Annotated in this window: 48 protein-coding genes; 34 read left to right on the forward strand and 14 right to left on the reverse strand. The window is 70.5% G+C overall.

All coding sequences use genetic code 11. The annotated features are described in order from the left end of the window. Positions 1–23: 23 nt before the first annotated feature. From ACFULQ_RS29025 to ACFULQ_RS29040, 4 genes are all read right to left on the reverse strand, one after another. Positions 24–614 (reverse strand): malonic semialdehyde reductase, encoded by a 591-nt coding sequence (locus ACFULQ_RS29025; protein ID WP_383549352.1) that lies wholly within the window; start codon positions 612–614, stop codon positions 24–26. A 152-nt stretch (positions 615–766) separates the two neighbouring features. After that, positions 767–1,000 carry an exodeoxyribonuclease VII small subunit gene (locus ACFULQ_RS29030; protein ID WP_383549354.1) on the reverse strand — a complete coding sequence of 78 codons (234 nt, stop codon included), beginning with the start codon at positions 998–1,000 and terminating at the stop codon, positions 767–769. 9 nt (positions 1,001–1,009) lie between these two features. Further along, entirely contained in the window at positions 1,010–2,218 is a 1,209-nt protein-coding gene (xseA, locus tag ACFULQ_RS29035) for an exodeoxyribonuclease VII large subunit (protein ID WP_383549357.1), read from the reverse strand. 62 nt (positions 2,219–2,280) lie between these two features. After that, positions 2,281–3,669, reverse strand: coding sequence for an APC family permease (locus tag ACFULQ_RS29040; protein WP_383549360.1), 1,389 nt, complete (start codon positions 3,667–3,669; stop codon positions 2,281–2,283). A gap of 115 nt (positions 3,670–3,784) precedes the next feature. On the opposite strand from ACFULQ_RS29040, the gene ACFULQ_RS29045 reads away from it, so the two are divergent. Both ACFULQ_RS29045 and ppgK read left to right on the forward strand, forming a co-directional pair. Next, positions 3,785–4,822, forward strand: coding sequence for a 4-hydroxy-3-methylbut-2-enyl diphosphate reductase (locus ACFULQ_RS29045; RefSeq protein ID WP_383549363.1), 1,038 nt, complete (start codon positions 3,785–3,787; stop codon positions 4,820–4,822). Positions 4,823–4,851: 29 nt separating this feature from the next. Further along, positions 4,852–5,595, forward strand: coding sequence for a polyphosphate--glucose phosphotransferase (gene ppgK, locus ACFULQ_RS29050; RefSeq protein ID WP_383549365.1), 744 nt, complete (start codon positions 4,852–4,854; stop codon positions 5,593–5,595). A gap of 63 nt (positions 5,596–5,658) precedes the next feature. Here the strand turns inward: ppgK and ACFULQ_RS29055 are convergent, their stop codons facing one another. Further along, positions 5,659–6,177 (reverse strand): DUF6542 domain-containing protein, encoded by a 519-nt coding sequence (locus tag ACFULQ_RS29055; protein ID WP_383549367.1) that lies wholly within the window; start codon positions 6,175–6,177, stop codon positions 5,659–5,661. Between the two features lie 177 nt (positions 6,178–6,354). Between ACFULQ_RS29055 and ychF the strand changes: the two genes are divergently transcribed. The 3 genes from ychF to ACFULQ_RS29070 all read left to right on the forward strand — a co-directional run bounded on the left by ychF (position 6,355) and on the right by ACFULQ_RS29070 (position 9,976). After that, positions 6,355–7,443 (forward strand): redox-regulated ATPase YchF, encoded by a 1,089-nt coding sequence (ychF, locus tag ACFULQ_RS29060; RefSeq protein WP_383549369.1) that lies wholly within the window; start codon positions 6,355–6,357, stop codon positions 7,441–7,443. A gap of 64 nt (positions 7,444–7,507) precedes the next feature. Beyond that, positions 7,508–7,717 (forward strand): S1 RNA-binding domain-containing protein, encoded by a 210-nt coding sequence (locus ACFULQ_RS29065; RefSeq protein ID WP_383549372.1) that lies wholly within the window; start codon positions 7,508–7,510, stop codon positions 7,715–7,717. Positions 7,718–7,795: 78 nt separating this feature from the next. Then, positions 7,796–9,976 carry a DEAD/DEAH box helicase gene (locus ACFULQ_RS29070; protein WP_383549374.1) on the forward strand — a complete coding sequence of 727 codons (2,181 nt, stop codon included), beginning with the start codon at positions 7,796–7,798 and terminating at the stop codon, positions 9,974–9,976. Positions 9,977–10,017: 41 nt separating this feature from the next. Here ACFULQ_RS29070 and ACFULQ_RS29075 read toward each other — a convergent pair whose 3' ends face one another. Continuing rightward, the gene (locus tag ACFULQ_RS29075; RefSeq protein WP_383549377.1) at positions 10,018–11,190 is read right to left on the reverse strand and encodes a serpin family protein; all 1,173 of its coding nucleotides are present in this window, start codon (positions 11,188–11,190) and stop codon (positions 10,018–10,020) included. A gap of 84 nt (positions 11,191–11,274) precedes the next feature. On the opposite strand from ACFULQ_RS29075, the gene ACFULQ_RS29080 reads away from it, so the two are divergent. From ACFULQ_RS29080 to ACFULQ_RS29105, 6 genes are all read left to right on the forward strand, one after another. Further along, on the forward strand, positions 11,275–12,552 hold the full coding sequence (locus ACFULQ_RS29080) for a DUF4190 domain-containing protein (RefSeq protein WP_383549379.1): 1,278 nt from the start codon (positions 11,275–11,277) through the stop codon (positions 12,550–12,552). Between the two features lie 147 nt (positions 12,553–12,699). Then, a complete protein-coding gene (locus ACFULQ_RS29085) occupies positions 12,700–13,452 on the forward strand; it encodes a GntR family transcriptional regulator (RefSeq protein WP_383549381.1) in 753 nt (250 codons plus the stop codon). A 314-nt stretch (positions 13,453–13,766) separates the two neighbouring features. Beyond that, positions 13,767–13,958: an SPOR domain-containing protein gene (locus tag ACFULQ_RS29090; protein ID WP_383549383.1), complete on the forward strand. Its 192-nt coding sequence runs from the start codon at positions 13,767–13,769 to the stop codon at positions 13,956–13,958. A gap of 24 nt (positions 13,959–13,982) precedes the next feature. Beyond that, positions 13,983–14,447 carry a (deoxy)nucleoside triphosphate pyrophosphohydrolase gene (locus tag ACFULQ_RS29095; RefSeq protein ID WP_383549386.1) on the forward strand — a complete coding sequence of 155 codons (465 nt, stop codon included), beginning with the start codon at positions 13,983–13,985 and terminating at the stop codon, positions 14,445–14,447. Positions 14,448–14,543: 96 nt separating this feature from the next. Then, positions 14,544–14,948: an ATP-binding protein gene (locus ACFULQ_RS29100; protein WP_383549388.1), complete on the forward strand. Its 405-nt coding sequence runs from the start codon at positions 14,544–14,546 to the stop codon at positions 14,946–14,948. A 252-nt stretch (positions 14,949–15,200) separates the two neighbouring features. Beyond that, on the forward strand, positions 15,201–17,825 hold the full coding sequence (locus ACFULQ_RS29105; protein WP_383549391.1) for a SpoIIE family protein phosphatase: 2,625 nt from the start codon (positions 15,201–15,203) through the stop codon (positions 17,823–17,825). Positions 17,826–17,843: 18 nt separating this feature from the next. Here the strand turns inward: ACFULQ_RS29105 and ACFULQ_RS29110 are convergent, their stop codons facing one another. Continuing rightward, positions 17,844–19,310 carry a hypothetical protein gene (locus ACFULQ_RS29110; RefSeq protein WP_383549394.1) on the reverse strand — a complete coding sequence of 489 codons (1,467 nt, stop codon included), beginning with the start codon at positions 19,308–19,310 and terminating at the stop codon, positions 17,844–17,846. A gap of 81 nt (positions 19,311–19,391) precedes the next feature. Between ACFULQ_RS29110 and ACFULQ_RS29115 the strand changes: the two genes are divergently transcribed. Further along, on the forward strand, positions 19,392–20,468 hold the full coding sequence (locus ACFULQ_RS29115; protein WP_383549396.1) for a hypothetical protein: 1,077 nt from the start codon (positions 19,392–19,394) through the stop codon (positions 20,466–20,468). A 29-nt stretch (positions 20,469–20,497) separates the two neighbouring features. Here the strand turns inward: ACFULQ_RS29115 and ACFULQ_RS29120 are convergent, their stop codons facing one another. Genes ACFULQ_RS29120 through ACFULQ_RS29135 form a run of 4 tightly spaced genes read right to left on the reverse strand, consistent with a single transcriptional unit; the run spans position 20,498 to position 24,364 of the window. After that, positions 20,498–21,268, reverse strand: a complete 771-nt coding sequence (locus tag ACFULQ_RS29120; RefSeq protein ID WP_383549398.1) for a succinate dehydrogenase/fumarate reductase iron-sulfur subunit — start codon at positions 21,266–21,268, stop codon at positions 20,498–20,500. Continuing rightward, complete coding sequence (locus ACFULQ_RS29125; RefSeq protein WP_383549401.1) at positions 21,265–23,199, reverse strand: fumarate reductase/succinate dehydrogenase flavoprotein subunit; 1,935 nt, start codon at positions 23,197–23,199, stop codon at positions 21,265–21,267. Before ACFULQ_RS29125 ends, ACFULQ_RS29120 begins: the two co-directional genes overlap by 4 nt. A gap of 18 nt (positions 23,200–23,217) precedes the next feature. After that, complete coding sequence (locus ACFULQ_RS29130) at positions 23,218–24,054, reverse strand: hypothetical protein (protein ID WP_383549403.1); 837 nt, start codon at positions 24,052–24,054, stop codon at positions 23,218–23,220. 19 nt (positions 24,055–24,073) lie between these two features. Next, positions 24,074–24,364 (reverse strand): hypothetical protein, encoded by a 291-nt coding sequence (locus ACFULQ_RS29135; protein ID WP_020136803.1) that lies wholly within the window; start codon positions 24,362–24,364, stop codon positions 24,074–24,076. A 298-nt stretch (positions 24,365–24,662) separates the two neighbouring features. Here ACFULQ_RS29135 and ACFULQ_RS29140 point away from each other — a divergent pair, with 298 nt between their 5' ends. The 12 genes from ACFULQ_RS29140 (at position 24,663) to ACFULQ_RS29195 (ending at position 41,772) form a co-directional block, all read left to right on the forward strand. Further along, positions 24,663–26,981, forward strand: coding sequence for an ABC transporter family substrate-binding protein (locus ACFULQ_RS29140; RefSeq protein ID WP_383549406.1), 2,319 nt, complete (start codon positions 24,663–24,665; stop codon positions 26,979–26,981). A 126-nt stretch (positions 26,982–27,107) separates the two neighbouring features. Continuing rightward, a complete protein-coding gene (typA, locus tag ACFULQ_RS29145) occupies positions 27,108–29,015 on the forward strand; it encodes a translational GTPase TypA (RefSeq protein ID WP_123762864.1) in 1,908 nt (635 codons plus the stop codon). A gap of 388 nt (positions 29,016–29,403) precedes the next feature. Further along, positions 29,404–30,423, forward strand: a complete 1,020-nt coding sequence (locus ACFULQ_RS29150) for an ABC transporter permease (protein WP_383549410.1) — start codon at positions 29,404–29,406, stop codon at positions 30,421–30,423. A gap of 99 nt (positions 30,424–30,522) precedes the next feature. After that, on the forward strand, positions 30,523–32,316 hold the full coding sequence (locus tag ACFULQ_RS29155; RefSeq protein WP_383549413.1) for an ABC transporter substrate-binding protein: 1,794 nt from the start codon (positions 30,523–30,525) through the stop codon (positions 32,314–32,316). A 97-nt stretch (positions 32,317–32,413) separates the two neighbouring features. Then, positions 32,414–33,391 (forward strand): ABC transporter permease, encoded by a 978-nt coding sequence (locus ACFULQ_RS29160; RefSeq protein WP_383549415.1) that lies wholly within the window; start codon positions 32,414–32,416, stop codon positions 33,389–33,391. Positions 33,392–33,406: 15 nt separating this feature from the next. Next, a complete protein-coding gene (locus ACFULQ_RS29165; RefSeq protein WP_383549418.1) occupies positions 33,407–34,468 on the forward strand; it encodes an ABC transporter ATP-binding protein in 1,062 nt (353 codons plus the stop codon). 13 nt (positions 34,469–34,481) lie between these two features. Then, on the forward strand, positions 34,482–35,627 hold the full coding sequence (locus ACFULQ_RS29170; protein ID WP_383549420.1) for an ABC transporter ATP-binding protein: 1,146 nt from the start codon (positions 34,482–34,484) through the stop codon (positions 35,625–35,627). 456 nt (positions 35,628–36,083) lie between these two features. Further along, positions 36,084–37,724, forward strand: a complete 1,641-nt coding sequence (locus tag ACFULQ_RS29175) for an ABC transporter substrate-binding protein (protein ID WP_383549423.1) — start codon at positions 36,084–36,086, stop codon at positions 37,722–37,724. Between the two features lie 7 nt (positions 37,725–37,731). Then, complete coding sequence (locus ACFULQ_RS29180) at positions 37,732–38,655, forward strand: ABC transporter permease (RefSeq protein ID WP_383549425.1); 924 nt, start codon at positions 37,732–37,734, stop codon at positions 38,653–38,655. Continuing rightward, positions 38,648–39,619, forward strand: coding sequence for an ABC transporter permease (locus ACFULQ_RS29185; RefSeq protein ID WP_383549428.1), 972 nt, complete (start codon positions 38,648–38,650; stop codon positions 39,617–39,619). The genes ACFULQ_RS29180 and ACFULQ_RS29185 overlap by 8 nt, the downstream gene beginning before the upstream one ends. Before the next feature lie 121 nt (positions 39,620–39,740). Further along, positions 39,741–40,742: an ABC transporter ATP-binding protein gene (locus ACFULQ_RS29190; RefSeq protein ID WP_383549430.1), complete on the forward strand. Its 1,002-nt coding sequence runs from the start codon at positions 39,741–39,743 to the stop codon at positions 40,740–40,742. Beyond that, positions 40,735–41,772 carry an ABC transporter ATP-binding protein gene (locus tag ACFULQ_RS29195; RefSeq protein ID WP_383549432.1) on the forward strand — a complete coding sequence of 346 codons (1,038 nt, stop codon included), beginning with the start codon at positions 40,735–40,737 and terminating at the stop codon, positions 41,770–41,772. The genes ACFULQ_RS29190 and ACFULQ_RS29195 overlap by 8 nt, the downstream gene beginning before the upstream one ends. Before the next feature lie 122 nt (positions 41,773–41,894). Here ACFULQ_RS29195 and ACFULQ_RS29200 read toward each other — a convergent pair whose 3' ends face one another. Then, on the reverse strand, positions 41,895–44,015 hold the full coding sequence (locus ACFULQ_RS29200) for a prolyl oligopeptidase family serine peptidase (RefSeq protein WP_383549435.1): 2,121 nt from the start codon (positions 44,013–44,015) through the stop codon (positions 41,895–41,897). A 188-nt stretch (positions 44,016–44,203) separates the two neighbouring features. On the opposite strand from ACFULQ_RS29200, the gene ACFULQ_RS29205 reads away from it, so the two are divergent. From ACFULQ_RS29205 to ACFULQ_RS29240, 8 genes are all read left to right on the forward strand, one after another. After that, the gene (locus ACFULQ_RS29205; protein ID WP_031041890.1) at positions 44,204–44,398 is read left to right on the forward strand and encodes a hypothetical protein; all 195 of its coding nucleotides are present in this window, start codon (positions 44,204–44,206) and stop codon (positions 44,396–44,398) included. A gap of 58 nt (positions 44,399–44,456) precedes the next feature. Continuing rightward, positions 44,457–45,314, forward strand: a complete 858-nt coding sequence (gene mshB, locus ACFULQ_RS29210; RefSeq protein ID WP_383549438.1) for an N-acetyl-1-D-myo-inositol-2-amino-2-deoxy-alpha-D-glucopyranoside deacetylase — start codon at positions 44,457–44,459, stop codon at positions 45,312–45,314. Continuing rightward, the gene (locus ACFULQ_RS29215; RefSeq protein ID WP_383549441.1) at positions 45,311–45,721 is read left to right on the forward strand and encodes a DUF6113 family protein; all 411 of its coding nucleotides are present in this window, start codon (positions 45,311–45,313) and stop codon (positions 45,719–45,721) included. Before mshB ends, ACFULQ_RS29215 begins: the two co-directional genes overlap by 4 nt. 158 nt (positions 45,722–45,879) lie before the next feature. After that, positions 45,880–48,573, forward strand: a complete 2,694-nt coding sequence (locus ACFULQ_RS29220) for a hypothetical protein (protein WP_383549444.1) — start codon at positions 45,880–45,882, stop codon at positions 48,571–48,573. A 104-nt stretch (positions 48,574–48,677) separates the two neighbouring features. After that, the gene (locus tag ACFULQ_RS29225) at positions 48,678–49,589 is read left to right on the forward strand and encodes an ABC transporter ATP-binding protein (RefSeq protein WP_383549447.1); all 912 of its coding nucleotides are present in this window, start codon (positions 48,678–48,680) and stop codon (positions 49,587–49,589) included. After that, entirely contained in the window at positions 49,586–50,326 is a 741-nt protein-coding gene (locus ACFULQ_RS29230) for an ABC transporter permease (RefSeq protein ID WP_383549450.1), read from the forward strand. Before ACFULQ_RS29225 ends, ACFULQ_RS29230 begins: the two co-directional genes overlap by 4 nt. Further along, positions 50,323–51,489, forward strand: coding sequence for a sensor histidine kinase (locus ACFULQ_RS29235; protein WP_383549453.1), 1,167 nt, complete (start codon positions 50,323–50,325; stop codon positions 51,487–51,489). Before ACFULQ_RS29230 ends, ACFULQ_RS29235 begins: the two co-directional genes overlap by 4 nt. Further along, on the forward strand, positions 51,486–52,103 hold the full coding sequence (locus tag ACFULQ_RS29240; protein WP_383549456.1) for a response regulator: 618 nt from the start codon (positions 51,486–51,488) through the stop codon (positions 52,101–52,103). The genes ACFULQ_RS29235 and ACFULQ_RS29240 overlap by 4 nt, the downstream gene beginning before the upstream one ends. A gap of 64 nt (positions 52,104–52,167) precedes the next feature. Here the strand turns inward: ACFULQ_RS29240 and ACFULQ_RS29245 are convergent, their stop codons facing one another. Together ACFULQ_RS29245 and ACFULQ_RS29250 are read right to left on the reverse strand one after the other, a co-directional pair. Then, complete coding sequence (locus tag ACFULQ_RS29245) at positions 52,168–53,028, reverse strand: transglutaminase-like domain-containing protein (RefSeq protein WP_383549459.1); 861 nt, start codon at positions 53,026–53,028, stop codon at positions 52,168–52,170. A 32-nt stretch (positions 53,029–53,060) separates the two neighbouring features. Further along, complete coding sequence (locus ACFULQ_RS29250; protein WP_383549462.1) at positions 53,061–54,071, reverse strand: GNAT family N-acetyltransferase; 1,011 nt, start codon at positions 54,069–54,071, stop codon at positions 53,061–53,063. 140 nt (positions 54,072–54,211) lie between these two features. Here ACFULQ_RS29250 and fdxA point away from each other — a divergent pair, with 140 nt between their 5' ends. After that, positions 54,212–54,529 (forward strand): ferredoxin, encoded by a 318-nt coding sequence (gene fdxA, locus ACFULQ_RS29255; RefSeq protein WP_007384503.1) that lies wholly within the window; start codon positions 54,212–54,214, stop codon positions 54,527–54,529. A 114-nt stretch (positions 54,530–54,643) separates the two neighbouring features. Then, complete coding sequence (locus ACFULQ_RS29260; RefSeq protein WP_383549465.1) at positions 54,644–55,735, forward strand: bifunctional succinyldiaminopimelate transaminase/glutamate-prephenate aminotransferase; 1,092 nt, start codon at positions 54,644–54,646, stop codon at positions 55,733–55,735. The last annotated feature ends 24 nt before the right edge of the window (positions 55,736–55,759 follow it).

A 55,759-nucleotide genomic window follows, 5' to 3' on the forward strand; every position in this document is an offset into this window, starting at 1 on the left:
GGCCCTTCGTCGTGGTCTGTGGCTCAGACGGTGGTGACGACCTCGTCGTACGCCAGCCGCGGGGAGCGCGGGAACCAGGCGTCGTCGCCCGGCTTGCCGATGTTGACGACCATCAGCGGGGTGTGGTCGTCGTCCAGGAACTCCTTGCGGACGCCCTCGAAGTCCAGGCCGGTCATCGGGCCGGCGGCGAGACCCGCGGCACGGACGCCGATGATGAAGTACGCGGCCTGAAGGGCGGCGTTCAGCCCGGCGGCACCCTCACGGGCCGGACGCTCGGCGAAGAAGAGGTCCTTGGCCTGCGGGAAGTGCGGGAAGAGCTGGGGCAGCTCCTCGTGGAACTCGTTGTCCGCGGAGAGGATCGCGACCAGGGGGGCGGTGGCGGTCTTCGGCTGGTTGCCCTCGGCCATGTGCTGGACCAGGCGCTCGCGGGCCTCGGCGGAGCGGACCAGGGTGATGCGCAGCGGGCTCTGGTTGAAGGCGGTCGGGCCGTACTTGACCAGGTCGTAGATCGCCTGGATCTGCTCGTCGGTCACCGGCTCGTCGGTGAAGGTGTTCGCGGTACGGGCCTCGCGGAACAGCAGGTCCTGGGCGGCGGGGTCAAGGACGAGAGACATGGGGAACCTTCTCGGACGGTACGGGACGGTGCGTGAACCCCGGAAGCGGACCGGGGACCGTTTGACGTTCTCGACCGTACGCGATTGAAGTTCAACATTCAACGAAAAGCGGGGCGTGGTGATCCGCTTCACAGATCACCTGCCTTCTCGTCCTACTCCGAGTCGCCGTCGGCGCCGGTCTCCTCCTCGGCCAGCGCCGCGTCCAGCCGCGCCCGCGCCCCGTCCAGCCAGCGCCGGCACACCTTGGCCAGCTCCTCGCCCCGCTCCCAGAGCGCCAGGGACTCCTCCAGGGTCGTGCCGCCCGCCTCAAGGCGACGTACGACCTCGATCAGCTCGTCCCGCGCCTGCTCGTACCCGAGCGCCTCTTCCGCCACCTTGCTGGTCATCCGCCCACCCTATGCATCGACTCGGACAACGAACTCACCCTCCGCGACCCGCGCCCGCAGGGTCTCCTCGGCCGTCACCTCGTCCGGCCCCCGCACCACGTGCCCGTCCGCCTTCTGGAGCACGGCGTACCCGCGCTGGAGGGTCGCGGCGGGGGAGAGGGCCACCACGCGTGCGTGCGTGTGCGTCAGCTCCGAGTCGGCGCGGTCCAGGAGATGGCCGAGCGTGCGGCGGCCGCGATCGGTGAGGGAGGCCACGTGGTCGGCGCGCTCGTCGATCATCCGGTGCGGATCCTCTATCGACGGCCGCGCCAGCGCGTGCGCGAGCCCTCGCTCCTCCCGCTGGAGGAACGACTCGACGCACCGGCGCGCGCGATCCCTGAGCGCCCGCACGCGCTCGTACTCCTCGCCCACGTCCGGGACGACCTTCTTCGCCGCGTCCGTGGGCGTCGAGGCCCGCAGGTCGGCGACGTAGTCCAGCAGCGGGGTGTCCGGCTCGTGCCCGATCGCGGAGACGACCGGTGTACGACAGGACGCGACCGCCCGCACCAACTGCTCGTCGGAGAACGGCAGCAGATCCTCCACGCTGCCGCCGCCGCGCGCCACGATGATCACGTCCACGTCGTCCAGCGCGTCCAGCTCCTTGACCGCCTGCACGACCTGGGGGACCGCGTGCACGCCCTGCACCGGGACGTTGCGCACCTCGAAGCGGACCGCCGGCCAGCGGTGCCGGGCGTTCTCCAGGACGTCCCGCTCGGCGGCCGAGGCGCGCCCGCACACCAGCCCGATCAGCTGCGGCAGGAACGGCAGCGGCTTCTTGCGCTCCGCCGCGAACAGCCCCTCCGCGGCCAGGGACTTCTTCAGCTGCTCCAGCCGCGCGAGCAGATCACCGACGCCGACGGGCCTTATCTCGGTGGCCCGCAGCGAGAGCTGTCCCCGCGGTGCGTACCACTCCGGTTTCGCCAGTACGACCACCCGCGCGCCCTCGCTGACGACCTCGGCGACGTCGTCGTAGACCTGGCGGAAGCAGGTCACGCTCACCGAGATGTCGTACGACGGGTCGCGCAGCGTGAGGAACACCACGCCCGCGCCCGGACGCCGGGAGAGCTGGGTGATCTGCCCCTCGACCCACACGGCGCCGAGCCGGTCGATCCAGCCGCCGATGAGCCGCGACACCTCGCCGACGGGCAAGGGCGTTTCGGGAGTCGAGTTCACAGCCATGCCGCGAGCGTAACGGCCGGGTACGACAACACAGGGTCACCGGAACGGAACCAGCAGTCCGGTCACCGGTCGGCCGCGTCAGCGGTCGGTGCCCGGCGGCCGCGCTGGGCGATCAGCACCGCGAGGCCGGCCGCGCACCACACCGCGCCCACCACCTGCGCGGCCTCCGACGCCTCCGCGATCACCGCCATCGTGATCGCCGCCCCGGTCACCGGTACCAGGACGTGGCGCCACCAGATCACCGGGCCGCCGCGCTTCCTGACCGCGAACCAGCCGACCACGCTCGCGTGCAGCAGGGTGAACGCGGTCAGGGCGCCGATGTCGACCACGGAGACCAGGTGGTCCATGCCGTCGTCCCGGCGGGCCGCCCACACCGCCGCGACCAGCGTGATGACCGCCGCGCTCAGCAGCGCCACGCGCGGCACGCCCGCGTCGGTCCTCGCCAGGGCGCGCGGCAGGCGCCGGTCGCGGCCCATCGCGAACAGCAGCCGCCCGGCCGCCGCCTGCCCGGCCAGTGCCGCGAAGGCCGCGCCGATCGCCTTGCTGACGGCCACCAGATCGTGCAGCCAGGTGCCGGCCGCGGAGTCGACCGCGTCGTAGAAGGCGGAACCCTGTCGGCCCGGGTCCGCCGCGTACTGCGCCGAGGTCGTCGGGTCCAGGAGGGCCACCAGATACGTCTGCGCCACGAACAGCACCCCCGCCAGCGCCAGACAGAACAGCACCGCGCGCGCGACCTTCGCGGAACCGCCGGTGACCTCCTCCGCGAAGGAGGCGATCGCGTCGAAGCCCAGGTACGACAGGACCGCGACCGAGACCGCGCCGATCACCGCCGACAGCGCGAACGCCCTCTGGGTGCCGTCCCCGGACAGCGGTGACAGCCAGCCGCGTTCGGCGCCGTCGCGCGCGAGGACGACGATCGCCGAGACCACGAAGACCAGCAGGACCACGATCTCCAGAGCCAGCACCAGGAACCCCACCCGGGCCGCCGTCCGCACGCCCCGCAGGTTCAGCATGGTCGTGACGGCCACCGCGAGCGCCGTCCACACCCAGCGGGAGACCTCCGGGACCAGGGAGTTCAGCGCGATACCGGAGAAGAGGTACGCCACCGCGGGGATGAGGAGATAGTCCAGCATCGCCATCCAGCCCGCGACGAACCCGGCCTCCTTGCCGAGCCCCGCGCGCGCGTAGGCGAACACCGACCCCGCCTGGGGGACGACTCGTACCATTTGTGCGTAACTGAACGCGGTGAACGCCATCGCCACGGTGGCGGCCGCATAGACGAGGGCGACCGCCCCGTGCGACTTCGCGTCCAGGGTGCCGTAGACGCCGACGGGCGCCATGGGGGCGATGAACAGCAGCCCGTAGACGACCAGGTCCCGGAAACCGAGGCTGCACCGCAGGTCGCCGGGTGCCTCCTCGGTCGTGGGGTCCGCCGTACCGGTACCGGACATCGTGCCTCCGCCTGTGCCTCGCCCGTCCCCCCGTTCACATCCCCTGGTCGGTTTCCCCGCGAAGGCCACCCGCACGCGATCTTCGACCGGCCGAACGCGGCCTTACGATGGACGCATGACCGCTTCGCCTGGCCGCCGTGTCCTGCTCGCCGCCCCCCGTGGCTACTGCGCGGGTGTGGACCGCGCCGTGATCGCCGTCGAGAAAGCCCTGGAGCAGTACGGCGCTCCGGTGTACGTCCGGCACGAGATCGTCCACAACAAGTACGTCGTACAGACCCTGGAGAAGAAGGGCGCCATCTTCGTCGAGCGGACGGAGGAGGTCCCCGAGGGGAACATCGTCATGTTCTCCGCGCACGGCGTCGCCCCCGTCGTCCACGAGGAGGCCGCGCGCGGCAGGCTCGCCACCATCGACGCGACCTGCCCGCTGGTCACCAAGGTCCACAAGGAAGCCGTCCGGTTCGCCAACGAGGACTACGACATCCTCCTGATCGGCCACGAGGGCCACGAGGAGGTCATCGGCACCTCCGGCGAGGCCCCCGACCACATCACCCTCGTCGACGGGCCCTCGGACGTCGCCAAGGTCGAGGTCCGCGACGAGTCCAAGGTCGTCTGGCTCTCCCAGACCACCCTCAGCGTCGACGAGACCATGGAGACCGTCGACGCCCTCAAGGAGAAGTTCCCGCAGCTCATCTCCCCGCCCAGCGACGACATCTGCTACGCCACGCAGAACCGTCAGCTCGCGGTGAAGCAGATGGGCGCCGAGGCCGAGCTGGTCATCGTGGTCGGCTCCCGCAACTCCTCCAACTCCAAGCGGCTCGTCGAGGTCGCCAAGCTGGCCGGCTCGCGCGAGGCCTACCTCGTGGACTACGCGAGCGAGATCGACGAGGCCTGGCTGGAGGGCGTGACCACGGTCGGCGTGACCTCGGGCGCCTCGGTGCCGGAGGTGCTGGTCGAGGAGGTCCTGGAGTGGCTGGCGCAGCGCGGCTACGGCGACGTGGAGCTGGTGAAGGCGGCCGAGGAGTCCATCACCTTCTCGCTGCCGAAGGAACTCCGCCGCGACCTGCGCGAGGAGGCGGCGGCGCTGGTCGCCGAGCGCAAGGGCGCCGCGGGGGTCACGGGTGCCACAGGCGCTACCGGGACCTCCGGGGCGTGACTGTCCGTCGTCCGTCGTAACGTAGGGCCATGCAGATCTTCGGCTTGGACATCGGCGGATCCGGGATCAAGGGCGCCCCTGTGGACCTGGACAAGGGCGACCTCACCCAGGAGCGCCACAAAGTGCTCACCCCGCACCCGGCGACGCCCGACGGCGTCGCCGACGGGGTGAAGGAGGTCGTGGACCACTTCGGGTGGACCGGCCCGGTCGGGCTGACCTTCCCGGGCGTGGTCACCGACGGCTCGCACATCCGTACGGCCGCCAATGTCGACAAGAGCTGGATCGACACCGACGCGCGCGCGTTGTTCGCCGAGCGGCTCGGCGGCCTCCCGGTGACCGTGGTCAACGACGCGGACGCGGCGGGCGTCGCCGAGATGAACTTCGGCGCGGGCAAGGACCGCAAGGGCACCGTTATCCTGCTCACCTTCGGCACCGGCATCGGCAGCGCGCTCTTCGTCGACGGCGTCCTCGTCCCCAACAGCGAGCTGGGCCACCTGGAGCTGCACGGCCACGACGCGGAGAAGAAGGCGTCCAGCAAGGCCCGCGAGGACGAGGAGCTCACCTGGGAGCACTGGGCCCACCGGGTCCAGAAGTACCTCGCCCACGTCGAGATGCTCTTCTCGCCCGAGCTCTTCATCATCGGCGGCGGCGTCAGCCGCAAGGCCCAGAAGTTCCTGCCCCACATCGAGGGCATCAAGGCGGAGATCGTCCCGGCGCAGCTGCAGAACAACGCGGGGATCGTGGGGGCGGCGATGAGGGCGGCCCAGGGGTAGGGTCCGGCCCGTCCGGGCCCTGGGTGGCCGCGGCCCCGACCTCCGCCCCGGCCCCGGCCCCGGTCAGCGTGAGCGGCGTCGTACCAGGCGGATCCTGCGGACCAGGGCGACGAGACCGGCGGCCAGGGTGCCGGCGTAGAGCCATCCTGCCTGCGTGGCCAGGGCGGTGAACAGGCCCATCAGTCGGCCGGAGGTGCCGCCGCTGCTGTCGGCGACCGGGACGAGCCCGGTGGCGAAGGCGATCGGCACGATGATCGGGGCGGTCAGCAGGTCGCCCCGGCGCAGCCAGACCGCCGTGAGCACGCTCACCGGTACGAACAGCACGCCGTACGCCGTCAGCGACGAGCCGAACAGCAGCGCGTCGAGACAGCCGAGCAGGAACATCAGCGCCATGCAGAACAGGCCGCCGCCCAGCCCGGTGAGCCGGGGGTTCGGCAGCCGCCGCAGCGTCCGGACCACCGGGGGCGGGGGACGGCGGGCCACCGGCGGCCGGCGCTCGCCGCGGGCCTGCGCGGGCAGCGGCGCCGCCGGGGCCGTGCGTCGCGTTCCGTTGTGCGGGGGGCGGGTCCTGTAGTGCTCCACTGGTCCAACCTAGGTCTGCTTATGTGCGGAATCGCCCTTCAGACACGCCGGGGGAAAGACCTTGGCCATGCGTTCGAGAGGCCCGCCGGGGCGGGGCGCGACACGCCGTAGACTGGTGGATCGGCCCCCTGGCCGCCAGTCTCCTCACGTCTCCTCTCACGTACGGGAAGTCGCAACGTGTCGCTCACGATCGGAATCGTCGGTCTGCCGAATGTCGGCAAGTCGACCCTGTTCAACGCCCTGACCAAGAACGACGTGCTGGCGGCCAACTACCCGTTCGCCACGATCGAGCCCAATGTGGGCGTGGTCGGCGTCCCGGACCCGCGGCTGGCGAAACTGGCCGAGATCTTCTCCTCCCAGAAGATCCTCCCGGCGACCGTGGACTTCGTCGACATCGCGGGCATCGTGCGGGGCGCTTCGGAGGGTGAGGGCCTCGGCAACAAGTTCCTCGCGAACATCCGTGAGTCGGACGCGATCTGCCAGGTCATCCGCGCCTTCAAGGACGAGAACGTCGTGCATGTCGACGGCAAGGTCTCGCCGAAGGACGACATCGAGACGATCAACACCGAGCTGATCCTGGCCGACCTCCAGACCATCGAGAAGGTCCTGCCCCGCCTCCAGAAGGAGTCGCGGATCAAGAAGGACATCGCGCCGAAGGTCGCGGCCGTCGAGGCGGCGAAGGAGATCCTGGAGAAGGGCGACACGCTGTTCTCGGCGGGCATCGTCCAGGGCTCCGGCAACGAGGAACTCCTCCACGACCTGCACCTCCTCACCACCAAGCCCTTCCTCTACGTCTTCAACGTCGACGAGGACGAACTGGTCGACGACGGCTTCAAGGACGAGCAGCGCGCCCTGGTCGCCCCGGCCGAGGCGATCTTCCTCAACGCCAAGCTGGAGGCGGACCTCGCGGAGCTCGACGAGGCCGACGCGATGGAGCTGCTGGAGTCGGTCGGCGCGGAGGAGCCGGGCCTCGCGACCCTCGCCCGGGTCGGCTTCAACACCCTCGGCCTCCAGACCTACCTCACGGCCGGCCCCAAGGAATCCCGGGCCTGGACCATCAAGAAGGGCGCGACGGCCCCCGAAGCGGCCGGCGTGATCCACACGGACTTCCAGAAGGGCTTCATCAAGGCGGAGGTCATCTCCTTCGACGACCTGGTGGAGACGGGTTCGGTGGCGGAGGCCCGCGCGAAGGGGAAGGCGCGGATGGAGGGCAAGGAGTATGTGATGCAGGACGGGGATGTGGTGGAGTTCCGCTTCAACGTCTGATGGTCCAGGTCAGAGGGGATTTGCCTTTAGGCGGACCCCTTTTTGATTGCCTGAGTGACCTGCATTGAGGAACTCCGTTCTTGTTCCGCGTGACCACTGTCTGGCACGCAGAAGGCGCCGACGGGAACGGGGTTGCGGTGGGGCAGGAACTGCACGGACCGTCACCAAGCTGGTCTCGTTCGGCGACGAGGTCGCGGTCGTCGTCACCGAGATCGACCGGGAGCGACGCAGGCTGGTCCTGTCCCGACGACGGGCCTCATCCGAGCGCCAGTGATCCTTCACCGGCACAAGGACCCCCTGCCCTCGGGCGCGCGGTGGAAGGATGCCACCAGGGTGAGGGAGGGGCGGGCGCGTGGGGCGTGGTGAGCGGGATGTGGTGGGCAAGGGTGTGCGGCTGTACGCGGGGGCGCAGGCCGTTGTCGGGGATCATGGGCGGGCCGTGGAGGCCGTACGGGCCGCGCTGAGGCCGATTCACGAGGCCGAGGTGAAGCAGGAGCTCGACGCCATCCCGGTCGCCCGGCTCCAGGACGTCACCGAAGGGCGGCTGCGGCTGGGGAGTGTCGAGAAGAGCGGTCTGCGCACCATCGGGGATGTGCTTGAGGCCGGCCCCTACCGGCTGCGCCAGATCCCCGGTGTCGGGCAGCGGACCGTCGCTCAGATGCTCGGCGCCGCCCAGCGGCTCTCCGAGGCGGTGCACGAGACCGTGGCCGTCCACATCGACGTGGACCGGCCGGAACCCGCCACCACCGCGCTCGTCATGGCCCTGCACGTGCTCGTCGAGGCCGGGCCGGACGCGCGGCGCGCCGTCGACCGGGCCGCGGCGCTGTCGCAGCGGCTGGGGCCCGCGCTCGCCGACGCCCGGCCCGCCACCGGCCGGCTCCGGATGCTCGTGGCGGGCCAGGAGAAGAAGGCCCGGGCGCTGGCCGCCGTCGCCGAGATCCGGTCGCTGGTCGAGGAGGCGGAACGGGCAGGTCTCGCCGGGCTGTTCGCCCAGGCGTCGGTGGACCTGCTCCGGGGGCCCTCCTCCGACGTCGCGGCCTGGGTGGACTTCGAGCTCCGCTCCGCCGAGTACTACAGCCTGCTCGCCGAGATCTCGGAGCGGCTGCCCGACCCCGCCGCCGCTCAGGGTTTCCTCCCGGACGAGATCGCCGAGCGGGTGCGGACCCAGCACCTCGACGACGCGCACCGCCGGGTCTCCCTGCGCGGTTACCAGGCGTTCGGCGCACGGTTCGCGCTCGCGCAGCGCAAGGTGATACTCGGCGACGAGATGGGACTCGGCAAAACGATCCAGGCGATCGCCGTGCTGGCCCACCTGGCCGCCGGGGGACAGCGGAACTTCCTGGTCGTGTGTCCGGCGAGCGTCCTCGTGAACTGGACACGGGAGATCGAGGCCCGCAGCGCCCTGCCCGTCAGGGTGCTCCACGGCCCCGACCGGCATCACGCGTTCGCCGACTGGAAGGACCGCGGCGGGGTCGGCGTGACCACGTTCGACGCGCTGCGGGGCTTTCCCGCGCCGGGGGACGGGGAGGTCGGCCTGCTCGTCGTCGACGAGGCGCACTCCGTGAAGAACCCGAAGGCCAAGCGGTCCCAGGCGGTCGCCCAGTGGACGGAGCGCTGCGGGCGCACCCTGTTCATGACCGGCACCCCGATGGAGAACAGGGTCGCGGAGTTCCGCCACCTGGTGCGGATGCTCGACCCCGGCGTCGCCGACTCGCTCGGCGCACGGGACGCGTTGGCCGGTTCCGTCGCCTTCCGCAAAGCCGTGGCCCCGGTCTATCTGCGGCGCAACCAGGAGGACGTGCTCACGGAACTCCCGAGCCTCCAGCAGACCGACGAGTGGGAGGAGTTGAGCGCGTCCGACGAGGTGGCCTACCTCGAAGCGGTGCGGGCGGGCAACTTCATGGCCATGCGCAGGGCCGCCTACGCCCGCCCCGAGAAGTCGGCCAAACTGCACCGGCTGCGGGAGATCGTGCGGGAAGCCGCGGAGAACGGACAGAAGACGGTGGTCTTCTCCCAGTTCAAGGACGTCCTGGGTGTGGTGGAGAGCGCACTCGCGGCCGAACTCGCCGACGGCGCCGGGCTGTTCGGCCCGCTCACCGGAGCTGTCCCGGCCGCGCGGCGACAGCGGATCGTCGACGACTTCACCGGTGCTCATGGACCCGCCGTACTGCTCGCGCAGATCCAGGCCGCGGGGATCGGCCTCAACCTCCAGGCCGCCTCCGTCGTGATCCTCTGCGAACCGCAGATCAAGCCGACCGCCGAGCACCAGGCGGTGGCCCGCGCCCACCGCATGGGCCAGGTCAGGCCGGTGCGCGTGTACCGGCTCCTCGCCACCGGGGGTGTGGACGAACGCATGATCGAGAAGCTGGAGGCCAAGACCCGCCTGTTCGACGCCTACGCCCGCCGCAGCGCCGTGGCCGAGGCCACCCCGGACGCTGTCGACGTGTCGGACACCGAACTGGCCCGGCGGATCGTCGAGGAGGAACAGGCCCGCCTGGGCATGGCGGACGAGAGGCTCACGGCCGCGGAGTGAATCGGCCGGGGTGACGGTGGGTCAGGCCCAGGACTCGGACCTCACCCCGGTTCCCCCACCCACCCCGCCGTCAGCGCGAGCCCCGTCTCGCGTTGTACGGCGAGGAAGCCGAAGGGGCGGTCGAAGGTGGCCGTGACCACGGTCGAGGTGTGGCGGGGCGTGGGCGGCGCGCCGCCCGGCGCCGCGGCGACCGCCGTCACCGCGGCCGACTCGAAGCCGAGCGCGTCGAAGCGGGCCAGGACGGACTGCCGGGCGGCGCCGACGGCCAGGGGCGAGGCGCTGATCCCGGGGAAGTGGCCCTGCCCCGCGTCCCGTGCCGCGGTGAGTCCGAACAGCGCGTGCAGGCGCAGCAGATCGTGGTGCGCCCGCACCTCGAACGCCACCGTCGTCAGCTCCAGCGTCGGCTGCTGAGGAGTGGCACACGGCCGCTCCTCCACCCGCAGCCCCGGCCCGGCGGGCCCGTACGGCAGCAGCGCCCCCTTCGCGATCGGGCACGCCCCGTCGAGTACGGCGACCCCCGCCTCCAGTACCTCACCGGGCGTCATGTGCTCGTCCCCGAGCAGGAGATGGACATCGACGCCGTGGTCACCGAGCACCCTCGCCTCGGTGACCCGTCCGCCCCGCACCGCCGCCACCCCGACCCGGTCCAGCCGCACGCTCCGACGGCTCAGCCCGCGCAGGGTCCGGCCCTGCCAGGGGCCCGCGGACGGCCGTACCGGACGCGCCTCGAACGGCCGCTGCCACGTGGTCCGCAGTGCCAGCGCGCTCGCCAGCACCAACTCGGTGTCCCGTCGGACCTCGACCGGCATCCGCTCGATCAGCCCACCCGTGCGCTTCCCCGCCCAGGCGTCCAACTCCCGCTGATCGGCGTCCGGATCGCCGCTGAGCACCCCGTGCGCGTCGGCCGGCAGCCCGGCCGCCCACTCCTCCCGCAGCTCCAGTGTCCGTACGGTCCACAGGCCGAGGGCCCAGTCCAGACCCCGTACGGTCGCCGGCGCGTGCAGCAACTCCCGTGCCCTGTCGGCCGATTCGTCCGCCGGCAGCCCCACGGCCCGCGCCAACTCCTCCCGTGCCGCCCCCTGCGCCCCGGCGGCCAGGAAGGCGAGCAGCGGCCACACTCCGGCCGCCGAGAACACCGTCTCCCCCGAAGACTTCGCAGCCCACCGTGCCGTGAGCCCGTTCACCGCCCGGGTCGTCGTACCCGTGATCGGCATTCCACCCCCGCCTGCCCCGCGCATACCATGCGCCCTGTCGTACGTCAGTTCCCCGCCGCTGTCTGAACCAGGAGCACGGTACCCGTGTCCATACCCCCGCCCCCTGGGCCGCACCAGCCCGACCCCGCCCAGGGCCCCCAGGGACCGTCCCCCGCCCCGGACCCCTACCGGCCGCCGCCCCAGGAACAGCAGCCGTACGGACAGCAGCCCTACGGACCTCCGCCCCCGGGGCAGCAGCCGTACGGACAGCAGCCGTACGGGCAACCCTATGGGGCGCCCTACCAGACCTGGGGCCAGGGCTACAGCCCCTACGCCCGCCCCAACTCCGTGAACGGCCTCGCCGTCGCCTCGCTGGTGCTCGGGGTGCTGTGCTGCTTCCCGGCCGTGGGACTGGTGCTGGGCGTGATCGCGCTGGCGCAGATCAGGAAGAAGGGGCAGTCCGGCAAGGGCCTGGCGATCGCCGGGTCGATCCTGTCGTCGCTCGGACTCGCCCTGTGGGTGACGGTGCTCGCCACCGGCGGGCTCTCCGCGGCGTGGGAGGGGTTCAAGGAGGGCGCGACGGAGGGCACGGCCTTCTCGGTGGTGAAGGGCCAGTGCTTCGATGCGCCGGGGGAGTCCCTCGACGGGCTCACCTACGACGTCGACGAGGTGCCCTGCGCGGGTGAGCACGACGGCGAGGTGTTCGGCGAGTTCGAGATGAGCGGGTCGGTCTTCCCCGGCGACGGCGCCGTCTCCGACGCGGCCGACGAGCGGTGCTACCCCCTCCAGGACGCCTACGTCATGGACACCTGGTCGCTCCCCGACGACGTGGACGTGTACTACTTCGGCCCGACCCGGCAGAGCTGGCGCCTCGGCGACCGGGAGGTCAGCTGCATCTTCGGCAACACCGACGAGAAGGGCACCCTGACCGGCTCGCTGCGCGTCGACGCGACCACCCTCGACGACGACCAGCTCACCTTCCTCATGGCGCTCAACGCCGTCGACACGACCTTCTGGGACGAGCCCGAGGAGCAGCCGGAGGACGACCTGCCGGGCTACCGGGACTGGTCGCAGGACGTCCACGACACCCTCGACGACGAGATCCGCCACCTGCGGGCGCACACCTGGTCGGGTGCCCCGGCCAAGCCGGTCGAGGCGCTGATCAAGGACATGGAGAAGGCCCGCGGCGAGTGGGCGAAGGCCGCCGCCTCCGACGACGTGGACACCTTCTACACGCACTACGACGCGGGCTACGCCTTCGTCGACGGCGCCACCACCGTCACCGCCCGCAAAGCTCTGGGGCTCGCCTCCGACCCGCCGTACGACGACGAGGGCTCCGGCAGCGAGAGCGACGACTCGGGGAGCGGCAACCTCGATGTGTGAACCCGGCCATAGCGGGGAGAAAGTGCCTGCGTAAAGCCCGCCACCGGAACATGTCATCACATCGAGTGATTCCCTGGCCTTTGCTTGCATGGGCCAACCCACGGTTGCCAGGCTGTTGCTGTCTGTACAACCTGATGGGAGCGGCCAGTGACATTCGGTGAGCAGCCGGCGTACCTGCGCGTCGCGGGTGATCTCCGCAAGAAGATCGTCGACGGTTCGCTGCCACCGCACACCCGCCTGCCCTCCCAGGCCCGGATCCGCGAGGAGTACGGCGTCTCGGACACCGTCGCCCTGGAGGCGCGCAAGGTGCTGATGGCCGAGGGCCTGGTCGAGGGCCGCTCCGGCTCCGGGACCTATGTCCGCGAGCAGCCCGTGCCCCGCCGTATCGCCCGCTCCGGTTACCGCCCGGCCGCCGGCGCCACCCCCTTCCGGCAGGAGCAGGCGGACGGCGAGGGGCGCGGCACCTGGGAGTCCAGCAGCCGGCAGGCCGATGCCTCCGCCGCCATCGCCGAGCGGCTCGCCATCCGGCCCGGCGACCGCGTGATGTGCACCAAGTACGTCTTCCGGGAGGCCGGCGAGCCCATCATGCTCTCCACCTCCTGGGAGCCCCTCGCCCTCACCGGGCGCACCCCCGTGATGCTCCCCGAGGAGGGCCCCCTCGGCGGCATGGGTGTGGTCGAGCGCATGGCGGCCATCGACATCGTCGTGGACAACGTCACCGAGGAGGTCGGCGCCCGCCCCGGCCTCGCCGAGGAACTGCTCGCCCTGGGCGGTGTCCCCGGCCATGTCGTCCTGGTGGTCCACCGCACCTACTACGCCTCGGGGCGTCCGGTGGAGACGGCCGACGTGGTCATTCCGGCCGACCGCTACCAGGTCGCCTACCACCTTCCGGTGAAGTAGTGCGCGCCCCGGGGAAGTTGCCCCGGGCGAACACTCAACCGCCCCGCAGGCGAACGCCGTTCGAATTCAGCCGTTCTCGCAGGTCGACACGGCTGTCCCAGGGGCGCCCCTGACCGGAGGCATCGCCGTCCACCGGGGGCGCGTTCACTTCCGTGCGCCCCCGGTCTGCGGAGTCCGTCCTGGCTGGTTGCGTACCTCTTTGTGAAAACGCGTGTTCGCAGCGTAAAGGTTGGGCGTAGGCTCGGGCATATGCGGATTGCGGTTTCCTTATCGGGTGGGGCTCGACGCAGGTCGGGAAGGAGCGGTGGGGCGCAATGAACGACGGCACGATCACTCTTCCCTGGCTCGTCATACGACAGGACGACAACGGCAATCGCTACCGCGTGGGCAGGTACGCGACCCGGGCCGAGGCCCAGAAGATCGCGGACAGCCTCGACTCACGCGGCCACAAGCAGCTCTACTGGGTCGAGCGCATCAGCCAGAACGGCGCCGGCTCGGCCGACTGACCACCCTCCCGTAGGCTCCGGCGCATGACGGAACGGATCGTGGTGGTGGCGGCCGCCCTCTACGACGGCGACCGCCTCCTCGCAGCCCGCCGCAGCGCGCCCCCGGCCCTGGCGGGCCGGTGGGAGCTGCCGGGGGGCAAGGTGGAGGACGGGGAGGCGCCGGAGAAGGCGCTGGTGCGGGAGCTGCACGAGGAGTTGGGCGTGGAGGCGGAGGCCCTGGACCGCATCCCGGGCGAGTGGCCCCTGAAACCCCCGTACGTCCTCCAGGTGTGGAGAGCCCGCCTGCTCCCGGGTTCCCCGACCCCCAAGCCCCTCCAGGACCACGACGAGCTCCGCTGGCTGACACCAGGCGAGCTCTGGAACGTGAACTGGCTCGACCAGGACGTAGAAGCTGTCGGTGCACTGGAGGCACTCAGGGGCGCGGGGAACTGCGCGACAAGCCACGACGCACCCGCACCCGCTCCCCAGCAGATCCCCCCGAATTCCTAGGCGCCGCCACTTGCACCATTCGACACGGTACCGCCCCCACAGAACCGGGTATGTGCCCCTTAACCCCACGAAAGTGGACATGGGCCGGCCCAGGATGTGATCGGCGTGATCGACACCGAAGGCGACTGCGCCGAGTGGATCTTCCCCGCAGACCCCGGCGCCGTCCGCGCCGCCCGTACCGCGGTCCGAGAACGACTGCGGCACTGGGGCCTGGACGTCCTCGCCGACATCGCCGCCCTGCTGGTCAGCGAACTGGTGACGAACTCGCTGCGGCACGCCACCGGCCCCATCGGCGTCCGCCTGGTCCGCCCCGACGCGGTCGACGGCGTCCTCCTGGTGGAGGTCTCCGACCCCCTCCCCGACCCGCCCCGCGAACGCGTCGCCGAGCTGGACGACGAGAGCGGCCGCGGCCTCCAGCTGGTCGCGCACGCCGCCCACCGCTGGGGTACCCGTCCCGGCGCGACCGGCAAAACGGTCTGGTTCGAACTCTCGGTGCCATGAGGAACACCTGTACGACACCCCGTCCCCTGTCCAGCGCCTGGTTCAGGCCAGTGGCAGTTGTCGAAGGACGTGATTCGATGCCGTGTCCGCTGGTTAGAAGACTGGAAGTGCTGTCGCAGCCCGGACCGAAAACCGTCGGGATCGTGCTGTGATCGTGAACACCGTGTTGTGCGGCGCCGTAGTGCTGGATACTGCGGGCAGCCGCCCCCGGTGACCGGTACCGGACGCGGTGAGCTGGAGGGGACGGTTCGCGTGAGCGAGATACCAGCGAAGGCCACGGAGTCGAAGGACCCGTCGGACGGCGCGAGGACGGAGGCCGCGGAGGATGCCGTACAGGTCCGTCCCGGCGAGGAGCCGTCCGGTGACGCCATGTGGCAGAGCAGCCCGCCCGGCTCGATCTACGACTACATCAAGGTCGCGTCCTTCTCCATAGGCCCCGACGGACTGGTCGACCAGTGGAGCCTGCGCGCCGAGCAGCTCTTCGGCATCCCCGCCGGGCAGGCGGTCGGCATGGACCCCATCGAGGCGTTCATCGACCCGGACCTGCGCTCGCAGGGCCAGCGCAAGATGGCGGAGATCCTGGACGGCCGCGAGTGGACCGGTGTGGTCCCCTTCCGGGTCCCGGCAGAGGCCGGTGAGGGCGAGTGCGGCCGGGAGGGTCTCGCCGAGGTCTATGTGATGCCGACGCGGACCGAGGAGGGGGAGAAGGCCGCCGTCTGCATCGTCGTCGATGTGCGCACCCTCAGGAGCATCGAGACCGACCTCGCCGCCTCGCAGGCGATTTTCGGTCAATCTCCTTTCGGGTTCGTGCTCATCGACCCCGACCTGCGGGTTCGCCGCGTCAACTACCGGTTCGCCTCCCTGTTCGGCGGCACCCCCGACGACCACCGCGGCAAGGGCGTCCACGACTATCTGCCGCGCCCCGAGGCCGAGCGGGTCTCCGCGACCCTGCGCCGGGTCCTGGAGACCGGCGACTCCATCACGGACATGCACGTCACCGGCTTTCTGCCGGGCTCCGACGAGCGCCGCCACTGGTCCATCAACCTGTACCGGGTGCGCAGCGGCTCCGGCCGGCCCATCGGTATCGCCTGGCTGGGAACCGACATCACCGCCCGTCGCGCCGCCGCCCGCGAGGCCGCCGCGGCCCGGCGCAATCTCGCCCTCCTCAACGAGGCGGGCGCCCGCATAGGCAACTCCCTCGACCTGGAGACCACGGCCCGCGAACTCCTCGACGTCGTGGTCCCCGGCTTCTGCGACCTGGCCACGGTCGACCTCTACCAGGGCCTCCTGGCCGGCGACGAGACCCCGCCCGGCCTCGCCGACGGCAGCGCCGAACTGCGCCGGGTCGCCTTCGCCAGCGCGGTCTCCGACGCCCCCTTCCTCGGCTCGGGCGCCCCCGTCTCGGTCGGCGCGGTCCACCACTACCCCTTCAACTCACCGTGCGCGGACGCCCTGCGCACCGCCCGGCCGCTGTACGTCCCGGCCGAGGAGGGCGGTCTCGTCCAGTCCACGCTGGCCGTGCCGATGGTCGCCCACGACACCGTCGTAGGCCTCGCGCAGTTCGCGCGGACGAAGGGCAGCGAGCCGTTCGGGGACCGGGACCGGGACCTGGCGGTGGAGCTCGCGGCGCGGGCCGCGGTCTGTATCGACAACGCGCGCCTGTACCGGCGGGAGCACGAGAGGGCGTTGATACTTCAGCGGTCCCTGCTGCCGCCCGGCGACCCGGTCGCCTCCGGCCTCGACATCGCCTGCCGCTACCTGCCCGGCAACTCCTCCGCGGACCGCCCGAGCGAGGTCGGCGGCGACTGGTTCGACGTCATAGAACTGCCCGGACACCGCACCGCGTTGGTGGTCGGCGACGTCATGGGCCGCGGACTGCGCGCGGCGGTGGCGATGGGCGAACTGCGGTCCGCCGTGCGGACGCTGGCCCTGCTGGACCTCGAACCGGCGGAGGTCCTCTCCGCGTTGGACGAGATCGCCCGCGGGCTCGGCGCCCCCGGCGGAGTCCAGCAGGCGACTCGCGCGGCCCGTCGCCCCCGGGAGGCGGACCTGTCCGAGGTGTACCTCGCGACCTGCGTGTACGCCGTCTACGACTCGGTGACCAGGCGTTGCACCTTCGCCAACGCGGGCCATCTGCCCCCGGTGCTCGTCGAGCCCGGCGAGGACGCGCTCATGCTCGACGTGCCGCCCGGGATGCCGCTCGGCGTCGGCGGCGAGCCCTTCGAGGAGGTCGAGGTCGAACTACCCGAAGGCGCCCTGCTCGCGCTCTACACGGATGGACTGGTCGAAAGCCGCGATCATCCCCTCGACGAAGGCCTCCAGGCGTTCGTCGGGGCGCTGACCGATCCCTCCGCGCCCCTGGAGGACGTCTGCGACCACGTCCTCAACACCCTCGACACCCATCACGGCGAGGACGACATCGCGCTGCTGATGGCACGTGTCCAGGGCCTGCCCGCCGAGTCCGTCGGCGACTGGACGCTCCCGCGTGAGCCGCGCAGCGTGGGCCGGGCCCGCGAGTACGCCCGCGGCCAGCTGCTCAGCTGGGACCTGGAGCCCCTGGTCGACACCACGGAACTCCTGGTCAGCGAACTGGTCACCAACGCCCTGCGGTACGGCGAGGGCGAGATCCGGCTCCGGCTGCTCCTGGACCGCACCCTGGTCTGCGAGGTCTGGGACTCCGGGCTGGTCCAGCCCCGCCGCCGACGCGCCCGCGACACCGACGAGGGCGGCCGCGGCCTGCAACTGGTCGGGCTGCTCAGCGCGGCCTGGGGCTCGCGCCGGACCCCGCGCGGCAAGACGGTGTGGTTCGAACTGCCCTTGCCCGGCGGGGAGAACGGCATGGTGGACCCGGCGGAGGCGCTGCTGAGCCTGTTCTAGGGCGGGGGTAGGCGTCATCTAGGGCCGTGGGTCGGCGTGCCCGCGCAGCCGTACGTCCTGTTCCGCGAGGTCACGGGCCTCGCGGGCGAGGGCGTCGGCGCGCGGGAGGTCCTCGGTCCGCCGCGCCTGCGCCAGCAGGACACGGGGTGCGGCACCGACCGCCTCCCGGTGCACGGCCACACAGTCGTCCGCCGAGGCCAGGGACTCCCGGGCCACCAGCAGCGCGGCCGTGCCCAGCACCCCGGACCGGCCGCCCGCGAGGGGCGCGGTCGCGTGCACGATCCGACGCAGCAGGCCGAGCGGGTCGTACGGGTGTCCGGAGGTCGTCTCCTGTCGTACGGCGGCCAGGGCGGCGTCGGCGTGCGCGAGCCGGATGCTGGTCTCGTCCTCGCGCGAGGCGTTGTCGCGGACGGGGGCCAGTTCCGCCTCCGCGCCCGTGAGGGTGGGTGGGATCAGCCGGGTGGCCTCGGTGAGTGCCGTGCGCAGCCTCATCACGGCCGTCACCAGTGTGTCCGCCCGGGCGATCGCGCTCTCTGCGGCGCGGAGCCGGTGGGCCGCCTCGTCCAGCTGGTCGGAGGCGATCGCCTGGTGGGTCCGGTTGAGGTGGACGGTGGCGGTGACCAGGCTGTCCTTGGCCAGCTCCACGTATCCGGTGACGGAGCCGTCCGCGCCGGCGGTGTCCGCGTGTCCGGTTGCGGAGCCGTCCGTGAGTGCGGTGTCCGCGTGTCCGGTTGTGGAGCCGTCCGTGAGTGCGGTGCCTGCCTCGGCCGTGCGGGCGGTCAGCTCCCGGAAGCGGGTCTCGGCCACCGTCAGGGCCTCGCTCGGATCGCGGTCCAGGGCCCTCAGCGTGCGCAGGCTCTGCGTCCCCGCGGTCAGCCGCCGCTCGGCCTCCTCGCACCGGCCCACCACCCCGGCGAGGGCGGCCGCCTCCTCCGGCACGCCCTCGTCGTACCGCCGCCGAATCGCGCACGCGGCGGCCAGCTCGGACTCGGCGGCCGCGGCCACCTCGACGAAGGGGGTCAGTGCCTCGCGGCCGAACACGGCCTCGGCGAAGGGGAGTTCCTCGCGGAAGGCGCGGAGGTGGTTGTCGGCGTCGACGAGCGCGGTGCGGGAGCGGTCGTCCAGGCCGCCGAGCGGGGGCGGGGCCGCGGGGGCGGGGTACGCGCCGACGTGGGTGGTGCCGGGGGCCGCCGGTGTCGTACGACGGCGGGTGCGGCGGATCCGGCGCACGGAAGCGTAGGCGGCGAGGGCCGCCACGACGACGAGTGCGGCGACCGGCAGGACGAGGTCGCCGGCGGACGAGTCCTCCGCGGCCGCCGCGGCGCTCGTCCGCGTGCCCGCAACCGGATCGTCGTCGTCGACCGTCATCCAGGGCAACACCAGCCACGCGACCCCGGCCACCACGCCCAGCAGGGCGTGCGCCACCCGCACGGATATGTGCGAGCGGCTGCGCCGGGGTCGGCCGCGTATCAGGGAGGGTGTCACATTTCGGAGCGTATGGGCCGGAATGCGGGGGCGCGAGCGGGGTGGGGTGGGCGGGGGTATGCGGCGAGGGGCGGGGAGCGGATGACGGACGGGCAGAGCGTGCGGGTCGACGGCGAGGCCGTGGCGGAGAAGGACGTGCCGACGCCGAAGCCGGGACGTCGGCGGTGGGTCCGTCGGAGCGTCCTCGGACTCGTGCTCGTCGTCCTCGTGCCGCTGCTCACCGCCGCCGTCGCACTGCGTCTCCACTACACCGGTGACCCGGCCGACGGCACCTTCACCCGCGACAAGGACGCGATCTGGCTCGGGCACGCCTGGGTGGACGGCCGCAAGACCGACGCCGACGTCAGCGCCCTCGCGCGGAGGCTGAAGGACACCGGGATCCGGGACCTGTACGTCCACGCGGGGCCGCTGGAACACGACGGGACCCTGCCCGTGTCGGCGTACCCGAAGGCGCGTTGGCTGGTCGGTGCCGTGCACCGGGCGGTGCCGGGCATCCGGGTGCAGGCGTGGCTGGGGGACGAGCTCGCCACCGAGAGCCCCGACGGCCTGCGCCTCTCCGACCGGGACACCCGGGCCGCCGTGGTCCGCTCCACCCGGCAGATCCTGGCCACCGGCTTCGACGGCGTCCATGTCGACCTGGAGCCGCTGCACTCCGGCGACGGGCACTACCTCGACCTCCTCGACGCCCTCCACCAGGTCACCCGCGCCCGGGGCGTCCCCCTGTCCGTCGCCGCCCACCAGATCGACCCGCTGCCCGCGCTGCACTCCGTCGCGGGCACGCTGACCGGGCACCCCAAATGGTGGTCGCAGGCGTACTTCGGGCAGGTCGCCCGACGGGTCGACCAGATCGCGGTGATGTCGTACGACACGAGCATGCCGCTGGAGAGCCTGTACGGCGGCTATGTGGCCCAGCAGACGGCACTGGCCCTGGAGGCGACCCCACCCTCGACGGACCTCCTGATGGGCCTCCCGTTCTTCCACGAGACCAAGTGGGGCCACCGAGCGGCCGCGGAGACGGTCCCCGCGGCGGTACGAGGCGTCCGCCTAGGCCTCTCCCGCACAGACCCGAACCGAACGGCCTTCGGCGTGGCCCTGTACGTGGACTTCGCAGCGACGGAGGCGGACTGGACGGCGTACGAGAGGGGCTGGGTCCGCTAGCGCCCCCGCCGGTCGCGCAGTCGGGGGCGCTACGAAGGCCTCCTTCTGATCTTCGAGCCCAGCCACACCAGTGGGTCGTACTTGCGGTCCACTGCCCGTTCCTTCAGGGGGATCAGGGCGTTGTCCGTGATCTTGATGCCCTCGGGGCAGACCTCCGTGCAGCACTTGGTGATGTTGCAGTAGCCGAGGCCGTGTTCGTCCTGGGCCGTCTTCTTGCGGTCCAGGCCCGACTCCTCGGCCGCGTCCAGCGGGTGCATGTCCAACTCCGCCACCCGCATGAGGAAGCGCGGGCCCGCGAACGCCGGCTTGTTCTCCTCGTGGTCGCGGACGACATGGCAGGTGTCCTGGCACAGGAAGCACTCGATGCACTTGCGGAACTCCTGCGAGCGGTCCACGTCCTCCTGCATCATCCGGTACTCACCGGGTCCGAGATCGGGCGGCGGCACGAACGCCGGGACCTCGCGCGCCTTCTGGTAGTTGAAGCCGACGTTCGTGACCAGGTCCCGGACCACCGGGAAGGCGCGCAGGGGAGTGACGGTGATCGTCTCCTCCTGCGTGAAGACCGACATGCGCGTCATGCACATCAGCCTGGGCCGCCCGTTGATCTCCGCCGAGCACGAACCGCACTTGCCCGCCTTGCAGTTCCAGCGGACCGCGAGATCGGGCGCCTGGGTCGCCTGGAGGCGGTGGATGATGTCGAGGACCACCTCGCCGTCGTTGACCTCGACCTTGAAGTCCTCCAGGTCACCGCCCTTGACGTCACCCCGCCACACCTTGAAGTGGGCCGTGTAGCCGCTCATTCGTACAGCTCCTCTTCGGCGAGGTACTTGACCAGCTCCTCCTTGTCGAAGAGGGCGAGCAGGTCGGCGCGGATGGGGTCGGTGGTCTCACGGGTGAGGTCGATCTGGCCGCGGACCGGGTCCGTGGCCGCCAACCCGCCCGTCGGGTCGGCCAGTTGGCAGATCAGGTTCACCCGGCGCCACTTGCGGTCCATCGTCGGATGGTCCTCGCGGGTGTGGCCGCCCCGCGACTCGGTCCGCTCCAGTGCGGCCCGCGCCACGCACTCGCTGACCAGCAGCATGTTGCGAAGGTCCAGGGCGAGGTGCCAGCCCGGGTTGAACTGCCGGTGCCCCTCCACCCCGGCCCGCCGGGCCCGCACCCGCAGGTCCGCGAGCTTCTCCAGGGCCTGCTCCATCTCGCCCTCGCGCCGGATGATCCCGACCAGGTCGTTCATGGCCTGCTGGAGCTCCTGGTGCAGGGTGTACGGGTTCTCCGGAGGCCCTACGGCGGGCTCGGCGCCCTCCGCCGAGAAGGGCCGCAGCGCCTCGGCGGCCGCCGCGTCGACCTGGACCTCGTCCACCGGCGGGCGGCTCCCGGCGAGACCGGTCGCGTACTCCGCCGCGTGCCAGCCCGCCCGACGCCCGAACACCAGCAGGTCGGAGAGGGAGTTGCCGCCCAGCCGGTTGGAGCCGTGCATCCCGCCGGCCACCTCACCGGCCGCGAAGAGCCCCGGCACCCCGCGTGCGGCCGCCGTGTCCGACTCGACCGCGATCCCGCCCATCACGTAGTGACAGGTCGGCCCGACCTCCATCGGCTCGGCCGTGATGTCGACGTCCGCCAGCTCCTTGAACTGGTGGTACATCGAGGGGAGCCGGCGCCGGATGACCTCCGCCGGCATACGGGTGGAGACGTCCAGGAAGACGCCACCGTGCGGGGAGCCGCGGCCCGCCTTCACCTCGGAGTTGATGGCCCGGGCCACCTCGTCGCGGGGCAACAGCTCGGGAGGACGCCGGTTGTTGTCCGGGTCCTCGTACCAGCGGTCGCCCTCCTCCTCCGACTCGGCGTACTTCTCCTTGAAGACGTCCGGGACGTAGTCGAACATGAACCGCTTGCCCTCGGAGTTGCGCAGCACCCCGCCGTCGCCGCGGACCGACTCCGTGACGAGGATGCCCTTCACCGACGGCGGCCAGACCATGCCGGTCGGGTGGAACTGCACGAACTCCATGTTCAGCAGGGGCGCTCCGGCGAGCAGCGCCAGCGCGTGGCCGTCGCCCGTGTACTCCCACGAGTTCGACGTCACCTTGAAGGACTTGCCGATGCCACCGGTGGCGATCACCACGGACGGGGCTTCCAGGACGAAGAAACGGCCGGTCTCACGGTCGTAGGCGAAGACACCGCTCACCCGTGAACCGTCCTTCAACACCCGCGTGACCGTGCACTCCTGATAGACCTTCAGGCGCGACTCGTAGTCACCGGTCTCCTTCTTGTCCTCCTGCTGGAGGGACACGATCTTCTGCTGGAGCGTGCGGATCAGTTCGAGGCCGGTGCGGTCGCCGACGTGGGCGAGGCGCGGGTACTCGTGGCCGCCGAAGTTGCGCTGGGAGATCCGGCCGTCCTTGGTGCGGTCGAACAGCGCGCCCCAGGTCTCCAGCTCCCAGACCCGGTCCGGGGCCTCCTGGGCGTGCAGTTCGGCCATCCGCCACTGGTTGAGGAACTTGCCGCCGCGCATGGTGTCGCGGAAGTGGACCTGCCAGTTGTCGTGCGAGTTGGCGTTGCCCATGCTGGCCGCGATGCCGCCCTCGGCCATCACCGTGTGCGCCTTGCCGAACAGCGACTTGCAGATCACGGCCGTACGGGCACCGCGTTCGCGGGCCTCGATGGCGGCCCGCAGTCCGGCTCCTCCGGCGCCGACCACGACGACGTCCCATTGCTGTCGATCGACCACGGACATCAGAAGGCACCTCCCTCTCTAGAAGAACCGCGGATCGTCGAAGGCACCGGACGCGAGCAGATAGACGTAGAAGTCGGCGAGCGCCACGCTCACCAGCGAGGCCCAGGCGAGCTGCATGTGGCGGGCGTTGAGCTTCCCCACGAACTGCCAGGCCCGGTAGCGCACGGGATGCTTCGAGAAGTGCCTGAGCTTGCCGCCGACGATGTGCCGGCAGGAGTGGCAGGAGGCGGTGTACGCCCAGATCAGCACGATGTTGACCAGGAACACCAGGGTGCCGAGGCCCATGTGGCCCCACTCGTAGTTCTCGTCGCGGAACGAGAGCACGGTGTCGTAGGTCAGGATCCCGGCGACCAGGATCGCGGCGTAGAAGAAGTACCGGTGGATGTTCTGCAGGATCAGCGGGAAGCGGGTCTCACCGGTGTACTTCTTGTGCGGCTCGGCCACCGCGCAGGCCGGCGGGGACGCCCAGAAGCCCCGGTAGTAGGCCTTGCGGTAGTAGTAGCAGGTCAGGCGGAAGCCGAGCGGGAAGATCAGGATGATGATCGCGGGGGAGATGCCCCACCAGCTGCCGAAGATCTCCCAGTTGGGGCCGTGCCGCATGGGCTCGCAGCGCTCGGCCAGGCAGGGGGAGTAGAACGGCGAGACGTAGGGGGCCGCGTAGTAGTCCGTGTCGGCGAAGGCCCGCCAGGTCGAGTACACGATGAAGGCGAGCAGCCCGGCGGCGGTGGCCGCCGGCGCCAGCCACCAGCGGTCGGTGCGCAGGTGCGGGGCGTCGATCGCGGCGCGCGTGCCGGTGCGCACGCCGCCGCTCACGGGATGGGGTTCGGTGTCGGGGGGTTCCGTACCAGTGGCCAACGCTTGACTCCGGTCGGGTTCAGGGGGCCCTGCGGTCGCGGGCGCCGAGGCCCTCGTCGTCCGAGTCCGTCCACAGGGCGTTGTCGTAGGGGGTGTCGGAGATGGAGACGAGATCCGGGCGGCGGGCCTTGGCGAGCGCCGGGTCGGTCTCCCTCAGCAGCGCGAGGCTCTCGCGCAGACGGTCGGCGTCGATCCGGACGCGGCGCATCTCCAGGCCGCCGCTGCCCAGCTGCTGCTCCAGGCGCTTGACATACCGGAGCACTTCGTCGAGAGCGCGCTGGGCCGATGCCAGTTCGTCGTTCACGGACATGACGTGACCTCACTTCCGTGGGCGGGGTTGCCCTGCACGGGAACGGTCATGCGCCTGCGAGTGTTGCGCGTCACACCTGCCGGTGTGAAGGGACGTGCACCGATTGGCGGATCGTGCGCCTGAGTGCGCGCCCCTCGTGCGCCGTCGATTGCGCCGCACGGGTGGGCTTCCCGGTCCTTGTCGCCGTGTCGCCGTCCGTTGCCGAACCCTTTCCTCTTCAGTGGCCGCATAGATGTGATCAGCTCCATATACCGCCAAAAGTGATCATAACGCCCGCCGCTCCCGGAGGTAAGCAGAGATGTCCAACGACGGCGTCGGACTGCGCGCGGTCATGCGCTCGGTCGCCTTCCTCACCGCGGGAGCCCTCGCGGTGCCCGCCCTCGCCGGGTGCAGCTCCGAGGAGCCGGCGAGCAAGCCGCTCGCGGAGCAGGACATCGCGCCCGCGGCCCGCGACCAGGTCGCCGACGGCGGCACCCTGCACTGGGCCGTGGACGCCGTACCGGAGACCCTGAACACCTTCCAGGCGGACGCGAACGCGACCACCACCACCGTCGCCCAGGCGGTCCTGCCGTCGATGTACCGGCTCGACGCGAACGGCCGGCCGCAGGTCAACCCCGACTACCTGGAGTCGGCGAAGGTCGTCGAGACCGAGCCGAAGCAGGTCGTGCTGTACAAGCTGAACCAGCAGGCGGTGTGGAGCGACGGCCGGGAGATCGGCGCCGCCGACTTCGCCGCCCAGTGGCGCGCCCTGTCCGGCAAGGACTCCGCGTACTGGACCGCCCGCAACGCCGGCTACGAGCGCATCGAGAAGATCGAGCGCGGCGCGAACGACCTGGAGGTCAAGGTCACCTTCGCGCGGCCCTACGCCGACTGGCGCTCGCTGTTCTCTCCGCTGTACCCGAAGGACGTCATGGGCACCCCGGACTCCTTCAACGACTCCGCCCGTAAGAAGCTCAAGGTCACCGCCGGTCCGTTCCGGCTGGAGAAGGTCGACCGCAAGGACGGCGAGGTCACCCTCGCCCGCAGCGAGCGCTGGTGGGGGCATCCCGCCAAGCTGGACGAGATCGTGCTGCGGGCCGTACCGCGCGACGAGCGGACCGGCGCGCTGGCCGACGGCGAGGTGGACCTCGCCGAGATCGACCCCGAGGCCCTCGGCCGGATCACCCTCGCCGCCCGCGCGGGCGCCAAGGCCGGCAGCACCCCGCTCGCGGGCCCGGGCGGCCTGTCCGGCCACGGCTCCGGCACCAATCTCGGGGCGGCCGACGCCCTGCGCTCCTGGGCCGTGGCCCACGAGGACGACGAGAAGGCCGCGGACGACGAGACCGGCGCTCGCGACAAGAGGCGCGCGGCGGCCCTCGCGTACGAGCGGCAGCAGACGGCCCTCAAGGGCTTCGAGGTCCGCAGGTCCCTGGAGCCCGCCTACACCCAGCTCGCCCTCAACGGCGCCTCGGGTCCGCTCGCCGACGAGCGGGTCCGCCGGGCCGTGGCCCGCGCCCTGGACCGCAAGGCCCTGGCCGGTGCCGTCCTCTCCCCGCTCGGACTGCCCGCCGAACCCGTCGGCAGCCACCTCGCGCTCTCCGGCCAGGACGCCTACGCCGACAACAGCGGCGCGCTCGGCGGCCAGGACACCGAGGAGGCGGAGGCGCTGCTGGCCGACGCCGGCTGGGTGCACGGCGGGCCGGTGAAGAAGGAGAAGGGGGAGAAGGCGGAGAAGGCGGAGAAGGCCGCCGGGGCCGAGGGCGAGAAGTCGGACGAGGAGTCCGGCAAGAAGACCGACAAGGAGTCCTCCGGCAAGAAGTCCTCCGACAAGGAGTCCTCCGGCAAGAAGTCCGACAAGGAGTCCGCCAAGAAGGACTCGGAGGACTCCGAGGACTCGGAGGACTCCAAGGACGGCACGTACATCGTCGGGGAGGACGACAAGGGCGACGACACGCGCCACCTCGCACAGGACGGCAAGCAGTACGTGAACAAGCTGCGGCAGGGCGGGGCCCCGGCCGGGGCGTACGCCCCCAAGGGCACCCCCGCCCCGGCCGCCGCGGCGACGAAGGTGCTGGCCAAGAACGGCAAGGCGCTGGCGCTGCGGTTCGTGCTGCCGTCGGGCCCGGGGTCCGAGACCTTGCGGACCGTGGCCGGCCGGATCTCCTCGATGCTCGCGAAGATCGGCATCCGCACCGAGATCTCCAAGGTGTCCGAGGAGAGCTACTTCAAGGACCACATCGCGTCCGGGCAGTACGACCTGGCGCTGTACTCCTGGCCCGCGTCCGCGTTCCCCGCGACCGACGCCCGGCCCATCTTCGCCAAGCCGGTACCGGCCGCCGACGGCTCGCTGAACGTGGAGCAGAACTACACGCGGGTCGGCACCGACCAGGTGGACCAGCTCTTCGACCAGGCCGTCACCACCCTGGACGCCTCGGAGAGCCGCAGCCTGATCCGCAAGGCCGACTCCCGGATCTGGGCCGCCGCCGGGTCCATCCCCCTCTATCAGCGCCCGCAGCTGACCGCCGCGAAGAAGAACCTGGTGAACGCCGGTGCCTTCGGCTTCCAGACACCGCTCTACGAGGACATGGGCTTCCTGAAGAAGGGCGCGAAGCCCGCGTCCGGACCGTCCGGGGGCTGAGCCCGGCGAGCCCCGACCCGACGGGCACCGTACGATGGGGTGAGGCCGTGGCATGTTGAGCCCGGCAGGGTCCGCGTAACACAGACGTACGCGTCGGCCTTCCTCACACTCCAGGAGTACGCCTTCATGGCCACGCGCCACGACATCCGCAACGTCGCCATCGTCGCCCACGTCGACCACGGCAAGACGACCATCGTCGACGGAATGCTGAAGCAGGCCGGTGCCTTCGCCGCCCATCAGCTCGACTCGGTCGACGACCGAATGATGGACTCGAACGACCTGGAGCGTGAGAAGGGCATCACGATCCTCGCCAAGAACACGGCGGTGAAGTACCACCCCAAGGACGGGGGGGACGTCATCACCATCAACATCATCGACACCCCCGGTCACGCCGACTTCGGCGGCGAGGTCGAGCGCGGTCTGTCGATGGTGGACGGTGTCGTCCTCCTCGTCGACGCCTCCGAGGGCCCGCTCCCGCAGACCCGCTTCGTGCTGCGCAAGGCGCTCCAGCAGCGGCTGCCCGTCATCCTCTGCATCAACAAGACGGACCGCCCCGACTCCCGTATCGACGAGGTCGTCAACGAGACCTACGACCTCTTCCTCGACCTGGACGCGGACGAGGAGCAGATCGAGTTCCCGATCGTCTACGCCTGCGGCCGTGACGGCATCGCCTCGCTGACCAAGCCGGAGAACGGCACGGTCCCGGCGGACTCCACCAGCCTGGAGCCGTTCTTCTCCACGATCCTCCAGCACATCCCGGCCCCGACGTACGACGAGGAGGCCCCGCTCCAGGCGCACGTCACCAACCTGGACGCCGACAACTTCCTCGGCCGTATCGCGCTGCTCCGCGTCGAGCAGGGCGAGCTGCGCAAGGGGCAGACGGTCGCGTGGATCAAGCGGGACGGCTCGATCAGCAACGTCCGGATCTCCGAGCTGATGATGACCGAGGCGCTGACCCGCAAGCCCGCCGAGAAGGCCGGCCCGGGTGACATCTGTGCCGTCGCCGGTATCCCCGACATCATGATCGGCGAGACCCTCGCGGACACCGAGAACCCGATCCCGCTGCCGCTGATCACCGTCGACGAGCCCGCGATCTCGATGACCATCGGCACCAACACCTCCCCGCTGGTGGGCCGCGGCGGCACCGGCAAGGGCGCCGACGCCAAGTCGGCCGTCAAGGACCGCAAGGTGACCGCCCGTCAGGTCAAGGACCGCCTCGACCGAGAGCTGATCGGCAACGTCTCGCTGCGCGTGCTGGACACCGACCGTCCGGACGCCTGGGAGGTCCAGGGCCGTGGTGAGCTGGCGCTCGCCATCCTGGTCGAGACCATGCGCCGGGAAGGCTTCGAGCTGACCATCGGCAAGCCCCAGGTCGTCACCAAGGACGTCGACGGCAAGGTGTACGAGCCCGTCGAGCGCATGACGATCGACGTGCCCGAGGAGCACATGGGCGCGGTCACGCAGCTCATGGGTGTCCGCAAGGGCCGTATGGACAACATGTCGAACCACGGCTCCGGCTGGGTGCGCATGGAGTTCGTGGTGCCGTCCCGCGGTCTCATCGGCTTCCGGACCGAGTTCCTGACGCAGACCCGCGGCACCGGTATCGGGCACTCCATCCACGAGGGCTTCGAGCCCTGGTTCGGCACCCTTCAGACCCGCAACAACGGCTCCCTGGTCGCCGACCGCTCCGGCGCCGTCACCGCCTTCGCGATGACGAACCTCCAGGAGCGCGGTGTGCTGTTCGTGGAGCCCGGCACCGAGGTGTACGAGGGCATGATCGTCGGCGAGAACTCCCGCTCCGACGACATGGACGTCAACATCACCAAGGAGAAGAAGCTCACCAACATGCGGTCGTCCACGGCCGACGTGTCCGAGTCGATCGTCCCGCCGCGCAAGCTCTCCCTGGAGCAGTCCCTGGAGTTCTGCCGCGACGACGAGTGCGTCGAGGTGACCCCGGAGGCGGTCCGCATCCGCAAGGTCAACCTGGACGCCCGCGAGCGCGCCCGCGCCGCGAGCCGCGCCAAGCACGGCTGATTCGAACGCCGACGAGCCCGGTTCTCCCTCGTGACGGGGGACCGGGCCTTCGGCATGCCGGTCCACCTGGCCTGGGCGAGCGGGTAAGAAGCCTGTCCGTGACCTATGCGATACCGTCCGGTAATCGGTAATCCGCCCATCGTGTTTCGGACATGTGAACAGAAATCCGTTGCGCTATGTCCGTTTTGACGGTCTGTCGGCTCACGTGTCAAGCGCGCCCAGGTGTCAATCTTTGCAATTTTTCCTCAAAATATGGGCGGTAGGGAGATCCCTATGTCTTCCGCCCTTGACGCGCGTTGAACACTTTGGCGAAAGTTCCCCCAAACCACAGAACCTGCCGGTATCTGTGCTGCGCACAACTCTCCAACCCCCCGGGGGAAGTACACACATGACCAGTCCAGTCGCCTTGGACCCCGAGCTCGAGTCGAACGCCGAGCCTGTCAAGGCCGAGCAGAAGCTCGAGGGTCGTTCTCCCGGCCAGTTGATGTGGCAGCGCTTCAAGCGTGACCGTACCGGTGTCATCTGCGCCGTGGTAGTGATTTTGTACTTCGTGATCGCGCTGGCCGCGCCGCTGCTGACCAAGCTCAGCGGCACCGACCCGTACACGCTGTACGGACAGGACCCGACCTACGCCGACAAGCCCGTGCTGGACCAGTTCGGACTGCCCCTCGGCTACTTCGGCGGCGTCTCGGGCGACCACTGGTTCGGTGTGGAGCCGCAGTACGGCCGCGACCTGTTCGCCATGCTCATGTACGGCATGCGGACATCGCTGTTCATGGCCCTCGGCGTGACGGTCCTTCTGATGGCGACCGGCGTCATCATCGGTCTCATCGGCGGGTACTTCGGTGGTCGTACGGACTACTGGATCGGCCGGGTCACCGACTTCTTCCTGTCCTTCCCGCAGCAGCTGTTCTTCATCGCCTTCATGCCCGTGGTCACCGCGTTCTTCGTCGACCCGCGGGAGGAGACCCCCACGTACTTCCGCGCACTGGCGATGCTGATCGTGCTGTGGCTGCTGGGCTGGATGGGTATGGCGCGCCTGGTCCGCTCGACCGTGCTGTCCCTGCGTGAGCGGGAGTTCGTCGAGGCCGCCAAGGTCTCCGGTGCCTCCCCCTGGCGGATCGTCCGCAAGGAGATCCTGCCGAACGTGGTGACGCCGATCCTGGTGCAGTTCACGTTCTCGCTGCCCAGCACCATCCTCACCATCGCCTTCCTCTCGTTCGCCGGTGTCGGGTTCGTCGAGCCGACTCCGGACTGGGGACGACTGTTCGCCGCCGCTGCCGACTACACCGAGCAGGACCCGGCGTTCCTCTTCTTCCCCGGCCTGGCGCTGGTGATCTTCGTTCTGGCCTTCAATCTCCTCGGAGACTCGGTCCGGGACGCTTTCGACCCCAAGTCCGGGCGGTAACTCGTCCATTGGTGGGGGGTGACTGCCGCCCCCGCGTCGGCCTACCAGCCGCGTCAGGCAGTACTCATGGATAACAACCGACAGGTAGGTAATCGCCTCATGAAGCCCATCAGCTCGCGCAGAGCGCGTGCAATCGTCGTCGCCCTCGCGGCCGGTTCTCTGGCTCTCACGGCCTGCTCCAAGAACGAGGGCGGCGACTCCGGCGCCGACTCGAAGAAGGACCAGAAGGAGGCCTCCGTCCAGTCGAAGGCGGTCACCTACGCCGACGCCGCGGGCTCGACGGGACCTGCCGAGGCAGTCCCGGGCGCCAAGACCGGTGGCACGATCAACGTGTACCAGGAGGCGGGCCTCTCGCACCTGGACCCGGGCCAGATCTACGTCTCCGACGCCGGCCAGGTCGCCAACCTGCTCTTCCGTCGCCTGACCCAGTTCAAGGAGGACGGCAAGGGCGGCGTCTCGGTCGTCGGTGACCTCGCCACCGACTCCGGCAAGTCCTCGGACGGCGGCAAGACCTGGACCTTCACGCTGAAGGACGGCGTCAAGGACCAGAACGGCAACGCGATCACGTCCGCCGACATCCGCCACACCGTCGAGCGCCAGTACGCGAAGTTCATCTTCGACGGCCCGACCTACCTGCAGACCTGGCTGAGCGGCGCGGACTACCGCAAGGCCCTGCCGAACGGCGGCTTCGACGGCAAGCACCTGCCGGACAGCGTGCTGGCCACCCCGGACGCGAAGACGGTCGTCTTCCACTTCGACACCGCGCGCCCGGACCTGCCGCAGACCCTGGCCATGGCCGGCTACGCGGTCGTCCCGGAGAAGACCGACACCAAGGAGAAGTACGACAAGGCCCCGGTCGCCACGGGCCCGTACAAGATCGCCTCCAACAAGGTCGGCAAGGAACTCGTTCTCACGAAGAACACCAACTGGGACCCGAAGACCGACTCCGTGCGCCACCAGTACGCGGACAGCTTCGACCTCCAGTTCGGCATCACCGAGTCGACCCAGACCAAGCGTCTGATCGCCGACCAGGGCGCCGACAAGAACGCCATCCAGCTCACCGGCGGCGTCGAGTCCACCCAGATCCAGGACGTCATCGGCAACGCTGCGGTCAGCAAGCGCACGGTCAAGGGCTACCAGCCCTACGTCATGCAGCTGACCTTCAACCTGACCCGCGTCAAGGACCTCAAGGTTCGCCAGGCCATCACCTACGCGGTCAACTCCAAGTCGCTCATCGCCGGTGAGGGCGGTGCCTACGGCGGCGACGTGGCGCCGAACTACTTCGCCCCGACCCTGCCCGGCTACGAGGCGACCTACGACCCGTACGGCCGTCTGAAGACCCCGCAGGGCAACATCGCGAAGGCCAAGGAGATCCTCAAGGACGTCCCGGCCGCCGAGAAGAAGGTCGTCTTCGCCTACTCCAACAGCGAGGCCGGTCAGAAGCGCAAGGTCGCCATCGAGGACGCGCTGACCAAGGTCGGCTTCGACGTGGTGGCCAAGGAGGTCGACTCCGCGAGCTACTACGAGCAGATCGGCAAGCTCAACAACCCGTACGACCTGTACATCACGGGTTGGGGCCAGGACTGGCCGTCCGCGGGCACGGTGATCACGCCCATCTACGACGGCAGCCAGGTCGCCGACGGTTCCTCGAACTACTCGCACGTCAAGGACCCGAAGGTCGACGCCCTCATCAAGAAGGCGCTGTCCGAGGACCCGACCGCGGCTGCCGCGACCTGGAAGGAAGCCCAGCACTACCTGCTGGAGAAGGTCATCCCGGCCGCCCCGCTCTGGTACACCAAGCAGTTCCAGCTCTCCGGCTCGAACATCGGTGGTGCCCGCTACGGCTCGGTGTCCAGCCTCATCGACATCAACCGTCTGTTCGTGAAGTCGTAACTCTCTACGGCTGATCGCGGGGGTGCGCACCAGGCGGAGCGCACCCCCGCACCTCCGTACCCCTCCCACCGTCTCCGCAGAGAGCAGCCCTCCCGCCATGTTTCAGTTCATCATCCGGCGCACAGTCGGTGCCCTCGTCACCCTGATCCTCATCGGCGCCGCCACGTTCTTCCTGTTCGTCGCCGCGCCCTCCGACTACGCCTCCCTGGCCTGTGGCAAGGACTGCTCGCCCGCGAGACTCGAGGACATCCGTCAGGCGCTCGGCCTCAACCTGCCGATCCACCAGCAGTTCTGGGACTTCATGTCCGGCATCGTGATGGGCCGTGACTTCCCGACCGGACACTGCAGCGCCCCGTGCCTCGGCCAGTCGTTCTACTCGGGCGACATGGTCTGGTCCACGATCATGGACCGCTTCCCGACGACCCTCACGCTCACCGCGGGCGGTGCGGTCGTCTTCGTCATCGTCGGTGTCGGCGCCGGCATGATCGCCGCCTACAGGCGCGGCACCATGGTGGACAAGGTCGCCACCGGTGTGTCCATGGTGCTCAGTTCGTTCCAGATCTACGTGCTCGGTCCGATCGTCCTGCTGATCTTCGTCTACAGCACGGGCTGGATGGACAACCCGGCGTACCACCCCATCACCGAGAACCCGTGGAAGTGGTTCACCGGTCTGCTGCTGCCGGTGCTGGTCATGGCCACCATCTTCACCGCGCAGTACACGCGTATGGCGCGCTCCTCGATGATCGAGCAGCTCGCGGAGGAGCACGTCCGCACCGCACGCGCCAAGGGCATGTCGAACAGGTACGTGTTCTTCCGCTACGCCTGGCGCGGTTCGATGATCCCGATCGTCACCGTCCTCGGCATCGACATCAGCGCGATGCTCGGCGGTGCCGTGGTCACCGAGCTGACCTTCTCGCTCCAGGGAATCGGCCGTCTCGCCGTGGACGGCGCGGTCCACAAGGACCTGCCGCTCACCATGGGTGTCATGCTGTTCGGTGCCTTCTTCATCCTGATCGTCAACATCCTCACCGACATCGCGTACGCCTACATCGACCCGCGCGTCCGGCTCTCCTAGGAAGAACGAACCACCGTGACCACACTGACCAAGACCGAGGACGCGCCGGCCCCGACCGGTCCGGAGAGCTTCCTCTCGGTGCGTGATCTGAAGGTGCAGTTCTCCACCGAGGACGGCATCGTCAAGGCGGTCGACGGCCTCTCCTTCGACGTCGAGCGCGGCAAGACCCTGGGCATCGTCGGCGAGTCCGGCTCCGGAAAGTCCGTCACCAACCTGACGATCCTGGGCCTGCACAACCCCCGCACCAGCACCGTCGACGGCGAGATCGTCCTTGACGGCAAGGAACTCGTCACCGCCACCGAGAAGGAGCTGGAGCAGCTCCGCGGCAACAAGATGGCGATGATCTTCCAGGACCCGCTGACCGCGCTGTCGCCGTTCTACACGGTGGGCCGCCAGCTGTCCGAGCCCTTCATGAAGCACCGCGGCGCCTCCAAGAAGGACGCCAAGGACCGTGCGATCCAGATGCTGGAGAAGGTCGGGATCCCGCAGCCCAAGGCGCGCTTCAACGACTACCCGCACCAGTTCTCCGGCGGTATGCGCCAGCGCGCGATGATCGCCATGGCGCTGATGTGCGACCCCGAGCTGCTGATCGCCGACGAGCCGACCACCGCACTGGACGTCACCGTGCAGGCCCAGATCCTGGACCTGCTCAAGGACCTCCAGCAGGAGTTCGGCTCCGCGATCATCTTCATCACGCACGACCTCGGCGTCATCTCCAACATGGCCGACGACCTGCTGGTGATGTACGCGGGCCGGGCCGTGGAGCGCGGCTCCGTCCGGGAGGTCCTGGGCGCGCCCAAGCACCCTTACACCTGGGGTCTGCTGAGCTCCATGCCCCGCCTCGACGGCGACATCAACGAGGCGCTGGAGCCGATCCCCGGCTCGCCGCCCTCGCTGCTCAACCCGCCCTCCGGCTGCCCGTTCCACCCGCGGTGCGCCTTCAAGGACGAGGTGCCGGGCACGCTGTGCACCGACTCCCGTCCGCCGCTGGGCGAGGGGCGCGCCTCCGCGTGCCACCTGACGGCCGAGCAGAAGCAGTCCATCTTCATCGACAAGATCCAGCCCCGGCTGCGCTAGGGAGATCCGAGACATGAGCGACAACCTCACCCTCCCCGCCCAGCAGGGTTCGACCGGCACCTCGACCGAGGAACTCCTCAAGGTCGAGGGCCTGACGAAGCACTTCCCGATCTACGGCGGCTTCCCGATCAAACGCAAAGTCGGCGCCGTCCAGGCGGTCGACGGGGTCGACCTGACGGTCGGCGTCGGCGAGAGCGTCGGCCTGGTCGGCGAGTCCGGCTGCGGCAAGTCGACGACGGGCCGGCTGATCACGCGGCTCCTGGAGCCCACGGCCGGCAAGATCACGTACTCCGGTCAGGAGATCACGCACGCCTCGCGCCGCGAGCTGGCGCCGGTGCGGTCCGAGATCCAGATGATCTTCCAGGACCCGTACTCCTCGCTGAACCCGCGTCAGACCGTCGGCACGATCATCAAGTCGCCGATGGAGGTCAACGGGATCGAGCCGGAGGGAGGCCGGGAGAACAAGGTCCGCGAGCTCCTGGAGCTGGTCGGCCTCAACCCCGAGCACTACAACCGCTTCCCGCACGAGTTCTCCGGCGGTCAGCGCCAGCGCATCGGGGTGGCCCGCGCGCTGGCCCTCCAGCCGAAGCTGATCGTGGCGGACGAGCCGGTCTCCGCGCTGGACGTGTCGATCCAGGCGCAGGTCGTGAACCTGCTGAAGAAGGTCCAGGACGAGCTGGGCATCGCGTTCCTGTTCATCGCCCACGACCTCGCTGTCGTACGGCACTTCTCGCAGCGTGTCGCGGTCATGTACCTCGGCAAGGTGGTCGAGGTCGGGGACCGGGACTCGATCTACAACCGGCCCCGGCATCCGTACACGCACGCGCTGCTGTCCGCGGTGCCCGAGGTCGACATCGACGGCACGGGGCCGAACCGGGAGCGGATCCGGCTCTCCGGTGACGTCCCCTCGCCGATCCTGCCGCCGTCCGGCTGCCGCTTCCGCACCCGGTGCTGGAAGGCGCAGGACAAGTGCGCCACGGACGAGCCGCCGCTGGTCCAGATCTCCGGCAACAAGGCCGGCCACCTCACGGCCTGCCACTTCCCGGAGGACCCGACCACCGAGGCCCGCGACGAGGACGTCATCCTGGACCCGGCCCTGAAGGCACTGGAGGACGCGGTGGAGTCTCCGACGTCCGACGAGGCGCCGGCCAAGGACTGACACCCCCTGGCACCACCCCGGCCGGGCACGAAGCCACCAGCTCCGTGCCCGGCCTTGGTGTTTCCCGGGGGCGGTGGGGTGCGGCCGGCGCCGGGTCATGTCGTACGACGTCCACCGCCTGCGCGACCCGTGCCGGTGACCTTCAGCTGGCCGTCCACCCGGGACCTGCCTGAGCCGACGTGAACGCCGCGGCGGTCGCCCGGGCTTGGTGGCAAGGGCCGCTCATGCTCGGTGGCCAGGGGCCACCTGGGCACCCGTGGTGACGGCCGCTTGGGTCCGGCGGTGAGGTCCCCCGCGGTCCCGCGTGCCTCGAACCCGCCCCTCCCGGAGTCGCCGACCCCCGGCGCACCGGTGCCCACGTCACCCCCTCCGCCCCCAAAGGCCTACCCAGGCGTGCGAAATGCCCCTCTTGATCAGATATTGGCCGGTAACGGATCAGTCTTGAGGAGGCACTCCATGCGTGGAGGCACGCACGCCAGATGGGCCGCATGCGCGGCGGCGGTAGCGCTCGCGGCGACGGGCTGCGGGGGCGGGGACAGCGGCGGCGGCAGCGGCAGCAGTGACGGCGGCGCCGTGCTCAGCTCCTCCTGGGGTGACCCGCAGAACCCGCTGGAGCCCGCCAACACCAACGAGGTGCAGGGCGGCAAGGTCCTCGACATGATCTTCCGCAGCCTCAAGAAGTACAACCCGGAGACCGGCAAGGCCGAGGACATGCTCGCCGAGAAGATCGACACGAGCGACTCGCAGAACTTCACGATCACCGTCAAGGACGGCTGGACCTTCAGCAACGGCGAGAAGGTCACCGCCAAGTCCTTCGTCGACGCCTGGAACTACGGCGCCTCCCTCAAGAACAACCAGAAGAACGCCTACTTCTTCGGCTACATCGACGGCTACGACAAGACCCACCCCGAGGACGGCAGCAAGCAGACCGCCGACACCCTCTCCGGCCTGAAGGTCACCGGCACCAACACCTTCACCGTCAGGCTCAACCAGAAGTTCTCGACCTTCCCCGACACCCTCGGCTACCCCGCCTACGCCCCGCTCCCGCAAGCCTTCTTCACCGACCACGCGGCCTGGGTCAGCAAGCCCGTCGGCAACGGCCCGTACACCATCGAGTCGTACACCAAGGGCTCCCAGATGTCCCTGAAGAAGTGGGACGGCTACAACGGCCCCGACAAGGCCCAGAACGGCGGCGTGACCCTCAAGGTCTACACCGACAACAACACCGCCTACACCGACCTCATGGCCGGCAACCTCGACCTGGTCGACGACGTCCCCGCCGCCCAGCTCAAGAACGTCAAGAACGACCTCGGCGACCGCTACCTCAACACCCCGGCCGGCATCATCCAGACCCTCGCCTTCCCGTTCTACGACAAGGACTGGAACAAGGCCGGCATGGAGAAGGTCCGCACCGGTCTGTCCCGGGCCATCAACCGCGACCAGATCACCGAGACCATCTTCCAGAAGACCCGCACCCCCGCCACCGACTGGACCTCCCCGGTCCTCGGCAAGGAGGGCGGCTTCCAGGACGGCCTGTGCGGCGACGCCTGCGACTACGACCCCGCCGCGGCCAAGAAGCTCATCCAGGAGGGCGGCGGCCTCCCCGGCGGCTCGATCAAGATCACGTACAACGCGGACACCGGCTCCCACAAGCAGTGGGTCGACGCCGTCTGCAACTCCATCAACAACGCGCTCGACAACGACAAGGCCTGCGTCGGCAACCCGGTCGGCACCTTCGCCGACTTCCGCAGCCAGATCACCGCGAAGAAGATGAGCGGCCCCTTCCGGGCGGGCTGGCAGATGGACTACCCGCTCATCCAGAACTTCCTCCAGCCGCTCTACTACACCAACGCCTCCTCCAACGACGGCAAGTGGTCCAACAAGGACTTCGACAAGCTCGTCAACGAGGCCAACGCCGAGACCGACACCACCAAGGCCGTCGAGAAGTTCCAGGACGCCGAGAAGGTCGTACGGGACAACATGGCCGCCATCCCGCTCTGGTACCAGAACGGCAGCGCCGGCTACTCCGAGCGGCTCTCCAACGTGAAGCTCAACCCGTTCAGCGTCCCCGTCTACAACGAGATCAAGGTCGGCTGAGCCCGCCATGGGACGGTACGTCGTCCGGCGTCTGCTCCAGATGATCCCGGTGTTCATCGGGTCGACCCTGCTGATCTTCCTCATGGTGAACGTGATGGGCGACCCCATCGCGGGACTGTGCGGCGACAAGCAGTGCGACGCGGCGACGGCCGCCCAGCTCAAGAAGGAGTTCGGCCTCGACAAGCCGGTCTGGCAGCAATACCTGACCTACATGGGCAACGTCTTCACCGGCGACTTCGGCACCGCGTTCAACGGCCAGAAGGTCACCGAGCTCATGGCTACGGCGTTCCCCGTCACCATCCGGCTGACGATCGTCGCGATCCTCTTCGAGATCGTCATCGGCATCACCCTCGGCGTGATCACCGGCCTCAAGCGCGGGCGGCCGGTCGACACCTCGGTCCTCCTGCTCACCCTCGTCGTGATCTCCATCCCCACCTTCGTCACCGGCCTGCTGCTCCAGCTGCTGCTCGGCGTCGAATGGGGCTGGATCAAACCGTCGGTGTCCACCGACGCCACCTTCGGCGAGCTGATCGTGCCCGGCCTCGTCCTCGCGTCCGTGTCGCTGGCGTACGTGACCCGTCTGACCCGCACCTCCATCGCCGAGAACAGGCGCTCCGACTACGTTCGCACGGCGGTGGCGAAGGGCCTGCCCAGGCAGCGCGTCGTCGTACGGCACCTGCTGCGCAACTCGCTCATCCCCGTGGTCACCTTCATCGGCACCGACATCGGTGCCCTGATGGGCGGCGCGATCGTCACCGAGCGCATCTTCAACATCCACGGCGTCGGCTACCAGCTCTACCAGGGCATCCTGCGCCAGAACACCCAGACCGTGGTCGGCTTCGTGACGGTCCTCGTCCTGGTGTTCCTGGTGGCCAACCTGCTCGTCGACCTGCTGTACGCCGTCCTCGACCCCAGGATCCGCTATGCCTGAGCCCCAGCAGCCAGAGGGAGCGATCGCCGGTACCGGCATGGGCGGCGCGATGGACCTCGCGGTGAGCGAGGCGACCACGCTGGAGGGGGGCCGTCCGGACGGCTCGGGCCCTTCGGGCAAGCCCCGCTCCCTGTGGTCCGACGCCTGGCGCGACCTGCGCCGCAACCCCGTCTTCATCATCTCCGGCCTGGTGATCCTCTTCCTGGTCGTCATCTCCCTGTGGCCGTCGCTGATCGCCTCGGGCAACCCCCTCAAGTGCGACCTCTCCAAGGCCCAGGAGGGCTCCCAGCCGGGCCATCCCTTCGGCTACGACGGCCAGGGCTGCGACGTCTACACGCGCACGGTGTACGGGGCCCGTACGTCGGTCACGGTCGGCGTCTGCGCCACGCTGGGGGTGGCCGTGCTCGGCTCGATTCTCGGCGGCCTCGCGGGCTTCTTCGGGGGCTTCTGGGACTCGATCCTGTCCCGCCTCACCGACATCTTCTTCGCGATCCCGGTGGTCCTCGGCGGTCTGGTCCTGCTGTCCGTGGTCACCAGCAGCACGGTGTGGCCGGTGATCGGCTTCATGGTGCTGCTGGGCTGGCCGCAGATCTCCCGCATCGCCCGCGGCTCGGTCATCACCGCCAAGCAGAACGACTACGTCCAGGCGGCCAGAGCGCTGGGCGCCTCCAACTCCCGGCTCCTGCTGCGGCACATCACCCCGAACGCGGTGGCCCCGGTGATCGTCGTCGCGACCATCGCGCTGGGCACGTACATCTCGCTGGAGGCCACGCTCTCCTACCTGGGCGTGGGCCTCAAGCCCCCCACGGTCAGCTGGGGCATCGACATCTCCGCCGCCTCCGCCTACATCCGCAACGCCCCGCACATGCTCCTGTGGCCGGCGGGCGCCCTCGCGATCACCGTCCTCGCCTTCATCATGCTCGGCGACGCGGTCCGCGACGCCCTCGACCCGAAGCTGAGGTGAGGGGGCGTGGTGAGGGGAGCGGGGGAGAGGTCGTACCGCACCGCATCTCTCCCGCTCCACCGTCCGTTCCTCCACCCCGCGGGGTCGTGCCGCACCCCCGCCGAAGCCGAGGTGAGTCACCGTGCTGCTCGAAGTGCGTGATCTGCATGTGGAGTTCAGGACCAGGGACGGGGTTGCCAAGGCCGTCAACGGGGTCGACTACGCCGTGGACGCCGGGGAGACCCTCGCGGTGCTGGGGGAGTCCGGGTCGGGGAAGTCGGTGACCGCGCAGGCCATCATGGGGATCCTCGACATGCCACCCGGAAAGGTCACCGGGGGCGAGATCGTCTTCCAGGGCAAGGACCTGCTCACGCTCAAGGAGGACGAGCGGCGCAGGATCCGGGGCGCCGAGATGGCGATGATCTTCCAGGACGCCCTGTCCTCCCTGAACCCCGTGCTCTCCGTCGGCGACCAGCTCGGCGAGATGTTCGTCGTGCACCGGGGCATGTCGAAGAAGGACGCCCGGGCGAAGGCCGTCGAGCTGATGGACCACGTGCGGATCCCCGCGGCCAAGGAGCGCGTCAAGGACTACCCCCACCAGTTCTCCGGCGGCATGCGCCAGCGCATCATGATCGCGATGGCCCTCGCCCTGGAGCCCGCCCTGATCATCGCCGACGAACCGACCACCGCCCTCGACGTCACCGTCCAGGCCCAGGTGATGGACCTGCTCGCCGAGCTCCAGCGCGAGTACAACATGGGCCTCATCCTCATCACCCACGACCTCGGCGTCGTCGCGGACGTCGCCGACCGGATTGCCGTCATGTACGCGGGCCGGATCGTCGAGCAGGCGCCCGTCCACGACATCTACAAGGCGCCCGCCCACCCCTACACGCGCGGACTCCTGGACTCCATCCCCCGTCTCGACCAGAAGGGCCAGGAGCTCTACGCGATCAAGGGCTTGCCGCCCAACTTGATGAACATCCCTCCGGGTTGCGCGTTCAACCCACGCTGCCCGATGGCCCGGGACGTGTGCCGGACGGATGTACCGCCCCTGTACGAAGTGGACGGTATTGACGGAGTCGACGGCATGGACGGCAGACGGACGAGTGCCTGCCACTTCTGGACGGAGTGCCTCCATGGTTGAGCCGATCCTGGAAGTGGGTGGACTGGTCAAGCACTACCCGTTGACCCAGGGCATCCTGTTCAAGAGACAGATCGGTGCCGTCAAGGCGGTCGATGGTGTGGACTTCACGCTCAACAGGGGCGAGACCCTAGGCATCGTCGGGGAGTCCGGCTGCGGCAAGTCGACCGTCGCCAAGATGCTGGTCAATCTTGAGCGGCCAACGCAAGGGTTGATCAAGTACAAGGGCGAGGACATCACCAAGCTGTCCGGCAAGGCCCTCAAGTCGGTCCGCCGCAATATCCAGATGGTCTTCCAGGACCCCTACACCTCGCTCAACCCCCGTATGACGGTCGGCGACATCATCGGGGAGCCGTACGACATCCACCCCGAGGTGGCCCCCAAGGGCGACCGCCGCAGGAAGGTCCAGGACCTGCTGGACGTCGTCGGCCTCAACCCCGAGTACATCAACCGCTATCCGCACCAGTTCTCCGGCGGCCAGCGCCAACGCATCGGCATCGCACGCGGGTTGGCCCTGCGCCCGGAGGTCATCGTCGCCGACGAACCGGTCTCCGCCCTCGACGTCTCCGTCCAGGCCCAGGTCGTCAACCTCCTCGACCGGCTCCAGAGCGACTTCGAGCTGTCGTACCTCTTCATCGCGCACGACCTGTCGATCGTTCGGCACATCTCGGACCGGGTCGGGGTGATGTACCTCGGGCGGATCGTGGAGATCGGCAGGGACGCCGAGATCTACGACCATCCCACGCACCCTTACACACAGGCGCTGTTGTCCGCCGTGCCGGTGCCCGATCCCGAGGCCCGGGAACACCGGGAGCGGATCATCCTGGCGGGCGATGTCCCGTCCCCGACGAACATCCCCTCCGGGTGCCGCTTCCGCACCCGTTGCTGGAAGGCCCAGGAGCGCTGCGCCCTGGAGGTGCCGGCGCTGGCGGTCCCCGCGGAGTTCCGGCACACGAGCGGTCCGGCCGCCCATGACTCGGCCTGCCACTTCGCGGAAGAGAAGCAAGTCGTACCGGCCGAGGAAGCGGAGTAACACGGCGGCAACTTGGCTGACCCGGTTCCGATATACGGACGCGTCAGTCTCTAGAGCGTACGGCCGTGCGGGTGCCGTAAACGGGCCGGAGCGCGCCATGTCGCTCCGGCCCGTTGCCGTGCCTAGGCCAGACCCAACGACCGCTTCAGGAACTCCAGCTGAAGCAGCAGCAGGTTCTCGGCGACTGCCTCCTGTGGGGTCATGTGGGTCACCCCGGACAGGGGCAGTACCTCGTGCGGGCGGCCGGCGGCCAGGAGGGCCGAGGACAGGCGCAGGGAGTGGGCGACGACGACGTTGTCGTCCGCGAGTCCGTGGATGATCATCATCGGGCGGTGTGGCTCGGCCGCGTCGACCAGACCCTCGTCGTCGACCAGGGAGTTGCGCCGGTAAACCTCCGGCTGCTCGTCCGGGAGGCCGAGGTAGCGCTCCTGGTAGTGGGTGTCGTACAGGCGCAGGTCGGTGACCGGGGCGCCGACCACGGCCGCGTGGAAGACGTCCGGGCGCCGCAGTGCCGCGAGGGCCGCCAGATAGCCGCCGAAGGACCAGCCCCGGATCGCCACCCGGTCCAGGTCCAGCGGGAACTCCCCGGCGAGCGCCTGGAGCGCGTCGACCTGGTCCTGGAGGACCACCGCCGCGAGGTCGTCCCGGACCGCCTTCTCCCAGGCGGGGGAGCGGCCCGGGGTGCCCCGGCCGTCGGCCACCACGACCGCGAAACCCTGGTCGGCGAACCACTGCGAGGTGAGGTACGCGTTGCGCGCGGAGACCACCCGCTGACCGTGCGGACCCCCGTACGGGTCCAGCAAAACCGGAAGGGGGCTGTCACCGGCGTAGTCCTGCGGCATAAGCACGGCGCACGGGATCTTTCGTGCGCCCCCCTCGGTGAGCGTCACGCGCGGGGTCAAACCGGGATCTTCTGCGTACGACGTGACAGTCGCCGTCTCCTTGCCGTCGCGAAGGACCCGCGCGCGGGCGCCCGGCCGGTCGAGCGTCGCCGACACCAGCACGGTCACGCCCCCGGCGCGCACCGCCGAATGCACGCCGGGCTCCTGCGACACGCGCTCCACTCCGAGCTCGTTCACCCGATAGACGTGCACCTCGCCGGTCTCCGGTGACTCGGCGGCCGTACCGGCCGACGCCGAGACCAGCACGTCGTCCGCGGTGACGTCCAGCACCGCGCGGACGTGCAACTGCGGCCCGGTCAGCGGGCGTTCGCCGACCGCGAGGACCCGTGCGCCGCCCTCGTCGGCGATCCGCACCAGCTGCCCCGAAGGGCTCCAGCAGGGCACTCCAGGGAAAAGATCAAGCCAAATCGGATCTTCGTCCGCGTGCACCAACCGGGTCGCACCGGACTCCGGGTCCACCGCGAGATACAGCTGACTGCGCTGGTCGCGCGCCTGGACGAGCAGCAGCGGGGCACCCGCCGCTGACCAGTGCACATGGGCCAGATACGGATACCGCTTCCGGTCCCAGGAGACCTCCGTGCGGGTCCCGTCCAGGGCGATCACGAACAGCCGTACGTCCGCGTTGGGGGTGCCCGCCGCCGGGTACGGGACGTGTTGTGGATCACGCTCGGGGTGGGCCGGATCGGAGATCCACCAGCGCCGCACCGGCGTGTCGTCCACCCGCGCGACCAGCAGCCGGTCCGACTCCGGGGACCACCAGAAGCCCCGCGTGCGGCCCATCTCCTCGGCCGCGACGAACTCCGCCAGACCGTAGGTGACTTGATCCGACTCCGGACCGGCGAGCACCCGGTCCTGCTCGCCCTCGGCGCCCACCACCCGCAGGGCGCCACGGGTGACGTACGCGATGTGCCGTCCGTCCGGCGCCGGACGGGGGTCGATCACCGGTCCGGGCACGGGCAGTTCACGAGCCGTTCCGGCCCGCAGCTCCGCCGTGAAAAGCCGCCCTGACAAGGCGAAAGAGGCCAACTCGACGGCCGCGTCGGTGGCGTGGCCGACGATGCCCGCCCCGCCCTCGCGGCTGCGCTCGCGGCGCGCCCGCTCCTCGGGCGACAGGCGCTCCTCGGCGCCGCCCAGGAGGGCGCGCGGGTCGGCGGCCACGCGCTCCCCGCCGTCCGCGGTGTCGAGCACCCACAGTGAATTGGCCTTGTCGGTACCGGAGTTCGAGCGCAGGAACACGACACGCGACCCGTCGGGCGCCACGGTGAACGCGCGCGGCGCGCCGAGCGTGAAGCGCTGGGTACGGGCGTGCCGGCGGGGAAAGGAGTCAGGCTCGGTCGTCATGCCCCGACCATATTGGCCATGCGCCCCCTTGTGCGGCCGTGCGCCGACCGATGCGCAGGCACGGATAGTTATGATCACTACCGCATAGTGGGTATGAATCCGCTGGCTGCTGTATGGATTTATCTGCCCCCATAGTTCCGTTCCCGTCCGACCCCCCACGTCCCTGGGTTCTTTGGAGGTGAGCCGCCGTGGCACTCTCGATTTCGGCGGTGGTGCTGCTGGCGATCATCGTCTTCCTGCTGATCAAGAAGTCGGGTCTGAAGGGCGGGCACGCGGTCGTGTGCATCCTGCTCGGCTTCTATCTCGCGGCTTCCTCGATCGCCCCGACGATCAGCGAGCTGACGACGAACATCGCGGGCATGATCGGCAGTATCAAGTTCTGACCCGTCCACGACGACCCGGCTGCGCGGGACTGTCGGTGGCCCCTCGTAGGCTGGGGCCATGACGGAACAGCCCGCTCGGCGTCTTCTCCTGGTGCACGCGCACCCGGACGACGAGTCGATCAACAACGGCGCGACCATGGCCAGGTACGCGGCCGAGGGCGCCCGGGTGACCCTGGTCACCTGCACCCTCGGCGAGCTCGGCGAGGTCATCCCGCCCGGGCTGCGGCACCTGACCGGCGCCGCCCTCGGCGAGCACCGGTGGGGCGAGCTCACCGCGGCCCAGCGGGAGCTCGGCGTCACGGACTTCCGCCTGCTCGGGGGCGCCGGCCGCTACCAGGACTCCGGGATGATGGGCCTCCCGGACAACGACGACCCCGCCAGCTTCTGGCAGGCGGACGTCGACGAGGCCGCCGCCCTTCTGGTCGAGGTGATCCTGGAGGTCCGCCCCCAGGTCCTCGTCACCTACGACGACCATGGCGGGTACGGCCACCCCGACCACATCCAGGCCCACCGCGTCGCCATGCGCGCCGTCGAGCTCGCCGCCGACGCCGGATGGCAGATCGCCAAGGTCTACTGGAACCGCGTCCCGCGCGCGATCGGTGAGCGGGCCTTCGCCCAGCTCCACGCCGACCTGCCCGGCCTCCCCTTCACCAAGTCCGCCGTCCTGGACGACGTACCGGGTGTGGTGGACGACGAGCGGATCACCACGGAGATCGACGGCACCGCGTACGCCGCCGCCAAGAGCGCCGCGATGGCCGCGCACGCGACCCAGATCGAGGTGTCGGGGTCGTACTTCGCCCTCTCCAACGAACTCGCGCAACCTCTCTTCACCACCGAGTACTACGAATTGGTAAGAGGGGAACACGGCGGGACAAGGGAGAGCGACCTGTTCTCCGGGATCGAGGGCGCGTCATGAGCGACCGTACGTCGATGCTGGCCCAGCCGCTCCAGCGCCCGTCCGCCGGCCGGGCCGCCGCCTACCTCGGGCTCTTCGTGCTCGGCGCGCTCGTCGGGCTCGCCGGATCGCTGGTGCAGGGCGGCTGGTTCCCGGGCGGACTGCTGCTCGCGCTGCTCGGCGAGGCCGGACTGCTGCTCGGCGGGGCGCGCGCCGCCGACAGCCGGGCCGGGGCCGTGGCGCCCGCCGGCGGCTGGATGGTCGCCGTCATCTTCCTCACCGCCAGCCGTCCGGAAGGCGACTTCGTCTTCGCCGCGGGAAGCGGCTCCTATCTCTTCCTGCTCGGCGGTATGGCAGTTGCTGTGATCTGCGCCACCCTTGGGGTGGGGCGGCAACCGGGCGGCGACGCCGTCCGACTTGGCAAGTGACGTACCACTTCTCCGCATCGCGTGCGTGCGAGTCCCGTGTGGGTTTCCCCGGCGGTCGTGGGATACGGGCCAGAAGTGGCCAGTATGGTGGTGCGCGCCGCCGACGCCCGAAGCAGTGAGGTCGAAACGGGCGGCGGAGCCAACCAGGAGAACCTGCCTTGAGTCGTGAAACTGACAGTCCGTCCTCCGGGCCCAACGGGCGCGGCGGAGCCGCCTACCCCTCGGGTACGCCGCCGTACGGGACGCCCCAGGTGTCCGACGGCGGTCCGGACGCGGGCCGTTCGGGCGCGCAGCCGGAGGAGCGCAAGACCGAGACCACGCTGACGACCCGGATCCGGATCAACATCCCGGGGTCGCGGCCCATTCCGCCGGTCGTCGTGCGCCAGCCCGTCGGTGAGACGGACAGCTCCGCCGACAAGGGCGCGGACCCCGAGGCGTCGGCGCCGAGTTCCTCCTCGACCACGGGCACCTTCGAGCTGCCCGCCGAACCCGCCCCGCCCGCCGAGGAGAAGGCGAGCGACTGGTTCGCGCCCCGCAAGTCCGGTCCCGCGAAGGGCGCTCCGGGCGGCGGCGCGACCAACGGGGCCGGTCTGCCGGGTGGTTCGGGCGCGGGTGCGTCCGGTGCGCCGGGTGCGGCAGGTGCGCCCGCTGCGGCGCCGGGTTCCGGTGCGCCGGGTGGCGCGGGTGGTGCCGGTGCGTCCGGCCCCCGTCACGCCGGCTCGGGCGCGGCCGCGTCGGGCGGAGCGCGGCCCGGTGGCCGTCCCGGTGGCGTGGTCGGTTCCATGAGCGTGCCGAGCGGATCCCGCTCGGGCGGTACGAACGGCGCGGGGCTTCCCGGCGCGACCGGCGGCCCGGTGGCTCCCGGCCACGGCGGCGGCACCGGCTCCTTCGACGTCACCGAGGCCCTCAACGCCGGCCCGCTCGGCCCCGGCCAGCGTGGCCAGGAACCCCGCCGCGACGACCTCCCGTACTTTACGGAGAACGGCAACGGCGCCGCCGGGCCGAACGGTGAGAACGGCCAGGGCGGCTTCGGCGGCCAGGCCGGTCAGGACGCCCTGAACGGGCAAGGCGGCTTCGGCGGCCAGAGCGGTCCCGGCGGCCCGAACGGCCAGGGCGGCTTCGGCACCCAGGGCGGCTCCGGTGGCCCCGGCGGGCAGAACGGCGGGATCGACTACGGCGGCCAGGGCGGCCAAGGCGGCCAGATCGACTACGGCGGCGGCTTCGGCGGATCCCAGGGCCCCGCGGGCCCGACCGGCGGCCCGGTCACCGGTGACGGCCCGGTCGTGCCGCCCGCGGGACCGGACCCCTTCGCCAGGGCCGAGCCCTTCGGCGGCGAGTCCTTCACCGGTCCCGACGGCTTCGCCGCCCAGGCGGGCCAGGGCGGTCAGGGCGGCCCCGGCGGTCAGGGCGCGCCCAACGGTCAGCGCGGTCCCGGCGGCTCCCGCGGCCCCGCGGGCCCCGGCACCCCCAATGGCGTCGGCGGCCCCAACGGCGTCGGCGGCCCCGCCCCCCTCGGCGGCCGCCCCGGCCCGGGCGGCCCAGGCACTCCCGGCCGCCCCGGTGGCCCCGGCGGCACCCCCACGCTCGGCGGCACCCCCACGCTCGGCGGCGCCCCCGGCGCGGCCCTCGGCGCAGGCCCCGGCCTCGGCGCAGCCCCCGGCGCCGGTCTCGGCCCCGGTGGTGGTCTGAGCGACGACACCGCGATCCTCACCCCGCAGAAGCCGGCCCCCGAACCGGGCACCCCCGGCTACGGCGCCCCGGACAACGTCTCCGGGCACACCGTCACCAGCGGCATCCCGGTCGTGCCCCCGGGCACCCAGGGACCGGGCGCCGACGCGCGCACCGCCCCGAAGGCGCCCGACTCCGCCTCGCAGGGCACCTCGGCGGGCTCGTCGAAGAAGAAGAAAAAGAAGGGCCGCAGCAAGCTGGCCATGGTCGGCGGCACCGTTGTCCTCCTCGGCGTCGGCGCCTATGGAGCCGGCCTGCTGATGAACCGCTCCGACGTCCCCAAGGGCACCACCGTGCTCGGCGTCGACATCGGCGGCGGCACCCGCGACGACGCGGTCAAGAAGCTCGACGACGCCTTCGGCGGCCGGGTCGACGAGGCCCTGAAGCTGTCGGTCGGCGGCGACACCGTCTCCTTGAAGCCGGACCAGGCGGGTCTCCAGCTCGACGACCAGGCCACGGTCGCCGCGGCCGCGAAGAGCGACTACAACCCGATCTCCGTGATCGGCTCCCTGTTCGGCAACCACCGGGTCGTCGACCCGGTCATGCCGGTCGACGAGGAGAAGCTCCAGGCGGCCCTGGAGCAGGCCTCGGGCGGCGCCGGCTCGGCCACCGACGGCACCATCAAGTTCAAGAACGGCAAGGCCGTCGCCGTCTACGGCAAGGCCGGCAAGGGCATCGACGTCGCCAGGTCGACCACCGCGGTCGAGGAGGCGTACCGCACCCAGGTCGAGACCGGCACCGCCGGCGCGGTCACGCTCCCGACGACCACCAAGCAGCCGTCGGTCTCCAACGCCGAGGTCGACCGGATGATGAAGGAGTTCGCGGAGCCCGCGATGTCCGAGCGCGTCACGATCAAGACCGACGCGGCACACAGCATCGACTTCGGCTCGTTGTCCCTGCCGAAGATCCTCGGGTTCAAGGCGGTCGGCGGCAAGCTCGTGGAGACGTACAACCTCGAAGCGCTCAAGGAGGCGTACGGCACCACCTTCGACGGCGTGCAGATCAATGGCGCGAGCGGCAAGCGTGACGTCCTGCCGCAGGATGTCGCGTCCGCGCTCGGCAAGGCACTGCGCGGCAAGACGGCGGCGGACCGCATCGTCGTCATCGACACGAACCCCAGCTGACCACGCGTAACGCACCGGAGTGCCGCCCGACATGACATCTGTCATGCGGCACTCCGGACGGCCGGCACTGCCCGCCGCCGTACCCCCGAGGCCACCATGGCCGTATGACAACGACAGCCCCGGTGGTCGCGTTCGACCAGGTGAGCAAGGCATACGGCGAGGTACGGGCCGTGGACGGACTGTCCCTGACCCTGCGGCCGGGGGAGACCGTGGCGCTGCTGGGGCCCAACGGCGCCGGCAAGTCGACCACCCTCGATCTGCTGCTCGGCCTCAAGCAGCCCGACAGCGGCAGCGTCCGTCTCTTCGGCACCACCCCGCGTGAGGCGATCGTCGCCGGTCGCGTGGGCGCCATGCTGCAGAGCGGCGGGCTGATGGACGAGGTCACGGTCGCGGAACTGGTCCGGCTCGCCTGTGCCCTGCACCCGAAGCCGTACCGGCCGTACGACGTCCTCGCCCGCGCCGGGATCTCCCAGATCGCCGACCGCAAGGTGAACAAGCTCTCCGGCGGCCAGGCCCAGCGCGTCCGCTTCGCCCTCGCGACCGCCGGCGACAGCGACCTGATCGTCCTGGACGAGCCGACGACCGGCATGGACGTCACCACCCGCCAGGCCTTCTGGGCCACCATGCGCGAACAGGCCGACCAGGGCCGCACGGTCCTCTTCGCCACCCACTACCTGGAGGAGGCGGACGCGATCGCCGACCGGGTGCTGGTGCTGCACCGGGGACGCCTGCTGGCCGACGGCACCGCGGCCGAGATCAAGGCGAAGGCGGGCGCCAGGAGGGTCTCCTTCGACCTGGAGGGCACGATCGACGAGGTCCCGCTGCGGAACCTCCCGTTCCTCACCTCGGTCGACATCTCCGGCCAGACCGTCCGCATCCAGTCCACCGACGCCGACGCGACCGTCCACGCCCTCTACGGCCTCGGCCTCTACCCCCGCAACCTCGAAGTCGCCGGGCTCGGCCTGGAGCAGGCCTTCGTCGCCATCACCGCAGCCGAGGAGGCCAAGCAGTCGTGAGCAGCCTGATCAAGCTGGAACTCACCCGCGCCCTGCGCAACCGGAAGTTCCTGTTCTTCTCGGTGATGTACCCGTCGCTGCTGTTCCTGATCATCGCGGGCAACGCCAGGATGACCGACCGGGTCGAGGGCAGCGGCCTGACGGTCGCGACGTACATGATGGTCTCGATGGCCTCCTTCGGCGCCCTCACCGCCGTCCTGATGGGCAACAGCGAGCGCATCGCGAAGGAGCGGGAGGGCGGCTGGGTACGGCAGTTGCGGCTGACCCCGCTGCCGGGGCGCGGCTATGTGTTCGCGAAGACGGCGAGCGCGGCCGTGGTGAGCCTGCCCTCGATCCTGGTCGTGTTCCTGGTCGCCGCGGTCGTGAAGGGCGTACGCCTGGACGCCTGGAAGTGGCTCGCGCTGACCGCCGCGATCTGGGCCGGCAGCCTGGTCTTCGCCGCGCTCGGCGTCGCCATCGGCTACCTCGCCAGCGGGGACGCGGTCCGCCCGATCACGATGATCATCTACTTCGGCCTGTCGATACTGGGCGGCCTGTGGATGCCCACGACGACCTTCCCGCAGTGGCTCCAGGACATCGCCAAGTGGCTGCCCACGCACGCGTACGCTGCCCTCGGGCAGGCCATCGAGCAGAGCCGCGCCCCGCACGCACAGGACATCGCGATCCTGGTCGTCTCGTTCGCCCTGTTCGCGGGTGGCGCGGCCTGGCTGTACCGGAAGGACACGTTGAAGGCGTGAGCGGCAGCGGCGTGGGGATCGGGCAGCGCCCGGAGACCCGTAAGCAGACCATGGTCAAGATGCTGTGGACGGGCATCTGGCTGGTCTATCTGAGCGCGCCCGTCTCGGACCTCCTGCACGGCGGCCACGGCCTCGTGGCCGTCGCCCTCGGCTGGCTCGGCCTCGTGGGCTTCGTCGCCTGGTACCTGGCCCTGCTGTTCAGGACCGGCCGCCGCAACGCCCAGGAGTTCGTGCTCACCTCGCTCGCGGTGCTGTCGGCCGAGTCGACCCTGCTGGTGCTGACCCTGGGCCGCGAGTGGCTCGTCCTCTTCGTGTACGTGGCGATCGCGTCCGGCGCGGCCCTGCCGCTGCGGCTCGCCCGTCTGACGATCCCGGCCGCGTCCGCCCTGATGGCGGGCCTCGCCCTGATCGTCACGGACGGCACCGACTACATCGGCGCCCTGCTCATCCCGGCGCTCCTCGGCGGCTTCGCGATGACGGGGGTGCGCGAACTGATCCGTACAACGCTGGAGTTGCGGGAGGCCAGGGCGCGGGTCGCGCAGCTCGCCGCCAACGAGGAACGCCTGCGCCTGGCCCGGGACCTGCACGACCTGCTCGGCCACTCCCTGTCCCTCATCACCCTGAAGAGCGAGCTGGCGGGCCGGATGCTGCCCGCCCACCCCGACAAGGCGGCCCAGCAGGTCGCCGACATCGAACAGGTCAGCCGCCAGGCCCTGGTGGACGTCCGCGAGGCCGTCACCGGCTACCGGCGCCCCCGCCTGGCCGCGGAACTCGCGGGCGTGCAGGTCGCGTTGACGGCGGCCGGGGTCACCGCCGGGATACCCGCCGAACCGGACCTCACCGGCGTCCCCGAGGACTCCGAGGCGGCCCTCGCCTGGGCCCTGCGCGAGGCGGTCACCAATGTCGTACGGCACAGCGGGGCCCGGCGCTGCACGGTCGAACTCCTGCGCCGCCAGACCCTCGACGGTCCGATGCTCGAACTCTCCGTCGAGGACGACGGATCCGGCGGCTCCGGCCAGGGGCCCGGCAACGGCCTCACCGGCCTCACCGAACGCCTGGAGAAGGCCGGCGGCACCCTGGAGGCCACCGGCACCCGGCACGGCTTCCGACTGGTCGCCCGTGTGCCGGCCGGTTCCGCGGCGGACGTAGGATCCGCCTCATGACGAGCCGCACGATCAAGGTCCTGCTCGCCGAGGACCAGTCGATGGTCCGCGAGGCACTGGCCGCTCTGCTCGGCCTGGAGGACGACATCGAGGTCGTGGCCCAAGTGGCCCGCGGCGACGAGGTCCTGGCGGCGGCCCGCGCCCACGACGTCGACGTGGCCCTCATGGACATCGAGATGCCGGGCGCCACCGGCATCGAGGCGGCGGCCCTGCTCCACAAGGAGCTCCCGGCGGTGAAGCTGGTCATCCTCACGACCTTCGGCCGCCCCGGCTACCTCCGCAGCGCGATGGAGTCCGGCGCCGACGCCTTCCTGGTCAAGGACGCCCCCGCGGCCCAACTGGCCGAAGCGGTACGCAAGGTGCTGGCGGGAGAACGGGTCATCGACCCCACCCTGGCGGCAGCGGCCCTGGCGGAGGGCGCGAACCCACTGACGGATCGCGAGCGCGAGGTCCTGAGAGCAGCGGCAGACGGCTCGACCAACGCCGAACTGGCCAAGGAACTCCACCTCTCCCAGGGCACGGTCCGCAACTACCTCTCGACGGCGATCCAGAAACTGGCGGTACGGAACAGGGCGGAGGCGGTCCGGATCGCAAGAGAAAAGGGCTGGCTGTGACCCACCCAGGGGCGCGGGGAACTGCGCGACCAGCCCCAACGGACCTGTAGACGCTACGACGGCCTTAGTTCAACCTCGCTCGCGCGGCCTGCGCCTGCTGTCGCAGACGATCCGCTGCGGCCTCATCCACCGCAGCCACCACCCCCGCATACGCCTCCAACTCCCCGGCCCCCTCGACGAAGTCCCCCCGCTGCACCAACAACTGCGCCCGCTCATACCGCAGTCGCGCCGGATGCGAGGGCAGCAGCAACGCCAACTCCACGGCCCACAGCCCCACATCCGACCGCTCCGGACGCGCCGCCGCCCACGCCCGCACGTTGTTCAGAATCCGCTGCACCACCTCCAGCGGATCGGCCGGCCGCAACATCGACGGGTCCAGCGAGGCCCCCGTCGCCCCCGCCACCAACACCTCGGCGTCGGCCCCGGCCAGCACCCGCCCCCCGTCGAACGGATCGGCCAGCACCTGTTCCTCAGGCGGCCCGAACCCCACCACGAAGTGCCCCGGCAGAGCCACCCCGTACACCGGCGCCCCCGCTCGCCGGGCCACCTCCATCCACACCACGGACAGCAGGATCGGCAACCCCCTGCGCCGCCGCAGCACCTCGTGCAGCAACGAGGACTCCAGCCGCTGATAGTCCGCGGCCGAGCCGCGGAACCCGCACCGGTCCCCGAGCAGCTCCCGCAGCGACACGGCCCAGGACCGCGGTCCACCCGGCCGGAACGGCAACCGCCCGGCCAGCTCGTCGAGTTCGATCTGGGCCGCGTCGATCCCGGCCTCGTCGAGGGTGCCGTCCGCCTGCGCCCCCACCAGCAGGCACAGCGCGGACAGGTCCGGCCGCTCGGACCGCGCCTCCTCGGCGAACCGCCTGCGCAGCTCGGCGGAGCGTTCGGGCGGGGGCGGGTACGGGGCATTCGGGGGACGCATAGCTGGCTCGTGCCCTTTCGCGGCGATCGCTACTACCGGGCCGGGCCGGAGACATCCGGCTCGCGGTAGTGGTGGTAGGCGTGGTGCGCGGCGAACCCCAGCCGCTCGTACAGGGCCCGTGCCCCGGCGTTGTCCGACTCGACCTGGAGCCACGCGGCCGACGCGCCCTCCTCCAGCGCCCGCTGCGCCAGCGCGGCCATCACGGTCGAGGCCAGCCCCCGTCGCCGTAGCGCGGGATCCACCTCGACCGCGGCGAACCCGGCCCAGCGGCCGTCGACGACACACCGCCCGATCGCGGCCGGCGCCCCGCCGGTCGTCGAAAGGACCGTGGCGAACCACACCGAGGGCCCGCTCCCCAGCACGCGCAGCGCCACCTCGCTCACCCCCTTGCGCTGGTAGCGCGCCAACCAGTCCGCGTCGGCCTCCCGGGACAGGACCACACCGTCACCCGGGCGGTCCGCGACCGGTGCGAGGCCCCCGGTCCACAGCTCCGCCGTCACCTCCCGCGTCCACGCGCGCGTCTCCAGCTCCGCGCACAGCAGCTCCTGGGTGCCCTCGGCGCCGGTCGCGGTCTGTATGTAGGCCGGCAGCCCGCGCTCGCCGTACCACCGTCGTACGGCGGTGAGGGCCTCGTCGAGCGGCAGGCCCGGGTCGCCGAGCGGGAGGACCGAGTTCGCGCGGCGGGTGAAGCCGGAGGCGGCGCGCAGTTCCCACTCGCCGAGCCGCTCGCTCTCCACCGGGCGCCAGCCGCGCGCGGCGATCCGGGCCAGTTCCTCGTACGAGGCGGCGGGCCCCCGGCGGCGGGCCGGCGCGGCGGGGACGACCTTGCCCGCCACCAGCGCGGACTCCGGAATGCGGACGCGCTGCCCGTCCCGGCGCGTGATCATCAGCACACCGTCGTCCCATGATGTGAGAACACCCACCGTGTCGGTGAACTTCTCGTGCGTGACGGCGGTTTCGTCCAGGCACCGTACGGATACCCGTTTCCCCACGTCAGCTGCGGAGATACGGACGACGAGGCGCCCCGCGGCGGAGATTTCCACAGGTCAGTTCACCCCTCCTGTTCGGATCATGCCCAAGAACGGAGATACTAGGGGCGGGCATCGACGACGCCGCGCTCCCGCGCGCGAGGCGGCGGAGCCTGAGGAGGCCCGCCAGCGCCCTATGGAGGAGGAACGACAGCGTGACCTACGTCATCGCGCAGCCTTGTGTCGACGTGAAGGACAAGGCCTGCATCGAGGAGTGCCCGGTCGACTGCATCTACGAGGGCTCCCGGTCCTTGTACATCCACCCGGACGAATGCGTCGACTGCGGTGCCTGTGAGCCGGTGTGCCCGGTCGAGGCGATCTTCTACGAGGACGACACCCCGGATGAGTGGAAGGACTACTACAAGGCGAACGTCGAGTTCTTCGACGAGCTCGGTTCGCCCGGTGGCGCCAGCAAGCTCGGCCTGATCGAGCGGGACCACCCGTTCATCGCCGCGCTGCCGCCGCAGGCCTGATCATCCGGCACCCTCAGGCGTGCCGCCTCGGTCCCGTACGGCCTGATCGCTCCTGATCACGGCCGTACGGGACCGAGGCGTTTGCCGTACGACCCGAAAGTGAGCGCGACAGCCGTGTCCGCAGTCTCCGACCGCCTGCCCACCTTCCCCTGGGACAAGCTGGAGCCGTACAAGAAGAAGGCTCTCGAGCACCCGGGCGGCATCGTCGACCTCTCCGTCGGCACCCCCGTCGACCCGGTCCCCGACCTGATCCAGAAGGCGCTGATCGACGCGGCGGACTCCCCGGGCTATCCGACGGTCTGGGGCACGCCTGCGCTGCGCGACGCGATCACCGGGTGGGTCGAGCGGCGCCTGGGCGCCCGCGAGGTCACCCACCGGCATGTGCTGCCGATCGTCGGCTCCAAGGAACTCGTCGCCTGGCTCCCCACCCAGCTGGGCCTGGGCCCCGGCGACCGGGTGGCCTTCCCGCGCCTCGCGTACCCGACGTACGAGGTCGGCGCGCGCCTGGCCCGGGCCGGGTACGAGGTCTACGACGACCCGACCGAGCTGGACCCGGCGGGCCTGAAGCTCGTGTGGCTCAACTCCCCGTCCAACCCGACCGGCAAGGTGCTCTCCAAGGACGAGCTGACGCGGATCGTCGCCTGGGCCCGCTCCCACGGCATCCTGCTCTTCTCCGACGAGTGCTACCTGGAGCTCGGCTGGGAGGCCGACCCCGTCTCGGTGCTGCACCCGGACGTGAACGGCGGCTCCTACGACGGCATCGTGGCCGTCCACTCGCTCTCCAAGCGGTCCAACCTCGCGGGCTACCGCGCGGCCTTCCTGGCGGGCGACCCGGCGGTCCTCGCGCCCCTCCTGGAGATCCGCAAGCACGGCGGCATGATGACGTCCGCGCCGACGCAGGCGGCGGTGGTGGCGGCCCTGGGCGACGACACGCACGTGCGTGAGCAGCGCGAGCGGTACGCGGCCCGCCGGACCCTGCTGCGCGAGGCGCTCCTGGCCCACGGCTTCCGCATCGAGCACAGCGAGGCCAGCCTCTACCTCTGGGCGACCCGGGACGAGTCCTGCTGGTCCACCGTCGACCACCTGGCCGAGCGGGGCATCCTGGTGGCCCCCGGCGACTTCTACGGCGAGGCCGGCGACAAGTTCGTCCGCGTGGCCCTGACCGCGACGGACGAGCGGGTGCGGGCGGCCGTGGAGCGTCTGTGACGGCTTTTTTTGACACGCGGAAGG

The organism is Streptomyces sp. NPDC057253, assembly GCF_042669125.1.
Taxonomy (GTDB): Bacteria; Actinomycetota; Actinomycetes; order Streptomycetales; family Streptomycetaceae; genus Streptomyces.

Bases quoted from the DNA above. Each gene is read 5' to 3' on its own strand.
- ACFULQ_RS29025 (WP_383549352.1), bottom strand. From the start codon at position 614: ATGTCTCTCGTCCTTGACCCCGCCGCCCAGGACCTGCTGTTCCGCGAG.
- ACFULQ_RS29030 (WP_383549354.1), bottom strand. From the start codon at position 1,000: ATGACCAGCAAGGTGGCGGAAGAGGCGCTCGGGTACGAGCAGGCGCGG.
- xseA (WP_383549357.1), bottom strand. From the start codon at position 2,218: ATGGCTGTGAACTCGACTCCCGAAACGCCCTTGCCCGTCGGCGAGGTG.
- ACFULQ_RS29040 (WP_383549360.1), bottom strand. From the start codon at position 3,669: ATGTCCGGTACCGGTACGGCGGACCCCACGACCGAGGAGGCACCCGGC.
- ACFULQ_RS29045 (WP_383549363.1), top strand. From the start codon at position 3,785: ATGACCGCTTCGCCTGGCCGCCGTGTCCTGCTCGCCGCCCCCCGTGGC.
- ppgK (WP_383549365.1), top strand. From the start codon at position 4,852: ATGCAGATCTTCGGCTTGGACATCGGCGGATCCGGGATCAAGGGCGCC.
- ACFULQ_RS29075 (WP_383549377.1), bottom strand. From the start codon at position 11,190: ATGCCGATCACGGGTACGACGACCCGGGCGGTGAACGGGCTCACGGCA.
- ACFULQ_RS29090 (WP_383549383.1), top strand. From the start codon at position 13,767: ATGAACGACGGCACGATCACTCTTCCCTGGCTCGTCATACGACAGGAC.
- ACFULQ_RS29095 (WP_383549386.1), top strand. From the start codon at position 13,983: ATGACGGAACGGATCGTGGTGGTGGCGGCCGCCCTCTACGACGGCGAC.
- ACFULQ_RS29115 (WP_383549396.1), top strand. From the start codon at position 19,392: ATGACGGACGGGCAGAGCGTGCGGGTCGACGGCGAGGCCGTGGCGGAG.
- ACFULQ_RS29120 (WP_383549398.1), bottom strand. From the start codon at position 21,268: ATGAGCGGCTACACGGCCCACTTCAAGGTGTGGCGGGGTGACGTCAAG.
- ACFULQ_RS29125 (WP_383549401.1), bottom strand. From the start codon at position 23,199: ATGTCCGTGGTCGATCGACAGCAATGGGACGTCGTCGTGGTCGGCGCC.
- ACFULQ_RS29135 (WP_020136803.1), bottom strand. From the start codon at position 24,364: ATGTCCGTGAACGACGAACTGGCATCGGCCCAGCGCGCTCTCGACGAA.
- ACFULQ_RS29140 (WP_383549406.1), top strand. From the start codon at position 24,663: ATGTCCAACGACGGCGTCGGACTGCGCGCGGTCATGCGCTCGGTCGCC.
- typA (WP_123762864.1), top strand. From the start codon at position 27,108: ATGGCCACGCGCCACGACATCCGCAACGTCGCCATCGTCGCCCACGTC.
- ACFULQ_RS29150 (WP_383549410.1), top strand. From the start codon at position 29,404: ATGACCAGTCCAGTCGCCTTGGACCCCGAGCTCGAGTCGAACGCCGAG.
- ACFULQ_RS29155 (WP_383549413.1), top strand. From the start codon at position 30,523: ATGAAGCCCATCAGCTCGCGCAGAGCGCGTGCAATCGTCGTCGCCCTC.
- ACFULQ_RS29160 (WP_383549415.1), top strand. From the start codon at position 32,414: ATGTTTCAGTTCATCATCCGGCGCACAGTCGGTGCCCTCGTCACCCTG.
- ACFULQ_RS29170 (WP_383549420.1), top strand. From the start codon at position 34,482: ATGAGCGACAACCTCACCCTCCCCGCCCAGCAGGGTTCGACCGGCACC.
- ACFULQ_RS29175 (WP_383549423.1), top strand. From the start codon at position 36,084: ATGCGTGGAGGCACGCACGCCAGATGGGCCGCATGCGCGGCGGCGGTA.
- ACFULQ_RS29180 (WP_383549425.1), top strand. From the start codon at position 37,732: ATGGGACGGTACGTCGTCCGGCGTCTGCTCCAGATGATCCCGGTGTTC.
- ACFULQ_RS29185 (WP_383549428.1), top strand. From the start codon at position 38,648: ATGCCTGAGCCCCAGCAGCCAGAGGGAGCGATCGCCGGTACCGGCATG.
- ACFULQ_RS29195 (WP_383549432.1), top strand. From the start codon at position 40,735: ATGGTTGAGCCGATCCTGGAAGTGGGTGGACTGGTCAAGCACTACCCG.
- ACFULQ_RS29200 (WP_383549435.1), bottom strand. From the start codon at position 44,015: ATGACGACCGAGCCTGACTCCTTTCCCCGCCGGCACGCCCGTACCCAG.
- mshB (WP_383549438.1), top strand. From the start codon at position 44,457: ATGACGGAACAGCCCGCTCGGCGTCTTCTCCTGGTGCACGCGCACCCG.
- ACFULQ_RS29215 (WP_383549441.1), top strand. From the start codon at position 45,311: ATGAGCGACCGTACGTCGATGCTGGCCCAGCCGCTCCAGCGCCCGTCC.
- ACFULQ_RS29225 (WP_383549447.1), top strand. From the start codon at position 48,678: ATGACAACGACAGCCCCGGTGGTCGCGTTCGACCAGGTGAGCAAGGCA.
- ACFULQ_RS29240 (WP_383549456.1), top strand. From the start codon at position 51,486: ATGACGAGCCGCACGATCAAGGTCCTGCTCGCCGAGGACCAGTCGATG.
- ACFULQ_RS29245 (WP_383549459.1), bottom strand. From the start codon at position 53,028: ATGCGTCCCCCGAATGCCCCGTACCCGCCCCCGCCCGAACGCTCCGCC.